Annotated in this window: 53 protein-coding genes and 2 pseudogenes; 39 read left to right on the forward strand and 16 right to left on the reverse strand. The window is 69.6% G+C overall.

Translation table 11 applies throughout. The features are described from left to right. Nucleotides 1-28: 28 nt before the first annotated feature. Both AC2SGK_RS15280 and ocd read right to left on the reverse strand, forming a co-directional pair. Nucleotides 29-892, reverse strand: coding sequence for a cache domain-containing protein (locus tag AC2SGK_RS15280; protein WP_488324362.1), 864 nt, complete (start codon nt 890-892; stop codon nt 29-31). Between the two features lie 75 nt (nt 893-967). Further along, the gene (ocd, locus tag AC2SGK_RS15285) at nt 968-2,026 is read right to left on the reverse strand and encodes an ornithine cyclodeaminase (RefSeq protein ID WP_488324363.1); all 1,059 of its coding nucleotides are present in this window, start codon (nt 2,024-2,026) and stop codon (nt 968-970) included. Between the two features lie 151 nt (nt 2,027-2,177). On the opposite strand from ocd, the gene AC2SGK_RS15290 reads away from it, so the two are divergent. Both AC2SGK_RS15290 and tnpC read left to right on the forward strand, forming a co-directional pair. Beyond that, nucleotides 2,178-2,615 (forward strand): Lrp/AsnC family transcriptional regulator, encoded by a 438-nt coding sequence (locus AC2SGK_RS15290; protein ID WP_488324364.1) that lies wholly within the window; start codon nt 2,178-2,180, stop codon nt 2,613-2,615. Nucleotides 2,616-2,663: 48 nt separating this feature from the next. Beyond that, nucleotides 2,664-3,848: pseudogene (tnpC, locus tag AC2SGK_RS15295) on the forward strand (IS66 family transposase); the annotation flags it as partial. A gap of 68 nt (nt 3,849-3,916) precedes the next feature. Here tnpC and AC2SGK_RS15300 read toward each other — a convergent pair. Both AC2SGK_RS15300 and AC2SGK_RS15305 read right to left on the reverse strand, forming a co-directional pair. Beyond that, nucleotides 3,917-4,213: a hypothetical protein gene (locus AC2SGK_RS15300; protein WP_488324365.1), complete on the reverse strand. Its 297-nt coding sequence runs from the start codon at nt 4,211-4,213 to the stop codon at nt 3,917-3,919. 99 nt (nt 4,214-4,312) lie between these two features. After that, nucleotides 4,313-6,214 (reverse strand): methyl-accepting chemotaxis protein, encoded by a 1,902-nt coding sequence (locus tag AC2SGK_RS15305; RefSeq protein WP_488324366.1) that lies wholly within the window; start codon nt 6,212-6,214, stop codon nt 4,313-4,315. 144 nt (nt 6,215-6,358) lie between these two features. On the opposite strand from AC2SGK_RS15305, the gene AC2SGK_RS15310 reads away from it, so the two are divergent. Continuing rightward, nucleotides 6,359-7,618 (forward strand): Hsp70 family protein, encoded by a 1,260-nt coding sequence (locus tag AC2SGK_RS15310; protein ID WP_488324367.1) that lies wholly within the window; start codon nt 6,359-6,361, stop codon nt 7,616-7,618. Here AC2SGK_RS15310 and AC2SGK_RS15315 read toward each other — a convergent pair. Beyond that, nucleotides 7,611-8,282 (reverse strand): DnaA N-terminal domain-containing protein, encoded by a 672-nt coding sequence (locus AC2SGK_RS15315; RefSeq protein ID WP_488324368.1) that lies wholly within the window; start codon nt 8,280-8,282, stop codon nt 7,611-7,613. The two genes, AC2SGK_RS15310 and AC2SGK_RS15315, sit on opposite strands and share 8 nt — an antisense overlap. 444 nt (nt 8,283-8,726) lie before the next feature. Here AC2SGK_RS15315 and AC2SGK_RS15320 point away from each other — a divergent pair, with 444 nt between their 5' ends. From AC2SGK_RS15320 to AC2SGK_RS15330, 3 genes are all read left to right on the forward strand, one after another. Continuing rightward, nucleotides 8,727-10,031 (forward strand): AAA family ATPase, encoded by a 1,305-nt coding sequence (locus tag AC2SGK_RS15320; protein WP_488324369.1) that lies wholly within the window; start codon nt 8,727-8,729, stop codon nt 10,029-10,031. Then, the gene (locus tag AC2SGK_RS15325; RefSeq protein WP_488324370.1) at nt 10,028-11,122 is read left to right on the forward strand and encodes a ParB/RepB/Spo0J family partition protein; all 1,095 of its coding nucleotides are present in this window, start codon (nt 10,028-10,030) and stop codon (nt 11,120-11,122) included. Before AC2SGK_RS15320 ends, AC2SGK_RS15325 begins: the two co-directional genes overlap by 4 nt. 166 nt (nt 11,123-11,288) lie before the next feature. After that, a complete protein-coding gene (locus AC2SGK_RS15330) occupies nt 11,289-12,221 on the forward strand; it encodes a DMT family transporter (RefSeq protein ID WP_488324371.1) in 933 nt (310 codons plus the stop codon). Here AC2SGK_RS15330 and AC2SGK_RS15335 read toward each other — a convergent pair. Next, nucleotides 12,194-12,871 carry a GntR family transcriptional regulator gene (locus tag AC2SGK_RS15335; protein WP_488324372.1) on the reverse strand — a complete coding sequence of 226 codons (678 nt, stop codon included), beginning with the start codon at nt 12,869-12,871 and terminating at the stop codon, nt 12,194-12,196. The two genes, AC2SGK_RS15330 and AC2SGK_RS15335, sit on opposite strands and share 28 nt — an antisense overlap. 114 nt (nt 12,872-12,985) lie before the next feature. Here AC2SGK_RS15335 and AC2SGK_RS15340 point away from each other — a divergent pair, with 114 nt between their 5' ends. From AC2SGK_RS15340 to madM, 4 genes are all read left to right on the forward strand, one after another. Then, entirely contained in the window at nt 12,986-14,284 is a 1,299-nt protein-coding gene (locus tag AC2SGK_RS15340) for a malonyl-CoA decarboxylase domain-containing protein (protein ID WP_488324373.1), read from the forward strand. 23 nt (nt 14,285-14,307) lie between these two features. Further along, entirely contained in the window at nt 14,308-15,822 is a 1,515-nt protein-coding gene (locus AC2SGK_RS15345; protein ID WP_488324374.1) for a malonate--CoA ligase, read from the forward strand. 67 nt (nt 15,823-15,889) lie between these two features. Further along, complete coding sequence (gene madL, locus AC2SGK_RS15350) at nt 15,890-16,282, forward strand: malonate transporter subunit MadL (RefSeq protein ID WP_488324375.1); 393 nt, start codon at nt 15,890-15,892, stop codon at nt 16,280-16,282. A 4-nt stretch (nt 16,283-16,286) separates the two neighbouring features. Beyond that, nucleotides 16,287-17,051: a malonate transporter subunit MadM gene (gene madM / locus AC2SGK_RS15355; RefSeq protein WP_488324376.1), complete on the forward strand. Its 765-nt coding sequence runs from the start codon at nt 16,287-16,289 to the stop codon at nt 17,049-17,051. Between the two features lie 12 nt (nt 17,052-17,063). Here the strand turns inward: madM and AC2SGK_RS15360 are convergent, their stop codons facing one another. Continuing rightward, nucleotides 17,064-17,765 carry a GntR family transcriptional regulator gene (locus AC2SGK_RS15360; protein ID WP_488324377.1) on the reverse strand — a complete coding sequence of 234 codons (702 nt, stop codon included), beginning with the start codon at nt 17,763-17,765 and terminating at the stop codon, nt 17,064-17,066. Nucleotides 17,766-17,969: 204 nt separating this feature from the next. Here AC2SGK_RS15360 and AC2SGK_RS15365 point away from each other — a divergent pair, with 204 nt between their 5' ends. The 13 genes from AC2SGK_RS15365 (at nt 17,970) to AC2SGK_RS15425 (ending at nt 34,434) form a co-directional block, all read left to right on the forward strand. Further along, a complete protein-coding gene (locus AC2SGK_RS15365) occupies nt 17,970-19,196 on the forward strand; it encodes an NRAMP family divalent metal transporter (RefSeq protein ID WP_488324378.1) in 1,227 nt (408 codons plus the stop codon). A gap of 9 nt (nt 19,197-19,205) precedes the next feature. Continuing rightward, nucleotides 19,206-19,973 (forward strand): LamB/YcsF family protein, encoded by a 768-nt coding sequence (locus tag AC2SGK_RS15370; RefSeq protein WP_488324379.1) that lies wholly within the window; start codon nt 19,206-19,208, stop codon nt 19,971-19,973. Next, nucleotides 19,970-20,740 carry a putative hydro-lyase gene (locus tag AC2SGK_RS15375; protein WP_488324380.1) on the forward strand — a complete coding sequence of 257 codons (771 nt, stop codon included), beginning with the start codon at nt 19,970-19,972 and terminating at the stop codon, nt 20,738-20,740. The genes AC2SGK_RS15370 and AC2SGK_RS15375 overlap by 4 nt, the downstream gene beginning before the upstream one ends. After that, on the forward strand, nt 20,737-22,290 hold the full coding sequence (locus AC2SGK_RS15380; RefSeq protein WP_488324381.1) for a 5-oxoprolinase subunit B/C family protein: 1,554 nt from the start codon (nt 20,737-20,739) through the stop codon (nt 22,288-22,290). Before AC2SGK_RS15375 ends, AC2SGK_RS15380 begins: the two co-directional genes overlap by 4 nt. Then, complete coding sequence (locus tag AC2SGK_RS15385; protein WP_488324382.1) at nt 22,280-24,028, forward strand: acetyl/propionyl/methylcrotonyl-CoA carboxylase subunit alpha; 1,749 nt, start codon at nt 22,280-22,282, stop codon at nt 24,026-24,028. Before AC2SGK_RS15380 ends, AC2SGK_RS15385 begins: the two co-directional genes overlap by 11 nt. Before the next feature lie 84 nt (nt 24,029-24,112). Next, nucleotides 24,113-25,549 (forward strand): alkaline phosphatase D family protein, encoded by a 1,437-nt coding sequence (locus AC2SGK_RS15390; RefSeq protein ID WP_488324383.1) that lies wholly within the window; start codon nt 24,113-24,115, stop codon nt 25,547-25,549. 86 nt (nt 25,550-25,635) lie between these two features. Beyond that, a complete protein-coding gene (locus AC2SGK_RS15395) occupies nt 25,636-25,860 on the forward strand; it encodes a hypothetical protein (protein WP_488324384.1) in 225 nt (74 codons plus the stop codon). Nucleotides 25,861-25,932: 72 nt separating this feature from the next. Then, a complete protein-coding gene (treZ, locus tag AC2SGK_RS15400; RefSeq protein WP_488324385.1) occupies nt 25,933-27,636 on the forward strand; it encodes a malto-oligosyltrehalose trehalohydrolase in 1,704 nt (567 codons plus the stop codon). Next, a complete protein-coding gene (treY, locus tag AC2SGK_RS15405) occupies nt 27,633-29,897 on the forward strand; it encodes a malto-oligosyltrehalose synthase (protein WP_488324386.1) in 2,265 nt (754 codons plus the stop codon). The genes treZ and treY overlap by 4 nt, the downstream gene beginning before the upstream one ends. Before the next feature lie 108 nt (nt 29,898-30,005). Continuing rightward, complete coding sequence (locus AC2SGK_RS15410) at nt 30,006-31,139, forward strand: sugar phosphate nucleotidyltransferase (RefSeq protein WP_488324387.1); 1,134 nt, start codon at nt 30,006-30,008, stop codon at nt 31,137-31,139. After that, nucleotides 31,132-33,171 (forward strand): glycogen debranching protein GlgX, encoded by a 2,040-nt coding sequence (glgX, locus tag AC2SGK_RS15415; RefSeq protein ID WP_488324388.1) that lies wholly within the window; start codon nt 31,132-31,134, stop codon nt 33,169-33,171. The genes AC2SGK_RS15410 and glgX overlap by 8 nt, the downstream gene beginning before the upstream one ends. A 33-nt stretch (nt 33,172-33,204) precedes the next feature. Beyond that, a complete protein-coding gene (locus tag AC2SGK_RS15420; protein WP_488324389.1) occupies nt 33,205-33,378 on the forward strand; it encodes a DUF2934 domain-containing protein in 174 nt (57 codons plus the stop codon). A 42-nt stretch (nt 33,379-33,420) separates the two neighbouring features. Then, nucleotides 33,421-34,434: a nucleotidyltransferase family protein gene (locus AC2SGK_RS15425; protein WP_488324390.1), complete on the forward strand. Its 1,014-nt coding sequence runs from the start codon at nt 33,421-33,423 to the stop codon at nt 34,432-34,434. On the opposite strand, the gene AC2SGK_RS15430 is transcribed toward AC2SGK_RS15425, so the two are convergent. Genes AC2SGK_RS15430 through AC2SGK_RS15445 form a run of 4 tightly spaced genes read right to left on the reverse strand, consistent with a single transcriptional unit; the run spans nt 34,424 to nt 38,574 of the window. Continuing rightward, nucleotides 34,424-35,269 carry a carbohydrate ABC transporter permease gene (locus AC2SGK_RS15430; protein WP_488324391.1) on the reverse strand — a complete coding sequence of 282 codons (846 nt, stop codon included), beginning with the start codon at nt 35,267-35,269 and terminating at the stop codon, nt 34,424-34,426. The two genes, AC2SGK_RS15425 and AC2SGK_RS15430, sit on opposite strands and share 11 nt — an antisense overlap. Before the next feature lie 3 nt (nt 35,270-35,272). Further along, nucleotides 35,273-36,175, reverse strand: a complete 903-nt coding sequence (locus tag AC2SGK_RS15435; RefSeq protein ID WP_488324392.1) for a carbohydrate ABC transporter permease — start codon at nt 36,173-36,175, stop codon at nt 35,273-35,275. Nucleotides 36,176-36,233: 58 nt separating this feature from the next. Beyond that, nucleotides 36,234-37,466 carry an ABC transporter substrate-binding protein gene (locus AC2SGK_RS15440; protein ID WP_488324393.1) on the reverse strand — a complete coding sequence of 411 codons (1,233 nt, stop codon included), beginning with the start codon at nt 37,464-37,466 and terminating at the stop codon, nt 36,234-36,236. 40 nt (nt 37,467-37,506) lie between these two features. Beyond that, nucleotides 37,507-38,574, reverse strand: a complete 1,068-nt coding sequence (locus AC2SGK_RS15445; protein ID WP_488324394.1) for an ABC transporter ATP-binding protein — start codon at nt 38,572-38,574, stop codon at nt 37,507-37,509. A gap of 266 nt (nt 38,575-38,840) precedes the next feature. On the opposite strand from AC2SGK_RS15445, the gene AC2SGK_RS15450 reads away from it, so the two are divergent. The 10 genes from AC2SGK_RS15450 to AC2SGK_RS15495 all read left to right on the forward strand — a co-directional run bounded on the left by AC2SGK_RS15450 (nt 38,841) and on the right by AC2SGK_RS15495 (nt 48,230). Next, nucleotides 38,841-39,659, forward strand: coding sequence for a PaaX family transcriptional regulator C-terminal domain-containing protein (locus AC2SGK_RS15450; protein WP_488324395.1), 819 nt, complete (start codon nt 38,841-38,843; stop codon nt 39,657-39,659). A gap of 141 nt (nt 39,660-39,800) precedes the next feature. Continuing rightward, nucleotides 39,801-41,006 (forward strand): 3-oxoadipyl-CoA thiolase, encoded by a 1,206-nt coding sequence (pcaF, locus tag AC2SGK_RS15455; RefSeq protein ID WP_488324396.1) that lies wholly within the window; start codon nt 39,801-39,803, stop codon nt 41,004-41,006. Between the two features lie 14 nt (nt 41,007-41,020). Next, on the forward strand, nt 41,021-42,007 hold the full coding sequence (gene paaA, locus AC2SGK_RS15460; RefSeq protein WP_488324397.1) for a 1,2-phenylacetyl-CoA epoxidase subunit PaaA: 987 nt from the start codon (nt 41,021-41,023) through the stop codon (nt 42,005-42,007). Between the two features lie 52 nt (nt 42,008-42,059). Continuing rightward, nucleotides 42,060-42,344, forward strand: a complete 285-nt coding sequence (gene paaB, locus AC2SGK_RS15465; RefSeq protein WP_488324398.1) for a 1,2-phenylacetyl-CoA epoxidase subunit PaaB — start codon at nt 42,060-42,062, stop codon at nt 42,342-42,344. Next, the gene (gene paaC, locus AC2SGK_RS15470; protein ID WP_488324399.1) at nt 42,344-43,195 is read left to right on the forward strand and encodes a 1,2-phenylacetyl-CoA epoxidase subunit PaaC; all 852 of its coding nucleotides are present in this window, start codon (nt 42,344-42,346) and stop codon (nt 43,193-43,195) included. The genes paaB and paaC overlap by 1 nt, the downstream gene beginning before the upstream one ends. Continuing rightward, nucleotides 43,192-43,713, forward strand: a complete 522-nt coding sequence (gene paaD / locus AC2SGK_RS15475; protein WP_488324400.1) for a 1,2-phenylacetyl-CoA epoxidase subunit PaaD — start codon at nt 43,192-43,194, stop codon at nt 43,711-43,713. The genes paaC and paaD overlap by 4 nt, the downstream gene beginning before the upstream one ends. Nucleotides 43,714-43,723: 10 nt before the next feature. Then, the gene (gene paaE / locus AC2SGK_RS15480; RefSeq protein WP_488324401.1) at nt 43,724-44,800 is read left to right on the forward strand and encodes a 1,2-phenylacetyl-CoA epoxidase subunit PaaE; all 1,077 of its coding nucleotides are present in this window, start codon (nt 43,724-43,726) and stop codon (nt 44,798-44,800) included. 4 nt (nt 44,801-44,804) lie between these two features. Then, entirely contained in the window at nt 44,805-45,539 is a 735-nt protein-coding gene (locus AC2SGK_RS15485; protein WP_488324402.1) for a Phenylacetic acid catabolic protein, read from the forward strand. 16 nt (nt 45,540-45,555) lie between these two features. Further along, nucleotides 45,556-47,619 (forward strand): phenylacetic acid degradation bifunctional protein PaaZ, encoded by a 2,064-nt coding sequence (paaZ, locus tag AC2SGK_RS15490; RefSeq protein ID WP_488324403.1) that lies wholly within the window; start codon nt 45,556-45,558, stop codon nt 47,617-47,619. Next, on the forward strand, nt 47,616-48,230 hold the full coding sequence (locus AC2SGK_RS15495) for an acyltransferase (protein WP_488324404.1): 615 nt from the start codon (nt 47,616-47,618) through the stop codon (nt 48,228-48,230). The genes paaZ and AC2SGK_RS15495 overlap by 4 nt, the downstream gene beginning before the upstream one ends. On the opposite strand, the gene AC2SGK_RS15500 is transcribed toward AC2SGK_RS15495, so the two are convergent. From AC2SGK_RS15500 to paaG, 4 genes are all read right to left on the reverse strand, one after another. Further along, the gene (locus AC2SGK_RS15500; RefSeq protein ID WP_488324405.1) at nt 48,214-48,813 is read right to left on the reverse strand and encodes a TetR/AcrR family transcriptional regulator; all 600 of its coding nucleotides are present in this window, start codon (nt 48,811-48,813) and stop codon (nt 48,214-48,216) included. The two genes, AC2SGK_RS15495 and AC2SGK_RS15500, sit on opposite strands and share 17 nt — an antisense overlap. A 75-nt stretch (nt 48,814-48,888) precedes the next feature. Further along, nucleotides 48,889-50,202 (reverse strand): phenylacetate--CoA ligase PaaK, encoded by a 1,314-nt coding sequence (gene paaK, locus AC2SGK_RS15505; protein ID WP_488324406.1) that lies wholly within the window; start codon nt 50,200-50,202, stop codon nt 48,889-48,891. 35 nt (nt 50,203-50,237) lie between these two features. Further along, nucleotides 50,238-50,663 carry a hydroxyphenylacetyl-CoA thioesterase PaaI gene (gene paaI, locus AC2SGK_RS15510; RefSeq protein WP_488324407.1) on the reverse strand — a complete coding sequence of 142 codons (426 nt, stop codon included), beginning with the start codon at nt 50,661-50,663 and terminating at the stop codon, nt 50,238-50,240. Between the two features lies 1 nt (nt 50,664). Further along, a complete protein-coding gene (gene paaG / locus AC2SGK_RS15515; RefSeq protein ID WP_488324408.1) occupies nt 50,665-51,453 on the reverse strand; it encodes a 2-(1,2-epoxy-1,2-dihydrophenyl)acetyl-CoA isomerase PaaG in 789 nt (262 codons plus the stop codon). 144 nt (nt 51,454-51,597) lie between these two features. On the opposite strand from paaG, the gene AC2SGK_RS15520 reads away from it, so the two are divergent. The 6 genes from AC2SGK_RS15520 (at nt 51,598) to AC2SGK_RS15545 (ending at nt 55,457) form a co-directional block, all read left to right on the forward strand. Further along, entirely contained in the window at nt 51,598-52,989 is a 1,392-nt protein-coding gene (locus AC2SGK_RS15520) for an aldehyde dehydrogenase family protein (RefSeq protein WP_488324409.1), read from the forward strand. Between the two features lie 48 nt (nt 52,990-53,037). Then, the gene (gene relB / locus AC2SGK_RS15525; RefSeq protein ID WP_084697598.1) at nt 53,038-53,331 is read left to right on the forward strand and encodes a type II toxin-antitoxin system RelB family antitoxin; all 294 of its coding nucleotides are present in this window, start codon (nt 53,038-53,040) and stop codon (nt 53,329-53,331) included. Then, nucleotides 53,324-53,599, forward strand: a complete 276-nt coding sequence (locus AC2SGK_RS15530) for a type II toxin-antitoxin system RelE/ParE family toxin (RefSeq protein WP_488324410.1) — start codon at nt 53,324-53,326, stop codon at nt 53,597-53,599. The genes relB and AC2SGK_RS15530 overlap by 8 nt, the downstream gene beginning before the upstream one ends. 135 nt (nt 53,600-53,734) lie before the next feature. Next, nucleotides 53,735-54,076, forward strand: coding sequence for a hypothetical protein (locus AC2SGK_RS15535; protein WP_488324411.1), 342 nt, complete (start codon nt 53,735-53,737; stop codon nt 54,074-54,076). A 363-nt stretch (nt 54,077-54,439) separates the two neighbouring features. Then, complete coding sequence (locus tag AC2SGK_RS15540; protein ID WP_488324412.1) at nt 54,440-54,919, forward strand: c-type cytochrome; 480 nt, start codon at nt 54,440-54,442, stop codon at nt 54,917-54,919. Nucleotides 54,920-54,980: 61 nt separating this feature from the next. Further along, nucleotides 54,981-55,457, forward strand: a complete 477-nt coding sequence (locus AC2SGK_RS15545; protein WP_488324413.1) for a DUF411 domain-containing protein — start codon at nt 54,981-54,983, stop codon at nt 55,455-55,457. 144 nt (nt 55,458-55,601) lie between these two features. Here the strand turns inward: AC2SGK_RS15545 and AC2SGK_RS15550 are convergent. Further along, nucleotides 55,602-55,773, reverse strand: a pseudogene (locus tag AC2SGK_RS15550) (IS3 family transposase); the annotation flags it as partial.

The following is a 55,773-nucleotide window of genomic DNA, read 5'->3' on the forward strand; positions in this document are numbered from 1 at the left end:
CAGCCGAGGTCGCCCGCGTCGCCTGAACCTAAAGGGGAAAGGGGAAGTCACGCCTCAAGCCGCCTTTCTGCAACAACGCCCGTGCGTTCACCGCCTCGGCCTCACCGGCCAGCTGGTTGCGCTCGATCGTGGCGCCGCGGAAGGTCTCGACGGCGCGCGCCATCGCGCCCAGCTCGTCCCGGCGGGTCAGGCCCGGCGTCTCGGCGGCGGTATCGCCGCGGGCCAGCCGATCCATCATCGCGGTCAGCGCGCGGATCGGACGCCCGATGCTGCGCGACAGCGGCACCGCGCAGGCGACCAGCGCCAGCACTAGCAGCCCCGACCACAGCGCCCCGCGGCGCATCTCGGCCATGAAGTCGGTGTTCAGGTCGTCCACATAGAGGCCCGCCCCCACAATCCAGCCCCAAGGCTCGAACATGCGGGTATAGGACAGCTTGGGCTGCGGCTCTCCGCCTGACAGGCGCTCGACGTGATAGTCGGTGAAGCCGCCTCCCGCCTGCGCGGTCTGGATCATCGCGCGGATATGCAGCTTGCCGTGGGCATCGGTCGCGTCCCAGGCCATCGTGCCTTCGCGCGACAGGTCGGGATGCATGATCCGCAGCCCGCGCGGATCATAGATGAAGACGTAATCGCCGTCGCCATAGCGGATCGCACGCGCGGCCTCGCGGGCGCGATCCTGCGCTTCGGTCACGGTCATCGCGCCCGATTCGGCCGCTTGGGCGAAATGCGCCAGGATGCTGGCGGCGCTGTCGACCTGCACCGCGATCATCGCCTGCCTGTCCTTCCACATCGCGCGGTGCAGGCCCTGCAGCTGCAACGACATGGCCAGCACGCTGAGCAGCACCGCGACCCCGATCATCAGGGTCAGTTTCCGTGAAATTCCAAAGCTCATCCCGCCGTCCTTCGCGCTGTTCCCCTGCCGGAGTAGCGCGCAACCGTGAAGATTCGGTTCACGCGGGCCGGGGGCTCAGGCGGCGGCGACGGCCTCGGCGCGGCACAGCATGCCGAACAGGTCGCGCGGATCGTCGGGGTCGGCGATCATGTCCAGCTGCTGGAACAGGCCCGTCCCCTGCAGGCGGGCGTGGATGTGGCGCAGGGCGCTGAAATCCTCGATGGCAAAGCCCACGCTGTCGAACAGCGTGACCTGCCCCGCGTCGCGGCGCCCCGTGGCCTGGCCGGTGATGACCTGCCACAGCTCGGTCACGGGGTGGTCGGGGTCCAGCTGCTGGATCTCGCCCTCGATCCGGGTCTGGGGCGGATATTCGACGAAGATCCCGGCCCGGTGCAGGATCGCGGGGGCCAGTTCGGTCTTGCCCGGACAGTCGCCGCCGACCGCGTTGATGTGGACGCCGCCGCCCACCATGTTGTCGGTCAGGATCGTCGCGTACTGCTTGTCCGCGGTGCAGGTGGTGACGATCTGCGCGCCCAGGATCGCGGCCTCGGCGGTGTCGCAGGGCACGACGCGCAGCCCCCGACCGGCCAGGTTCGCCACGCATTTGCGCGTCGCCGCCGGGTCGATGTCATAGAGGCGGACCTCCTCGATGCCGCAGACGGCCTTCATGGCCAGCGCCTGGAACTCGGCCTGCGCGCCATTGCCGATCATCGCCATCACCCGCGCGTCGCGCGGGGCCAGCCAGCGGGCGGCCATGGCGCTGGTCGCGGCGGTGCGCAGCGCGGTCAGGATCGTCATCTCGGACAGAAGCACCGGATAGCCCGTCGCCACATCGGCCAGGACCCCGAAGGCGGTGACGGTCTGCAACCCGCGGCGCATGTTGCCGGGATGGCCGTTCACATACTTGAACCCGTATTGCTGCCCGTCGGAGGTCGGCATCAGCTCGATCACGCCGATGTCGGAATGACTGGCCACGCGGGGCGTCTTGTCGAATTCGGGCCAGCGGCGGAAATCGGCCTCGATCGCATCGGTCAGCTCGACCAGAAGGCGCTCGATCCCGACATGGTGGACCAGCCGCATCATGTGATCGACGCTGACGAACGGCACGAGTGCCTGGCGGGAGGGCGGGGTCATCATTCGGCTCCTTCGACGTCACGGGCCGCGCGGCAGTCGCTGCGCGGCATCCTTCTGCGTCAGTATGGTGCGCGGATCGGGATGGATTCAACTGGACGTTCCGCCAATCCGGCAGCATTATCGACCGGATCGAATAGGGTGGCGTGTCGAAATGGACGATCTGGATCAGCGCCTGATGGCGGAACTACGCCGCGACGGGCGCGCCTCGGTGCAGCATCTGGCCGACAGGCTGGGCGTCAGCCGCGCGACGGTTCGCGCGCGCATGGCGCGGCTGCATCAGGATGGCGAGATCCTGGGCTTCACTGCCGTCACGCGCGGCGATCTGGCGGATGCCCCGGTCCGCGGGCTGATGCTGATCGGTATCGAGGGCCGCGGCGGCGAGCGGATCATGGCGCGCCTGTCGGGCATGGCCCAGGTGACCGCGGTGCATTCCACCAACGGCCGGTGGGACCTGGTGGTCGAGATTTCGGCCCAGTCCCTGCCGGAGCTGGACGAAGTCCTGCGCCGCATCCGCAACCTGGACGGGGTGGTGAGTTCGGAGACGAACCTGCTCCTCTCCTCGCGGCGCGCCTCGTCACGGTGGAGTTGAACGGCCCGACCACGTCATGGTGATGGAACGCCGCAGGGTGGGCGACGTTGCGGCTGTGGCGAGATGCACCGGATCGGCGAAGACCGGACCGAGCGGCTGGATATCGGCCCGCGCAGCTGTGGGTCATCGTGACCGCGCGCCCCAAATATGCGTGCCGTCGGCGCGCCGAGGACGTGTCCCAGGCCCAGGCACCCGCGCACCTGATCGAGGGCGGCCTGCCCACCGAGGGCGCCCTCGCGCATGTGCTGGTCAGCAAGTGTGCCGATCACCTTCCCTTGTGCCGCCAGAGCCAGATCCTTGCGCGCGCAGGCATCGAGCTTCACCGCAGCACGCTGGCCGATTGGATTGGCACCGCCGCCTTCCACCTCGGCCCGGTGGTCGATCGGCTGAGCGAACACCTGAAGATGTCGAGCAAGCTGTTCATGGACGAGACGACCGCACCCGTGCTCGATCCTGGCCGAGGCCGGACGAAGACCAGCTACCTCTGGACTTTGGCGCGCGATGACCGCTCATGGGGCGGGGGCGATCCCCCCGGCGTGGTCTTCACCTATGCGCCCGATCGTGCAGGCAAGAACGCAGAGCGCATCTTGCAGGGCTTCGACGGCCTTCTGCAGCTGGATGGCTATACCGGCTACAACCGCCTGACACGTCCGTCCCGGACAGGCTGCGCACCGATCACTGTTGCCCATTGCTGGGCGCATGCCTGACGCAAGCTGAAGGATATCTTAGACCGCGACGGATCCGAGATCGCAGCCGAAGGTCTGTGCCGGCTTGCCGAGCTTCACCGGATCGAAGCCGAGATCCGCGGCATGGGCCCCGGCCAGCGGCTGCTGGCCCTTCAGGCGTGCACTGCGCCGCTGGTCGCCGCTTTTGGCGAATGGCTGCAGGCGCAATGCCGGCGCGTATCGATGAAGTCGCGCCTCGGCGAAAAACTGGCCTATATCCACCGTCACTGGGACGGGCTGCAAACTTTCCTGCGCGATGGTCGCGTCGAGATCGACTCCAACTGCGTCGAGAACCTGATCCGCCCGATCGCCCTGACCCGCAAGAATGCAGTCTTCGCTGGCCATGAAGAGGGCGGTCGATCCTGGGCGCGCATCGACTCCCTGATCACTGAAAAGATCAGTGGCACCGAGCCCTTTATTACCCAAAGGCAATTTCGGAGGCAGTGGCCGCCGGTCACCCATAAGCAACGATCGCGGCGATCTGCTGCCCCGGAACTTCAAGCCTTAACGCTGAAAGCAGGTGCGGCGTCACCGCCGCTTACGGATAACCGACCTCCGTGCCACCCCGCTCAAGTGTCAGCAGACGGCGGCCATCTCCGCGTCACCCTGAAGGTCCAGCCCTCGGGCGGTGGGCGGCTGCCAGCTGGGCGAGCTGTCCACCGCGCCTTGGGCACTGGTTCCCAACTGGGATCCGCCCGTTCCGCCGCTCCACCCGGTCGTTCCCGCGTTCTCCGCCGCCGTGGCGTCGTCCGTGGCGTCAGGCTGCGTTGCCGGTTCGGCCAAGGACTCGGGGGCGGGACAGTCCGGCGTCTCGGCGACCCTGGCGGTCTGTGCCCAAGCCGCCGGGGCGGCCAGCAGTGCGAGGGACAGCAAGGCTGCGCTGATGGGGTTTCGAAGCTGAACGGACATGGGCTGACACCTCGGCTGACTACCTGCGCACCAACACCCGATCGGCGGCACGGGTTCCGGCGCTCAGAACTCCATCATCCGCGGGGTCACCGCGCGGCGCCCGGACTCCGCGACCGACAGCGGGTCCGGTCGTCCGACGGGCTGGGCGCGCGGGACGGGACGGATCGCCGCCTCGAAGCGGAAGCTGGTCAGCGCATCGCCCAGGATCCCGGCCTGGTTCTGCAGCGAGGCGGCGGCGGCGTTCGTCTCCTCCGCGACAGCGGCGTTCTGCTGGGTCACCTGGTCCAGATGGTTCACCCCCGAATTGATCTCGGACAGCGCGGTCGACTGGTCGCCCACGGCTAGTGCGATGGCCGCGACCTGCTCGGAGACCTCGCGCGCCTTGGTCAGGATCTGTTCCAGACTGCCTCCGGTCCGCGTCACCAGCCCCGACCCGCTGCGGACATGCTGCGAGGATTCCTGGATCAGCCCCTTGATCTCGCGCGCCGATTCGGAGGCGCGCTGCGCCAGCCCCCGCACCTCGGAGGCCACGACTGCAAAGCCGCGCCCCGCCTCTCCGGCGCGCGCCGCCTCGACGCCCGCGTTCAGCGCCAGCAGATTCGTCTGAAAGGCGATGTCGTCGATGACCGTGATGATGCGGTTGATCTGCTCGGCCGATGCCTCGATGCGGCCCATCGCGGCCATGGCCTCGCCCACGATGCTGCGCCCCTCCTCGGCGATGGCGCGGTTGTCGCGCGACACGGTCTCGGCGGTGCGCGCCAGATCGGCGGTGGAATGCACGCTGGCGGTCAGCTCGGTCAGGGCTGCGGCCGATTGCTCCAGCGTCGCGGCCTGCGTCTCGGCGCGCGCCGCCAGATCCTGCGCGGCGGAGGTGATCTCCTCGGAGCCGCCGCGGACCTGATGGGCGACATCGACGATGCGGGCCATGGTGGCACCCAGATCGGCCACCACGCCGTTGAAGGTCCGGCGCAGCGATTCGTACTCCTGTGGGAAGGGGTCGTGCGCGGGGTTGGGGATATTCGCAGTCAGATCGCCCGCCGACAGCCGCTCAAGCCCGGTTGAGATGTCGGTCACGATGCGGGCCTGACGCCGGGCCTGAGCCTCGGCCTCGGCGGCGGCGGTCTCGCGCAGCGCTGCGGCGGCGGCGCGCGCTTCGGCCGCGGAGGCCAGACCATCGCGGAACTGTTCCAGGTTGCGCGCAATCGAGCCGATCTCGTCCTTCAGATCGGTCCCCGGAATCGGGCGGTCGTAGCGTTGACAGGCAATGTCCTGCATCGCGTCCTCGACCGCCTGCAGCGGGCGCAGCGCTCGGCGCGTGGTCCACAGGATCAGCCCCGAGGCCACCAGCAGCGCCAGCACCGTCAGCGCCACCGCGACCATGAGCTCGTGGCGCAGCAGCGCGTCGATCGCGGTCATCTCGACCCCGGCATAGAGGACGCCCGCCACCTGCCCCGCCCCATCGCGCACCGGCACGTAGAGCGTCAGATAGGGCTGTTCCAGAATCGTCGCCGCCCCCTGATAGGTCTCTCCGCGCAGCATGGCGGCGTGGACGGGGCCCGTTGGGTCCAGCGACGTGCCCACCGCCCGCGTGCCGTCCGGGCGCTTGACGTTGGTGGTGACCCGCACGAACTCGGCCTTGGCCGCATCCCACCGGAAGATCGTCACCGTCTCGCCGGTCTGGGCGCCGACCGAATCGACCATGGCGTGATCCATCTCGGCGGGGATCGCGTCCCAGACCACGTCGGTCACGATCCGGTCCTCATCGACCTCCGAGGAGAAGCCGGGCATGGCCGTCTCCAGCTCGTGGCTCAGCACGCGCAGGGTCACGCGCTGCGCGCTCTGGGCGTTCTCGATCAGGCTCTCGCGCTGCGACAGGCTGAGCGTCGTGACCAGCACGGCGGCCAGGATCGTCATCAGGCACAGGCTGGTGGCGGTGAGGGTCTGCCTGAGGGTCAGGCGCGGCACGGCGGTCATGGCAGGGCTCCGATGGAAGGTCCAGGGCGCGAGGCTAGCGCCAAGTTGCTAACGCCCGGTTACCGTCGGCGCTTGACGCCCCACCCCGGCCTCCCTTAGGCAGCCAGCCTTTCCCGGACAGGCAGGAGCGCGGACATGGCAGGGCATCACGCCACATTGGGCATCGACTTCGGCACCTCGAACAGCGCGGCGGGGCACGCGCCCGACGGCCGGCCCGTGCTGATCGCGCTGGAGCCGGGCGGGGTGACCATGCCCACGACGGTCTTCTTCGACGCGGCCGAGCGGCGCCTGCTGACCGGGGCCGCGGCCAATGCGGCCCTGCTGGAGGGGCGCGAGGGGCGCTTCATGCGCGCGCTGAAGCGGGTCCTCGGCACGGCGCTCCTGCACGAGCCGCGCCGCATCCTGTGGGAGCGGGTGACGCTGGCCCAGCTAATCACCCGCTTTCTGGCCGAGCTGCGCGAGCGGGCCGAGGCGCAGACTGGCCTGACCTTCCGCCATGCGGTTTCGGGGCGGCCGGTCGTGTTTCACGCCACCGACGATCCGCGCGAGGATCAGGCGCTGGAGGACCTGCGGGCCTGCTATCTGGCGGCGGGCTTCGATTCGGTGGCCTTCATGGCCGAACCCGAGGCCGCGGCCCTGGCCGCCGGGGCGGGTCGGCAGCCCGGCATGGTCAGCCTGATCGTCGACATCGGCGGGGGCACCTCGGATTTCGCCCTGATCGAGGCGCGCGACGCCGGCCCCGCGATCCTGGCCAGCCACGGGCTGCGCCTCGGCGGGACGGATTTCGACCGCACGCTCAGCCTCGATCACGTGATGCCGCTTCTGGGCCGCGGCGGCACGCTGCGCCGCGCCATGGGGCCGGGCCTCGATCCGGTGCCGAACGCGCTCTATGCCGACCTGGCCACATGGGAGCGCATCCCCTTCGTCCACACGTCCCAGAACCTGCGGCTGGCCGCCGAGATGGCGCGGCTGGCGACGCAGCCCGCGCCCATGGCCCGGCTGGTCGCGCTGCTGGAGGAGGAGCTGGGCCATGACGTGGCCTTCGCGGTCGAGGACGGCAAGATCGCCGCGAACGCACGCGACGACGGCGCACGGGTGTCGCTGGCGATGCTGGAGCGGGGCCTGGCCGCCCCCCTGCCCCCCCAGGCCCTGGCCGAGAGCCTGTCGCGCCACGCGGACCCGCTGCGCGAGGCGGCGCTCGCGACGCTGGCGCGCGCGGACCTGGATGCCGCGCGCGTGGACGAGGTCGTCTATGTCGGCGGCTCCAGCCTGATGGCGGTGGTCCCCGAGACGATGCGCGCCCTGTTCCCCGCGGCGCGCCACCTGACGCACGAGGTCTTCACCGCCGTGGCGGACGGTCTGGCGCTGGCGGCCTCGGGGCGCGGCTTCAGGTGATCCGCAGGACGCTCAGCGACGGCTCCGCCCGGCGCATGGCGACGCGCAGCCGCGCCATCAGATGCGTGCGCACATAGGTCGCGTGAAAGCGCGTGGGCGCCCGAAGCTCCAGGCACCCCCCCTGCCCGTCCGGCGCCACCGCCTCCAGGGGCGCGATCCAGGCCTCGAACAGCGCCGGGTCCTCGGCGCTCAGCTGGGCGCGGATACGCGCCCAGACATGGCCGCCCTCCTCCTGCCGGCGGAAGGGCACGACATTCGCGCGTGCCGCGGGCGCCTCCTGGCCGGCCATGCGCGCCACGAAATCCTCGCCGACGTTCGGCCAGGCCGCGCGGCTGTCCAGCAGCATCCGCTCCAGGTCGAGGCCCAGCACCGAGACCCGGCCCCGCGCCCCCTGCCGCTTGACGGTGACCCAGCCCAGCTCACGCAGCCGCGCCATGTCGCGCTTGACGGTCCGTTCGTCCACGCACCACAGCCGGGCGATCTCGCGCTGACCCACGCACAGTTCGTCGCGCTGCCAGTTGTAGCGGCTGGTGATGAGCGCGATCAGCCGCAGAACCAGCCGCTGCCGATGGCCATCCGAGGCCAAGGCATGGGCGGTCAGGGCCGACAGGAGATCGTATTTCCGTGCCGCGGCCTCCCGGCCCACGGGTCGCATCACCTGCATCGTCGCTCCTGCCTGCCGGGGGTCCCGGGTCCTGTCCCGATCGGGTGGGAAGGTCCTGCTCGCCAACGCCTTTCGCCGATCTGTCCGCATTAGCGTCCTGATCGGCGATTCTGTCAAGCAGATAGGCGCACCAGGCCCGGGCCCTGCCCGATCACAGTCTGAAATTCGGGTATCATTGGTATAGGGGGCCATCCAGGACGTCCCGCATTCCGGCTCGAATGTCCCGCAATCTGTCGTGGGCGAGGTCAGGCTGTCCCCCAATCCGCTGCGCGCAAGGTGCCGTTCGGCGGGGTCGGCCCGCCTCCCCTCCCAAGGCCGATTCGGCCAACGGAGGCTGGGGCGCGGCCTTATGCGGATTCAGTGAACAACTCTTTTGCCAAAGACGCAACTTCGGCGTAAAAGCGGAAGAGACAGGAAACAGCGTCCGCAAGAAACAGGCATTCGATGTATACCCATGACGACCTGGCCCGGCTGCAGGCCCAATCGCTGAAGATGCAGGGATGGATCCGGCGGCAGACCTTCAGCCCCGCCAACGAGAAGACGCTGCGCCGCTTCTCCTCCTGGGAGGTGGCGGAGCTGATCTTCCGCATCAACCAGTCGACCTTCCGGGGCAAGCTGGCGGCCGACCCGAACCTTCCCCTCGGGGAAGTCGAGGAGGACGGCCGCCAGCGCTGGTTCAGCCTGGAGGAGGTCAACGAGCTGCGCCGACGGATCCGCGTCGGCAAGAAGTCCCTGATGCCCCCGCGCCCGGCGGGCAAGCGTGCCTTCCGCGCGGCCATCGCGAACTTCAAGGGCGGCGCGGGCAAGTCGACGGTCGCGCTGCATTTCGCCCATGCCGCGGCGCTGGACGGATACCGGGTGCTGGTGGTCGACTTCGACCCGCAGGCGACGCTGTCCCATTCCATGGGCCTGAACGACGTGGGCGAGGACCACACGGTCTGGGGCATCATGGCCCGCGACCTGGAGCGCGAGACGGACCGCATGAACAGCGCCAGCGCCGGGGCCGAGAGCGGGACCGCCCTGCCCCAACGCAAGCTGCCGGCCTCGATCCGCGACATGGGTCTGGGCACGCTGCGGCCGGCTGACTTCATCAAGCCCACCGCCTGGCCCACCATCGACATCGTGCCCAGCTGCGCCAACGCGGCCTTCGTGGAGTTCGCCAGCGCCCAGTACCGGCACCTGAACCCGGAATGGACCTTCTTCGGGGCCGTGTCGCGCTTCCTGGACAGCCTGGCGGACGACGCCTACGACCTGATCCTGTTCGATTGCCCGCCCGCCATCGGCTATCAGTCGATGAACGCGGTCTTTGCCGCGGACATGCTCTATATCCCCTCGGGGCCGGGCTACTGGGAGTATGACAGCACCACGAGCTTCATCGGCCAGCTGGCCGAGGCGCTGGAGGATCTGTCGCACGGGTTCGAGAACTTCCCCACGGGGAAGATCGCCCTGCCCAAGGCCTTTGCCGACATCCGCTTCCTGATGACCCGCTACGAGCCGTCGAACGAGCTGCACCAGGCGATGTTCGGCGCCTTCCGCCAGGTCTTCGGCGAGCGTCTGGCGGCCAACCCGATCGAGCTGACCCGCGCGGTGGAACAGTCGGGACGGTTCCTGTCCTCGATCTATGAGATCGACTATCGCGAGATGACGCGGGGGACGTGGCGCCGTGCGCGGGCCACCTTCGATCAGGCCTATGAGGAATTCCGCGGCCATGTCCTGGCCGCCTGGACCACGCTGGAGGACAAGCAATGAGCCGCAAGCGCCGGATGTTCGACATCGACCTGCCCCAGGACGACGCGGCCGAGACCTTCCCCGCGGGGAAGGACGCGCGCCGCGGGCCGATGGCCGCGGCCATCACCGAGACCGCCGAATCCGCGCGCGACCGCGCCGCGATCGAGGCCCGGATCCGCGCCGAGAATGACGCGCTGGCGCAGGAGCACGTCCGGCTGAAGCGGGCCGGGTTGATCACCGACCTGATCCCGCTGGAGATGATCGACACGACCAAGCTGATCCGCGACCGCCGTCCGGTCGCGGATTTCGACCTGGCCGAGCTGGTCGCCTCGATCCGCGAGATCGGCCTGTCGAACCCGATCCGGGTCGAGCCGGGCGAGGGCGGGCGCTATGAGCTGATCCAGGGCTTGCGCCGGCTCTCGGCCTATCGGCAGCTGCTGGAAGAAACGGGCGATGCCGAGGCCTGGGGGCGCATCCCCGCAGGCATCGCCGCGCGCGGCGACCAACTGGAGGCGCTGTATCGTCGGATGGTCGATGAGAACCTGGTCCGAAAGGACATCTCCTTTGCCGAGATGGCGCAGTTGGCGGTGCATTACGCGATGGACCCGCTGACCCGCGAGACCGACCCGGAGAAAGCCGTGGCGATCCTGTTCAAGTCGGCGGGCTATCAGAAGCGCAGCTATATCCGGAACTTCATCCCGGTGGTCGAGCGGTTGGGTGAGGTTCTGATGTATCCGCAGGAGATCCCGCGCGCCCTGGGCCTGGCCCTGTCGCAGCGGCTGGAGGAGGTGCCGGGCCTGGTTCCGGCGATCCGGACGGAGTTGAAGGACTGGGACACGCGCTCGATCACCGACGAGCTGGCGGTCTTGCGGCGGTTCGCGGGGCAGGGGGGTGATGACGCGCCGGAGGGCGAGGCGCCGCGTCCCCGCGCGGCGGGACCGCAATCCGCGGCCCGCGCCCGCACGACGTTCCAGCTGGCACGCCCGCAGGGCAGCGCGAAATGCACGGCCGCCAACGGTCGGCTGGAGATCCGCCTGCCGCGCGACTTCTCGGCCATCGACCGGCGGCGCCTGGAGGCCGCGGTGGCCGCGATGCTGGACCAGATCGAATGACCTTCCCCGTGGGGAAGCCCTGATACCATGACCTTCCCCGCGGGGAAGGTCATTATGTCTTTGATAAGTAACGTCATTCCGAAAGGGACCAGCGCACAGCGCCCTTGCACAACGTGCAAATCGGCGCTAGCACGGGGAACACACCCCCCGGTCATCAAGGTCCGCCATGTCCCCCGACGAATCCCCCCTGCGCGGCATCGCGCTGAAATGCGCCAGTGTCACCGTCTTCACGCTGATGGCGGCGCTGATCAAGGCGACCGCCGACGAGGCGCAGATCCCGCCGGGGCAGCAGGTCTTCTTCCGGTCGTTCTTCGCGCTGCCGGTGATCCTGGGCTGGCTGGTCCTGCGGCGCGAACTGAGCGTCGGGCTGCGCACCGCCAATCCGATGGGGCATCTCTATCGCGGGCTGGTCGGCACGGCAGCCATGGGGCTGAACTTCTGGGCGCTGGCGCTGCTGCCCTTCCCCGAGGTCACGGCGATCGGCTTTGCCGCGCCGCTGCTGGTGGTCATCCTGGCGGGCATGTTCCTGGGCGAGAACGTCCGCGCCTTCCGCCTTGGCATGGTGGGGCTGGGCCTGGCGGGGGTGCTGATCGTGCTGTCGCCGCAGATCCAGGCCGGCTCGGCGGGCGATCCGCTGCGCATGCTTGGCGCGGTCGTGGCGCTTGGCGGGGCAGGGGCGGCGGCGCTGGCGCAGATCTTCGTGCGCCAGCTGGTCCAGGTCGAGCGCACCTCGGCCATCGTCTTCTGGTTCTCGGTCACCTCGACGGGGCTGTCGCTGCTGACGCTGCCCTTTGGCTGGGTCATGCCGGGGCCGGGCATCCTGGGCCTGCTGGTGCTGACGGGCCTGATGGGCGGGCTGGGGCAGATCCTGCTGACCTCAGCCTATCGCCATGCCGATGCCTCGGTCGTGGCGCCCTTCGACTATCTGGCGATGCTCTGGGCGGTGATCCTGGGCTGGGCCGTCTTCAGCGAGGTGCCGGGGGCGGCGGTCCTGGGCGGCGCGGCGCTGGTCATCCTGGCGGGCATGCTGATCATCTGGCGCGAGCATCAGCTGGGCCTGGAGCGCCGCCGTCAGCGCAAGGCCACGCCCCCCGCCTGAGGCGCCGACAGGCTGCCCACCACGGCGACCAGGTCGCGGAAGCGTTCGCCCTGGACCAGCACGTGGTCGGTCATCGCCTGCGCCGCGCCGCAGGCATCCCCCGCCGCGATGGCTTGGGCGATGCGGCGATGTTCGGCCAGCGAGTTCGCCACCCGCCCCGGCGATTGCAGCTGCCGCCGCCGATAGGGTTGCAGGACGGCCTGCAGGCGCAGCGTCTCGGCCTCCAGGAAGGGGTTGTGGGCGGCGCGATAGATCGCCTGATGGAAGGCGGTGTTCTCGGCATAGTAGCGGTCGGGGTCGTGGCGCGCGCCCTCGCAGGCGGTCAGGGCGGTGTCGATGCGGGCCAGGTCCTGCGCATCGGCCCGCCTGCAGGCCAGCCGCGCGCAGAAGGATTCCAGCTCGGCCATCAGCTCGAACCGGTCCATCAGCTCGGGCACGCCCAGCTTGGCCACGAAGGTCCCGCGTTTGGGCTGCACGATCAGCAGGCCCGAGGCCTCCAGCGCCTGCAGCGCCTCGCGCACGGGGGTGCGCGAACAACCGTAGTCGCGCGCGACCTGATCGGGGTCGATCTGCTGGCCGGGGGTCAGGCGCCCGTCCACGATGGCGTTTTCCAGGGCAAGGCGGATGCGCTGCGCGGTGGGAAGGGTCATGTCGGCACCTGTTCTGTCCTGCATTTCACCGCAGCACTTGCAAAAAGTCCATCATCGCCGTTGTTGTATACATCAGAGATGAATTAGTGTATATCAACGGCGGGGAGGATCATCATGGGCAAGCAGAGACTGGGATTCCTGTCGGACTTCGTCGAGGCGATCACGCGGCGCAAGCGCGGCGGCGAGGCCGAGACGCTGAAGGCGCTGGCGCGCCCCGCATCCGAACGCGCGAGGGTGGCCTCGGCAGTGCTGATGGGGCGGATCGGGGATGCGGCGCGGGTCGCGGTGGCCGAACAGGCGCTGTCGGCCTATGCCGAGCTGGACGCCCAGGAGCGGCTGGCGTTCTTTCGCAGCCTGCGCGACGATCATGGCGTGGATGCCGACGCGATCCGGGCGGCCTATGCCGCGTGGGACGCCCGGCCCGATGCCGCGGGCGTGGCGCATCTGTTCGAGGTGGTCGAGCCTGCCCGCCAGACCCTGCTGCGCCGGTTGAACATGGCGCCCGGCGCGACGCTGCGGCTGGTGCGGATGCGTCAGGACCTGCTGGCCGCGATGCGCGTGGAGCCCGATCTGGCACCGATCGACCAGGATTTCGCGCATCTGTTCGCCAGCTGGTTCAACCGCGGTTTCCTGACCATGCGCCGGATCGACTGGAACGCGCCCGCCGCGATCCTGGAAAAGCTGATGGAATACGAAAGCGTCCACCAGATGCAGGGCTGGCCGGACCTGAAGCGGCGGCTGGCCGACACTGACCGGCGTCTCTATGCGTTCTTCCACGCCGCCACCGGGGACGAGCCGCTGATCTTCGTCGAGGTCGCGCTGACCCAGGGCATGCCCGACGCGATCGGCCCGATCCTGACCGCGCCGGATGCGCGCGAACCGGCGGCGGCGGACACGGCGGTCTTCTATTCGATCAACAACAGCCTGCCCGGGCTGAAGGGCGTCAGCTTCGGCAACTTCCTGATCAAGCAGGTGGTGGCGCAGCTGTCTGCGGACCTGCCCGAACTGCGCTGCTATGTGACGCTGTCGCCGGTGCCGGGCTTTGCCGCCTGGCTGGCCACGCAGGACGATGCGGCGGAACTGCGCGACGCCCTGGCCGCGGGCTGGGACGATGACGCGGTGGCGACGCTGCGCCCGCAGGTCCTGGCCTGGGGGGCGCGCTACATCGCCCAGGCCAAGGCGCGGGGCGGGCTGCCCGCCGATCCGGTGGCGCGGTTCCACCTGGGCAACGGGGCCTGCGCGCATCGCCTGAACTGGCCCGCCGACCTTGCGCCATCGGCGCTGAAATCGGCGCATGGGCTGATGATCAACTATCTCTATGAACTGGACCGGATCGAGGACCGGCACGAGGCCTTCGTGCGCGACGGCGAGGTGGCGCTTGGCGCCCAGATCGCCGAGGCGCTGCAGGCGTGACGACATTGACGGAGGAGACGGACATGCAGACCATCCACGACCATTTCATCCAGACCGCCGAGGTGATGCAGGGCAAGACCCTGTTCGAACGCCCCGGCCAGCCCGACATCAGCTTTGCGCAGATGCGCGGCATGGTCGAGGCGCTGGCGGGCGCGCTGACCGCGGCGGGCGTGGCGCCCGGCGACCGCGTGGCCGTCCAGGTCGAGAAATCGCCCGAGGCCATCGCGCTGTATCTGGCGACGCTGCAGGTGGGCGGGATCTTCCTGCCGCTGAACACCGCCTATACCGGGGCCGAGATCGACTATTTCATCGGCGACGCGGCACCGCGGCTGTTCGTCTGCGACCCCGCGCAGCAGGCGTCGCACGCGCACCGGGCCGGGGACGCGCTGGCGGTGCTGACGCTTGGCGCGGACGGGCAGGGGACGCTGGCCGAGCGAGCCGCCGCGGCCACCCCGCGCGAGGACGCGCATCCCTGCGGGCCGGACGACCGGGCCGCGATCCTCTACACCTCGGGCACCACGGGGCGGTCCAAGGGGGCGGTGCTGACGCATGGGAACATGGCCTCCAACACCGAGGCGCTGCTGGAGCATTGGCGGTTCGATGCGAACGACCGGCTGATCCACGCGCTGCCGATCTTTCACACGCACGGCCTGTTCGTGGCCGCCAACATGGCGCTGGTCGCGGGCGCCACGATGATCTTCCTGACCAGGTTCGACGCCGAACAGGCGATCGACCTGATGGACCGCGCCACCGTGCTGATGGGGGTGCCGACCTTCTACACCCGCCTGCTGAAATCGCCGCGCCTGGACCGCGAGACGACCGCGAACATGCGGCTGTTCGTGTCCGGGTCGGCCCCGCTTCTGGCGGAGGATCACCGCGCCTTCACCGAACGGACCGGGCATCGCATCCTGGAACGCTACGGCATGACCGAGACCTGCATGATCACCTCGAACCCCTATGACGGCGATCGCATCGCGGGGGCGGTGGGCATGGCGCTGCCCGGCATCGCCGTGCGCATCACCGACCGAGAGACCGGCGCGCCGGTCGCGCCCGGAGAGATCGGCCTGATCGAGGTCAAGGGGCCGAACGTCTTCGAGGGCTACTGGAACATGCCCGAGAAGACCGCGGCCGAGTTCCGCCCCGACGGGTTCTTCATCACCGGCGATCTGGGCACGATCCAGGAGGACGGCTACCTGCGCATCGTCGGCCGCGACAAGGACCTGGTGATCTCGGGCGGCTACAACGTCTATCCCAAGGAGGTCGAGGAGGCCATCGACGCGCTGCCCGGCGTCCTGGAAAGCGCCGTGATCGGCCTGCCCCATCCCGACCTGGGCGAGGCGGTGACCGCCATCGTCGTGCCGAAATCGGGCAGGTTGGACGCGGACGCGATCCGCGCCGCGCTGACCGGTCTGGCGCGGTTCAAGCAACCCCGGCAGGTGATCGTCGTCGACGCCCTGCCGCGCAACGTCATGGGCAAGGTGCAGAAGGCCGAACTGCGCAAGGCGCATGCGGGGCTCTATTCGCAGGCCATGGCCTGACATCCGGCCGACCGCGCGCGTCGAGGAGGGCGCGCGCGGATCATCGGCCCATCAACGGGAGGAAATCATGATCATCTACGGAGTCGCGGCCCTGGCCGCCTGCCATCTGGCGGGCGTCATCCTGGGCGACCTGCTGGGCGTCATCCTGGGCGTCCGGTCCAACGTGGGCGGCGTGGGCTTTGCCATGCTGCTGCTGATCCTGGCCACGGACTGGATGCGCCGCACGGGGCGCCTGCCGGTCCTGACCGAACAGGGGGTGCTGTTCTGGTCGGCTATGTACATTCCCATCGTGGTGGCGATGGCCGCCCAGCAGAATGTCGTGGCGGCGCTGGCGGGCGGTCCCATCGCGATCATCGCGGGCGTCGGCGCGACGGTGGCCTGCGTGGCGCTGGTCCCGGTCGTGGCGCGGATCGGCGGGCAGGACCGCCCCCTGCCGCCCCTCATGGCGCAGGAGGCGTGACGTCATGGAGATGATCGCAACGATCCTGGCCAAGAACGGGCTGGTCTTCGCCTTCGTCGTGGTGGGCGTCGTGATGTGGCTGTCCTACCAGCTGTCGGACCGGCTGTCGGCGGGGCGGCTGCACGGCTCGGCCGTGGCCATTATCATCGGGCTGGTGCTGGCCTGGATCGGCGGTGTCACCACCGGTGGCGACAAGGGTCTGGCCGATGTGCCGATGTTCGCGGGGATCGGCCTGATGGGCGGCGCCATGCTGCGCGACCTGGCCATCGTGTCGACCGCCTATGGCGTCGACATCCGCGAGATCCGCAAGGCCGGGGCCGCGGGCGTCGTGTCGCTGGCCCTGGGGATCTTCGTGTCCTTTGCGGTGGGGGCGCTGGTGGCGGCGGCCTTCGGCTATACCGATGCGGTCAGCATGGCCACGATCGGCGGCGGGGCCGCGACCTATATCGTGGGTCCGGTGACCGGCACCGCCCTGGGCGCCAGTTCCGAGGTCATCGCGCTGTCCGTCGCCGCAGGCCTGCTCAAGGCGGTGCTGGTGATGATCGGCACGCCCTTCGTCGCACCGCTGATCGGACTGAACAACCCGAAATCGGCGATGGCCTATGGCGGGCTGATGGGTACGACCAGCGGCGTCGCGGGCGGTCTGGCCGCCACAGACAAGCGCCTGGTGCCCTACGGCGCGATGACGGCCACCTTCTATACGGGGCTGGGCTGCCTGATGGGGCCGTCGGTCATCTACCTGATGCTGCTGGCCGTGACCGGCGGCTGAGGCGTCGCGGCGTCACCCGCCGGTGACGCCGTTCTCCAACCGGGCAAAGGCCGTCATCACGACGCGTTCCGACCGGTCCAGATAATCGGCCAGCCGGGCGGCGGCGGCCTCCATGTCGCCCTGCTGGACCAGCTCCAGGATCGCGCCGTTCTCTTGCAGGAACGGCGCGTGCAGCTGTTCGGGACTGTCCAGCAGCCCGAAGGCCAGCCGCAGCTCCGCCATCGCCTGCGCGAAGAAGGCCGTCAGACGCGGGCTATCGGTCAGCGCCACGATGGCCGCGTGAAACGCCATGTTCGCGCTGCCCACCCCGCGCCAGTCGCCGGCCTCGCGCGCGATGCGGGCCTGGGCCACGCATTCGGCCATGCGCAGCGCCGCCGCGTGGCGGGGCCAGGCCTGGGCCAGGGCCGGCACCTCGATCAGGCGGCGGACGCGATAGATGTCCAGCACCCCCGCCATCGTCGGCACCGCGACCGAGACGCCGCGATTGGGCGCATGGGTCAGCAGCCCCTCGCGCGTCAGCAGGCGGAACACCTCGCGCAGCGTGTTGCGCGACACCGACAGATCGGCGGCCAGCCGCGCCTCGGACAGGCGCTGGCCGGGGCGCAGATGCCCCGCGACGACGCGCGCGCGCAGCCGGGCGGCCGTGTCCTCGGCCAGGCCGGACGGGCCGGGGGCGGCGGCGGGATCGGTCTCGGAGGGAATCGGGTCGGTCATGGGTCGTCCTGTGATGCAGGGACGATCATGGCGGCGGGGCAGGGGCAGGGCAAGCCGTCCGCTGCCCCATTTATGGGCAGATTGCCCGGCATGATGCGGCAGATTGTTGAACAAAACACACCGAACTGTCATATAATCGTTGACGGATCACGAAAACGTGGCAGGCTGGCTGCAACGACAACAGTCCGACACGGGGAACCATTCATGACCACCGACCGCAGCGTCGCGGCCGCCAGCCTTCGCGGAGGCCTTCTGGCGGCGATCTTCCTGATGGCGACATCGGCCATCGGGCCGGGCTTCATCACCCAGACCGCGACCTTCACGGCGCGGATGGGATCGGCCTTCGCCTTCGCGATCCTGGCCTCGATCCTGATCGACTTCGTGGTCCAGCTGAACATCTGGCGCATCACCGCCCTGACCGGAAAGCGCGCGTCCGAGACCGCGAACGCGGCCATTCCCGGCGCGGGCTATCTGCTGACCGCGCTGGTGGTGATCGGCGGTCTGGCCTTCAACGTGGGCAACATCGCGGGCGGCGGGCTGGGCCTGAACGCCATGCTGGGCCTGGACCCCAAGATCGGCGGCGCGATCACCGCGGTGCTGGCCATCGCGATCTTCCTGTCGCGGCAGGCGGGGATCCTGCTGGACCGGGCGATCATCGGGCTGGGCATCGTGATGATCCTGCTGGTCCTGTTCGTGGCCGTGCAGTCGAACCCGCCCGTGGGCGAGGCGCTGCGCCAGACGATCTGGCCCGACACGATCGATTTCGCCACCATCACCACCATCGTCGGCGGCACGGTCGGCGGATACATCACCTATTCCGGCGCGCACCGCCTGCTGGACAAGGGCCTGACCGGCCCGCACAATCTGGCCGCCGTCACCCGCGCGGCGCTGACCGGGATCGCGGTCACGGGCGTCATGCGTTTCGTTCTGTTCCTGGCGATCCTGGGCGTTGTCGCGTCGGGCGTGACGCTGGACCTGTCATCGCAGGCGGCGAACCCGGCGGCGCAGGCCTTCCAGGCGGCGGCGGGCGATTGGGGGATGCGCGTGTTCGGCGTGGTCCTGTGGGCGGCGGCGCTGACCTCGGTCATCGGGGCGGCCTATACCTCGGTCAGCTTCCTGGACGTGGTGGGCGTGCGCAGCGATGCGGCGCGGTCCAGGGCGACGGTGGGGTTCATCGCCTTCTCGCTGGCGGTGTATCTGGCACTCGGCACGGCGCCGGCGGCGATCCTGGTCTTCGTGGGCGGCTTCAACGGGTTGATCCTGCCCATCGGCCTGACGATCTTCACCTATATCGGCTATGCGCGGTCCGACCTGATGGGTGGGCACCGCTACAACCGGGTGCTGCTGGCACTTGGAGCCATCGTCTGCGCGCTGACCTGGTACATGGGCGCGCGGTCGGTCACCACCATCTTTGCCTTCCTAGGCGTGTAAGGAGGATCCATGCCAATCGACCTGAACAGCGACCTGGGCGAGGGCTATGGCCCCTGGACCATGGGCGACGACGCCGCAATGCTGGACATCGTCAGTTCCGCCAACATCGCCTGCGGCTTTCACGCGGGCGACCCGGCGGGCCTGCTGTCGGTGCTGCGTCAGGCGGCGGCGCGGGGTGTCGCGGTGGGGGCGCATGTCAGCTATCCCGACCGCGTGGGCTTCGGGCGGCGCAGCATGGACGTGGCGCCGGACGACCTGACCGCCGATGTGATCTATCAGATCGGCGCGTTGCAGGGTCTGGCGCGGGCGGCGGGCACGCGGGTCACCTATGTGAAGCCGCATGGTGCCCTGTATAACACCATCGCCGGTGATGCGCGTCAGGCCGATGCGGTCATCGCGGGCGTCAAGGCGGTGGACCCGTCGCTGGTGCTGATGGGTCTCGCCGGTGCGCCGGTGCTGGAGCGGGCGCGCGCCGCGGGCCTGACCGTGGTGGCCGAGGCCTTTGCCGACCGCGCCTATACCGCCACGGGCGCGCTGGTCTCGCGCAAACAGCCCGGCGCGGTCCTGCACGACCCCGACCTGATCGCCGCGCGCATGCTGCGTCTGGCGACGGAGGGCGTGCTGGAGGCCGAGGACGGCAGCACGCTGCGCCTGGAGGCCGACAGCATCTGCGTGCATGGCGACAGCCCCGGCGCGGTGGCCATCGCCGCCCGGGTCCGCGATACGCTGGTTGCGGGCGGGGTCAAGGTCGCGCCTTTCGCCGGGGGTGGGGCATGACTCCGCATCAGGCGCGGCTGGCCGCGCGGCAGGGCGTGGTGCGCCCGACCTCGGGTCAGGCCCCGGGCTTTACCCAATGCAACATGATTTCGCTGCCCCGCGATTGGGCTTGGGATTTCCTGCTGTTCGCGCAGCGGAACCCCAAGCCCTGCCCGGTGCTGGACGTCACCGATCCGGGCAGCCACCGCACCGTCATGGCGCCCGAGGCCGACCTGCGCACCGACATCCCCCTCTATCGCATCTGGCGCGACGGGGTGCTGACCGAGGAGGTCACCGACGCCACCGCCCATTGGGCGGAGCATCCCGATCTGGTGACCTTCCTGATCGGCTGCTCCTTCACCTTCGAGGGCGCGCTGATGGCGGCGGGCATTCCGGTCGCGCATGTCGATCAGGGCTGCAATGTGCCGATGTTCCTGACCGACCGCGAGTGCCGCCCGGCGGGGCGGATGTCGGGGCGGCTGGTGGTCTCCATGCGCCCGATCCCCGCCAACCGCGTGGCCGAGGCCGCGATGATCTCTGGCCGCACCCCCGCCGTTCACGGCGCCCCGGTGCATGTGGGCGCCCCCGAGGCCTTGGGCATCGCGGACCTGCAGCGGCCCGATTTCGGCGATCCGGTGCCGGTCGGTCCGGGTCAGGTGCCGGTCTTCTGGGCCTGCGGGGTGACGCCGCAGGCGGCGGTCATGGCCTCGCGCCCGCCCTTTGCCATCACCCATGCACCGGGGCACATGTTCGTCACCGACGTGCCCGAAACGCGGTGGCAGGCATGACCCGCATCCTGCCCATCGGGCCGCGCGCCTTTCTGGTCGAGCTGGCCGATCTGGACGCGACGCTGGCGCTGTTCGACGCGCTGGCGGCCGATCCCGTCGCAGGCGTCTCCGAGATCGTGCCCGCCGCCCGCACGCTGATGGTCACGACGGAACCCGGCGTGGCGGCCGATGCCGCGCTGGCCCGCGCCGTGCTGGCCCGCCAGCCCGCCCCGGGCACCGCGCCCGCGCCCCGTGCGACCGAGACGGTCGAGATTCCCGTGACCTATGACGGCGAGGACCTGGCCGAGGTCGCGTCCCTGATGGGCCTGACCACGGACGCGGTCATCGCCGCCCATCAGGCCGCGACCTGGCAGGTGGCCTTCTGCGGCTTTGCGCCCGGCTTTGCCTACATGACCTGTGCGCACGCGCGGTTCGATCTGCCCCGCCGCCCCGCGCCGCGCACGAAGATCCCGGCGGGGTCGGTCGCGCTGGCCGGGCGGTTCTGCGGCATCTATCCGCAGGCCAGCCCCGGCGGCTGGCAGCTGATCGGCCGGACCGAAGTGCCGATGTTCGACCTGACCCGCGACGTGCCCGCGCTGCTGCGCCCGGGCGTCCGGGCGCGCTTCGTGACCGGGTCCGCGCGGGTGCATCCGGTCGCGGTCCCCGAGCCCGCGCCCGTGACCGGGCTGCGGGTGGTCCAGACCGCCTTCCCGATCCTCGTGCAGGATGCCGGGCGCATGGGGCAGGCGGGTCAGGGGGTCAGCGCCTCGGGCGCGCTGGATCTGGGCGCGCTGCGCCGCGCGAACCGCGCGGTGGGCAACCCCGCGGGGGAGGCCGCGCTGGAGATCACGCTCGGCCCCGTGCGCCTGCGGGCGGAGGTGGCGATGACCCTGGCCCTGACGGGGGCCGCGACGGCCCGCGTGGGCGGGCGGGCGCAACCCGTGGCCTTCGCGCTGGATGCGGGGGATGAGGTCACCATCGACCCGCCCGCCCAAGGCATGCGCAGCTATCTGGCGATCCGGGGCGGGTTCGACGTGGACCCGGTGCTGGGCTCCTGCGCCACGGACACGCTGGCGCAGATCGGGCCCGCGCCGCTGATGGCGGGCGATGCGCTGGCCCCGGCGCGCCGCGCGGCGGGGGCGGTGACCGATCCCGGCCCCGGTCCGGACCTGCCGCAGGCGGGGACGGTCGTGACCCTGCCCGTGACCCTTGGGCCGCGCACCGACTGGTTCGATGACGCCACCGTGCAGCGGTTCCTGGCGCAGGACTGGACGGTCACGCCGCAATCCTCGCGCGTGGGCATCCGCCTGTCGGGCGAGGCGCTGACCCGCGAGGACGCGCGCGAACTGCCAAGCGAGGGCACCGCGACTGGCGCGATCCAAGTGCCCCATTCCGGACAGCCGGTGCTGTTTCTGGCCGACCACCCGCTGACCGGCGGCTATCCGGTCATCGCGACGCTGCACCCTGCGGCGCTGGACCTGGCGGGACAGCTGCCGCCCGGCACGCGCATCCGCTTTGCCGCCGACGCCCCTTTTGCCGATATCGACCCGGAGGCCCCTGATGTTTCGTGACACCCCCCTGACCCCGATCCGCCGCATCCTGATCGCCAACCGTGGAGAGATCGCCCTGCGCGTCATCCGTGCCTGCGCGGACGAGGGCATCGAATCGGTGGCGATCTATGCCGATCCCGACCGCGACGCGCCCTTCGTGCGCGCAGCCGATCAGGCCTGGGCGCTGGAGGGGCATCGCCCCGCCGACACCTATCTGGACGCGGCCAAGGTGCTGGCCATCGCCGCCAAGGCCCGGGTCGACGCGATCCATCCCGGCTATGGCTTCCTGTCGGAGAACGCCGATTTCGTCCGCGCGGTGCAGGATGCGGGCATCCTCTGGATCGGGCCCGACCCCGACGTCATCGACGCGCTTGGCGACAAGATCCGCGCCCGCGAGATCGCGCAGGCCGTGGGCGCGCCGCTGGTCGCGGGCAGCCCCGGCCCCATCGCCAGCGGGGCCGAGGCGCTGGCCTTCGCCCGCGAACACGGCCTGCCGCTGGCGATCAAGGCGGCCTTCGGCGGCGGCGGTCGCGGCATGCGCGTGGCCCGCGACCTGGCCGAGGTCGAGGAGCTGTTCGACGCCGCCACCCGCGAGGCGGTCACCGCCTTCGGTCGCGGCGAATGCTATGTCGAGCAGTTCCTGGACCGCCCCCGCCATATCGAGGCGCAGGTGCTGGCCGACCGGCACGGCACGGTCAAGGTGCTGGGCACCCGCGACTGCTCGCTGCAGCGCCGCAACCAGAAGCTGGTCGAGGAGGCGCCCGCCCCCTTCCTGACCGACGACCAGCGCGCCCGCATCCATGACAGCGCCCGCGCCATCTGCGCCCATGCGGGATACAGCGGCGCGGGCACGGTCGAGTTCCTGCTGTCGGCCAATGGCACGATCAGCTTCCTGGAGGTGAACACCCGCCTGCAGGTCGAACATCCCGTGACCGAGGAGACGACCGGCATCGACATCGTCCGCGCGATGATCCGCGTGGCGCAAGGCGCGCGGCTGACCGACGACGGCGTCCCCGAACCCATCGGCCACGCGATCGAGTTCCGCATCAATGCCGAGGACCCGGGCCGGGGCTTTCTGCCCACGCCCGGCCCGATCACGCTGTGGTCGGCGCCCGGCGGCATCGGCGTCCGGCTGGACAGCGGGGTCGGGCAGGGCGGCCAGGTCGCGGGACAGTTCGATTCGATGATGGCCAAGCTGATCGTGACCGGCCCCGACCGCGCCACCGCCATCGCGCGCGCGCGCCGTGCGCTCAGCGAGTTCCGCATCGAGGGTGTGGCATCCGTCCTGCCCTTCCACCGCGCGGTGCTGGAGGCGCCCGAATTCATCAAGGACTTCGCCGTCCACACCCGCTGGATCGAGACCGATTTCGCGGACCGCCTGGCCGCCGCGGTTCAGCCCGCGGGCCGCGTGACCCCCGCCCCCGATCAGCCCATGCTGCGCCTCGCGATCGAGATCGACGGGCGGCGGCATGATCTGGCGATCCCGCAGGGGCTGCTGGCGGCAGGGGCGCCCGCAGCCCCTGCGCCGGAGGCGGTGGCCGCCGATCCGGGCGACGTCACCGCGCCCGTCGCGGGCACCCTGTCGCTGTGGCAGGTCGAGGACGGTGCGACGGTCGAGGCGGGTCAGGTCATCGCCGTCATCGAGGCCATGAAGATGGAGACCCGGATCGAGGCCCCGCGCGCCGGACGCCTGACCCGTCTGGCCACCGAGGGCGAGACCCTGGCCCATGCCGCCCCGGTCGCCCGCATCGAGGCCTGAGGCCCCGCGCCCTGTCGCAGCCGTGATCGGCTGCGACCGCATTGCCGATTGCCGGGCGCGGGTTCGCGCAGTAGCGCAGGAGACATGACCGACCGCATCGCCCGACCCATCGGCCCCGTCCTGATCCTTGACGACATCCGCGACGGGCGGATGCATCTCTCGGCCCTGTTCGTCATTCCGGGGGACGACGCGCCCGCGCCACTGAATACGCCCGACGGGTCGGTGGCATCGGTCCTGCTGGACCGGACAGGGCAGGGGGCGGTCTGGCGCGCGCGCTTCGATCTGCCCGCCGATCGCGGCTCGGTCTATGACTGGGACGGGCAGCGCTTCGACGTGGCGGGCGATCTGACCGGGGATCTGCGCCTGGCCTTCGTGTCCTGCAACGGCGAGGAGGTCGGCGATCTGGACCGCGAGGGATCGGAACGCAATGCCATGTGGTCGCGCCTGCGCGACGATCACCGCCGCGAGCCCTTCGCCCTGCTGCTGCATGGCGGCGACCAGATCTATGCCGACGAGGTCACCCACGGCCATCCGCTGAGCGACGGATGGCCCGACGATCTGCCCGACGCGCCCTCGGACGCGGCGCTGGCCGACCTGGCGCGGCACCTGCGCGAGGGGTTCTGGGCGCGCTATCTGGCGATCTATGCCGCACCGGAACTGGCCTGGCTCGCCGCGCGCGTGCCCTCGCTGATGCAATGGGACGACCACGACATCTGCGACGGGTGGGGCTCGCTGCGCCGCTCGCGCACCGAATCGGCCGTGGGCCGGACGCTGTTCGCCGAGGCGCGCGCCGCCTGCCTGCTGTTTCAGCACGCGGCGGTCGACGGCGACCTGCCGCCGCGCTTCGCCGATCCGGCCGGCGGGCATCTGGGCTGGCGGTTGCGTCTGCCCGGCCTGCGCATCCTCGCGCCGGACCTGCGGTCCGAGCGGCAGCGGCGGCGGATCATGGGGCCGGGGGGCTGGGCGATGATGCGCGACGAGGCCGCGCGCCCGGCCGAAGGCCACAGCTTGCTGATCTCCAGCGTGCCGCTTCTGGGTCCGCGCATGTCGCTGTTCGAGGCGGCGATGATCGCCATCCCGCGCATGCAGAAATACGAGGACGACCTGCGCGACCAGTGGCAGAGCCGCGCCCATCGCCGGGAATGGCAGCAAATGCTGGCCCTGATGCGCGATATCGCCCAGGCCGACGGCCATGCCGTGACCTCCGTCTCGGGCGAGATCCACCTTGCGACGCGCGCCACGATGGACCTCGAAGGCGGGCGCCTGCTGCATCAGCTGGTCGCTTCGGGCATCGCGCATCGGGCGCCGCCCGCGGCCTGGGCGCGCACCCTGGGCGCGCTGTCGATCCTGGGCGAGGACCCGCTGCCCGGCCACCCGATCCGCATCCGCCCGCTGCCCGGCCAGCGCAGCCGCTATGTCGCGGAACGCAACTATCTGACGCTGACGCGGCGCGACGGATCGTGGCAGGGCCGGTGGCATCTGGAGCGGTCTGGGGTGACCGAACCCCTGGCGCTGGACTGAGCGGACCTGCCCTTCAAGGCTATTTTCACACGTTGCGGTTGTTGCTAGACTGCATGGTGTGAAAGTTGTTCGTGTATGAGGTTCCGATGAAGCATCCGTTGGCCCATGGCTGGCCGGATCCCCTGCCTGTCCTGGCCCGCGCCGAGTTCACCGTCGACATGCTGCGCAACCTGTGCGTGGTGTTCGAGGCCGCCGCCGGCGACGACCCCCTTACGATCGAGATGTGCGACCGCGGGGTCTGGGCGGTGACGCCCGACGGCCACCGCCTGTTCATCGGCCGCAGCCCCGGACCCTTGCCCTACGACGCCTGACGGGTTGCTTTTTGTCAGGCCGGGGAACGCCCCGGCCCGCCGGTCATTGACCTCCGAAGGCACGTCCGGGGGATGATCGACATGATACAGGGCGCGCGCGACCGCGACCGATGGGGGCCGGTGCGCGGCGACGACGGGTGGCGGTTCCGTCTGTGGGCGCCGTCCGCCGACAGGGTCGATCTGCTGCTGCATGGTCGAACCCTGCCCATGACGCGTGGTGATGACGGGTTCTGGACCGGCTATCATCCCGCGACGCCGGGCGCGCGCTATCTGTTCCGCGTGGACGGTCGGACGATGCCCGACCCGGCCAGCCGCCTGCAGGCGGGCGGCGTTTCGGATGCATCGGTGCTGCTGCAGCTCCCCGCGCCGCGCCCTTGGGCCGGGCGGCCTTGGCATCAGGCGGTCATCTGTCAGCTGCATGTCGGATGCTTCACGCCCGAAGGCTCCTTCGCGGCGGCTCCGGCGCGGCTGCCGGGGCTGGCCGCGCTCGGCTTCACCGCGATCCAGCTGATGCCGGTGGGACAGTTTCCCGGTGCGCGGGGCTGGGGCTATGACGGGGTGCTGCCCTTCGCGCCCCATCCCGCCTATGGCAGTCCGGGCGATCTGCAGCGCCTGATCGCCGCCGCGCATGACTGCGGAATGATGGTGATCGTCGATCTGGTGATGAACCATTTCGGCCCCGAAGGGGCGTGGATGCACCATTCCGCACCCGAGTTCTTCGACGCCGACCGGCACACGCCCTGGGGGGCCGCGATCGATTTCTCCCGTCCGGCGGTGCGGGCCTTCTGGACCGAGGCCGCGCTGCACTGGCTGCGCGGCTACGGCGCGGACGGGCTGCGGCTGGATGCGGTCCACCAGATCAAGGGGCCGGGTGCTGCGGACTTCCTGACCGGGCTGGCCACAGAGGTCGCGCGGCTGACCCCCCGCCGCCACCTCATCACCGAGGATGACAGCAACACCCCCGACCTGCGCGAGGCGGGCTATGACGCCAATCTGAACGACGACTTCCACCATGCCGTCCATGTCGCCCTGACCGGGGAATCGCACGACTATTACGCGCCCTTCGCGGTCGATCCGGTGGCCGATCTGGCGTTGGCGCTGCGGCGGGGGCAGGTCGAGCAGGGCCAGCCCCGCGCGGGCCGCGACAAGCCGCGTGGCAGGTCCTGCGACCACCTGCCCGGCACGGCCTTCGTCAATGCGATCCAGACCCATGACCAGATCGGCAACCGCGCCTTGGGCGAACGCCTGCTCAGCCTTGCGGACCCCGATGCGGTGCGGGTTGTCTATGCCCTGCTGCTGGTCGCGCCCTTCGTGCCGATGGTCTTCATGGGAGAGGAGCGCGGCGAGACCGCGCCCTTCCTGTTCTTCGCCGATTACGACGGCGGTCTGGCCCAGGCCGTCCGCGACGGCCGTGCGGCCGAATTTTCCTGGGAGGACGCCGATCCGCCCGATCCGCTGGACCCCGCGACCATGGAGCGATCCAAGCTGGGCTGGGCCGAGGATGCCCGCGCCCGCGACTGGATGGACCTGACCCGCCGGGCGCTGGCCTTTCGCGCCGCCCACGTCGCGCCCCTGATGGCGCAGGGCCGGGCCGAGGCCAGCGTGACCCGCGACGGGCCGGGCCTGATCCGGGCCCTGTGGCGCTTTCCGGGCGGCGGCGCACTGGCCCTGTCGCTGGCGCTGAACCAGCCCGATCCCACGCCGCTGCCCGATCCCGACCTGACGGTCGGCGCATCCGGCGACCGTTACCGTCTGACCGTGAAGGCCCTTGCATGATCCCGACCATCCCGACTGCCACCTGCCGCATCCAGCTGCGCGACGGGGTGGATTTCGCCGCCCTGACTGCGCGGCTGGACCAGATCGCCGCGACCGGCGTGTCGCATCTGTACCTGTCGCCGATCTTCGCCGCGACCGAAGGCTCGACCCACGGATATGACATCATCGACCCGACGCGGATCGATCCGGCCCTGGGCGGGCGGGCGGGCTTCGACGCGCTGGCGGATGCGGCCTCGGCGCGGGGTCTGGGCATCATCCTGGACATCGTGCCGAACCACACCGCCTTCTCGGTCCAGAATTTGTGGCTGGCCTCGGTGCTGCGCGACGGGCGGGGCAGCGGCCATGCGCGCCATTTCGACATCGACTGGCAGGCCGGTCCGCTGGTCCTGCCTTGGCTGGCCGAACCCTTCGAGACGATGCTGACCGACGGCGCCTTCCGCGTCGCGGACGGGCATTGGCATGTCGGCGATCTGGCGATCCCGCTGGCGCCGGGCAGCGATGCCAGCGACGACCTGCGCGCGGTCCACGAGGCGCAGCACTGGCGGCTGGCCCATGCGACGCGGCAGCGCGACGGGATCACCCATCGCCGGTTCTTCAACGTCACCGACCTGATCGGCATGCGGGTCGAGGACGGCGTCGTCTTCGACGATACGCATGCGCTGATCCTGGAGCTGGTCCGGTCGGGTCAGGTGCAGGGGCTGCGCGTCGATCACGTCGACGGGCTTGCCGATCCGGCGGGCTATCTGCGGCGTCTGGCCGAGGCCCTGCCCGGCACCCCGGTCTGGGTCGAGAAGATCCTGACCGGAGACGAGGCGCTGCGCCCCTCCTGGCGCAGTGTCGGCACCACCGGATACGAGGCCGGGCGTCTGATCACCCGCATGCTGACCCCGGCCGAGGGGCTGGCCGCGCTGGACCGCGCCTGGCGGCAGGCCACCGGCCCGGCCGAGCCCTTTGCCGAGGCCTTGCGCGCGGCCAAGCACGAGGTCCTCGACAACGAGCTGGCGGCCGAGCGGCGGCAGCTGGCGCGGATGGCCGGCATCGCGCTGGCCCCGGTGGACGCGGTCGATCCCGGCCCCGAGGCGCTGCGCGAGGCGGTGACGGCGCTGCTGGTCGCGATGCCGCGCTATCGCACCTATGTCACCGAGGCGGGCGCGGATGCCGACGACCGCGCCCTGATCGCCGCGGTCGCGGACCGCGCGGCGGCGGATCTGCGCGACGATGCGGTTCTGCGCGCGCTGGCCGCGCTCTGGACGCAGCCCGAGAATGCCGCGCAGCTGGCCTTTGCGGTGCGGTTCCAGCAGGTCTCGGGGGCGCTTCTGGCCAAGGCGCAGGAGGATACCGCGGGCTTTCGCTGGACCCGCTTCCTGCCCGCCAACGAGGTCGGCGCCGAACCCGACGAGGCCACGATCACCGCCGCCGAGGCGACGCGCGCGATGGCCGCGCGGCGGCCGGGCGACATGGTGCTGACCTCCTCGCATGACAGCAAGCGGTCCGAGGACGCCCGCGCGCGCATGATCGCCGCCGCCCATCTGCCCGAGGACATGGCCGCGCTGGACCGTGCCGCCGCCGCCCTGCCCGAGGCGCGCGACGTCCCGCCGCGCTGGCGCTGGTACATGGTGCAGACCGCGATGGCCATGTGCGACGCGCCCGAGGCCGCCGACCGCCTGGCCGCCCATGTCGAGAAGGCCATGCGTGAGGCCAAGGAGACCAGCTTCTGGACCCGCCCCGACGAGGATGCCGAAGCGCGCCTGGCGGGTCTTGGCCGGGCACTGCTGGACGGCTGGCAGGCCGCGCGGCCCGATGCGCTGACCCGGCTGCTGTGGCGGGGCGACGCGCTGATGCTGGCGCAGCTGCTGATCAAGGCGGTCATGCCCGGTTTTCCCGACCTCTATCAGGGCACGCAGGACCGGTTCCTGGCCCTGACCGACCCCGACAACCGTCGGCCCGTGGACTGGGACGCGCAGGCCGCCGCCGCGGGGCGCGACGATGCGGGGGGCGTCAAGGCCCGCTGGACGCCGATCCTGATGCGCCTGCGTCGCGAACGGGCGGGGTTCCTGGAGCGCGCCGACTGCACCGTGCGGATGGAAGCGGGCGGGCTGTCGCTGCTGCGACGGGCCGATGGGCGGCATCTGGGCGTCAGGCTGGACCTGCCCGGTGGATCGGCAGGCCAGCCGCAGGGACAGGCGATCCTGCACTGGACCGGGCCTGACGGCTGCCGCGTCTGCCTGACGGAGGGGCAGGGGCCGGCACGCGACGATTGATTTTTGACGCGCGGCGGAACAACAGCCGGTCGCAGCGGTTCGACAGCGTCACACCGGAAGCGGTGGCCGCAGGGCCACGCTCCGGTCAAACCCAGCAAGGACATCGCCGTGTTCCCTGACCTGCCCTCGTCGCCCCTCCGGACCGATCACGCTCACATCGCTGCGGTGCTGCTGCTGGCCGGCGGCAAGGGCACGCGTCTGCATGATCTGACCGAACGCGACAGCAAGCCTGCCGTGGCCTTTGCCGGATCGAACCGGATCATCGACTTCGTCATGGCCAATACGGTCCGCGCGGGGCTGCGCCGGATGCTGGTCGCCACGCAATATGCGCCACGCAGCCTGCACCGCCACCTGCCCGAGCGGTGGGGCGGCCAGTTTCCCGACGGGGGCCTGATGCTCTGCGACGGGCAAGAGCGGTTCATGGGCACCGCCGACGCCGCGCGCCAGACCTGGACCGCGCTGGAGGCGATGGGCGGGCGGCACATCCTGGTCCTGGCGGCGGACCATGTCTATGACATGGATTATGGCGCGCTTCTGGCCGCGCATCGGGCTTCGGGGGCGGCGGTGACCGTCGCCGTCGACACGGTGCCGCTGGCCGAGGCGCGGGGCTTTGGGGTGATGCAGGCCGATGCGTCGGGCCGCATCCTGTCCTTCGCGGAAAAGCCCGCCGACCCCGCCCCCATGCCCGGCGATCCGACGCGTGCGATGATTTCCATGGGCATCTACGTCTTCGACCGCGACTGGCTGCGCGAGGCGCTGTTCGACCGCCCGACCGAGGCGATGGATTTCGGCCATGACGTCATTCCCGATGCCGTGGCCCAGGGCGTCGCCGCCGCTTGGCGCATGCCCGCGGGTCCCTCCGGGCAGGCCTATTGGCGCGATGTCGGGACGCTGGATGCGCTGCGCCGGGCGCAGCTGGACTTCGTCGCGGCAGAGCCCGCGCGCCTGCCCTTCGCCTGCCCGGCCTCGGACTGGTATCTGGGGCGCGGCAGCATCGCCATGCCCGGCGCGACCGTTCCCGTCAGCGCACGCCTGACCTGCACCATCGTCGCCCCGGGAACCCAGGTCCCGCCGGGTCTGGTCACCGGAGAGGACGCGGCCCAAGACGCGCGCTGGTTCACGCGCACGCCCGCAGGGACCGTCCTCATCACCCAGGCCATGCTGGATCGCCGCGCGGCCCACGCGCAGATCCGCCGCTCCGTCACCCCCCCTCCCGTCAGAAACCGAGGCCTTCATGCATGATCTTCCCCCCCCTGCCTTCGATGCCAGCCAAGCGCGCTCGGACATCCTAGGCGCCGAATTCCTGGGCGAGGGGACGAATTTCGCACTGTTCTCGGACCATGCCACCAAGGTGGAGTTGTGCCTGTTCACCGCGGACGGGCAGACCGAGACGCACCGCCTGCCCCTGCCGCTGATGGAGGGGGGCATCTGGCACGGCTACCTGCCCGGCATCATGCCGGGACAGGTCTACGGCTATCGCGTCCACGGCCCCTACGCCCCCGAGGAGGGGCATCGCTTCAACCCCAACAAGCTGCTGCTGGACCCCTATGCGCGCGCCCTGTGCGGCGAGATCATCTGGGACGACGCGCTGCACGGCTATGTCGTGGGCGAGGATGACCTCAGCTTCGACGAACGCGACAGCGCGCCCTTCATGCCCAAGGGCGTCGTCGTGGACAGCCAGTTCGATTGGGACAGCGACCGCGCCCTGCGCACCCCCTGGCCGCAGACGGTGATCTACGAGGCGCATGTGAAGGGCGTGACCATGCAGCATCCGGACATCCCGGAGGATCTGCGCGGCACGTTCCGCGGTCTGGCCAGCAACGCGGTGATCGACCACCTGAAGGCCACCGGCGTGACCGCGATCGAACTGCTGCCGATCCACGCCTTCGCCAACGACCGCTATCTGGTGGAGAAGGACCTGTCGAATTACTGGGGCTATTCGACCCTGTCCTTCTTCGCGCCGCAGGGACCCTATCTGAAATCGGGTCAGATCCAGGAGGTCAAGGAGGCCGTGCGCCGCTTCCACAAGGCCGGCATCGAGGTCATCCTGGACGTGGTCTTCAACCACACCTGCGAAGGGTCGGAACTGGGTCAGACCCTGTCCTTCCGGGGCATCGACAACGCGAGCTACTACCTGCTGGCCGATGACAGGCGCCACAGCTTCGACACCACCGGCACCGGCAACACGCTGAACGTCGCGCATCCGATGGTGCTGCGCATGGTCATGGATTCGCTGCGCTACTGGGTGCAGGTGATGCATGTGGACGGGTTCCGCTTCGACCTGGCCTCGACGCTCGGGCGCGAGGCCAGCGGGTTCGAACGCGACGGCGCCTTCTTCAACGCGATCCGCCAGGACCCGGTCCTGTCCGGCGTCAAGCTGATCGCCGAGCCGTGGGATATCGGCGAGGGCGGCTATCAGGTCGGCGGATACCGCTGGCCCTTCCGGGAATGGAACGACAAGTTCCGCGACGACACGCGCGGCTTCTGGCGGCGCGATCCGGGCCTGCTGGGGGCGATGGCCGAGCGGCTGTCCGGGTCGCCGGTGCAGTTCGACCACAGCAACCGCCCCGCGACCAGCTCGGTCAACTTCGTGGCGGCCCATGACGGGTTCAGCCTGTGGGACACGGTCAGCTTTGCCGAAAAGCACAACGACGCCAATGGCGAGGACGGCCGCGACGGGCATGACCACAACATCTCGGACAATCTGGGGGCCGAGGGGCCAACCGAGGATGCGGGCATCATGACCGCCCGCGTCCGCCGCGTGCGGGCCATGCTGGCCACGGTGCTGCTGTCGCAGGGCGTGCCGATGATCCTGGCGGGGGATGAGCTGGGCAATTCGCAGGACGGCAACAACAACGCCTATTGCCAGGACAACCCCATCAGCTGGCTGGACTGGACCGCCGCCCGCCCCGAGATCCGCGACGCGGTGGCGGCGCTGGCGGCCTTCCGCAAGGAGTTCGGCCTGGCGCGCAGCCGCTTTGCCGGGGTCGATGGGGGTCCCCAGATCGCGTGGCTGCATCCGCGCGGCGGCGCGATGGAGGAGGGCGACTGGTCGGATGCCGAGCTGCGCATCCTTGGGCAGCAACTGACCGGCGATGACGGGCCGGACGTGCTGATCGTGCTGAACGCGGGCGATGCCGGAGAGTTCGCCCTGCCCGAAGGCGACTGGCATCTGCGCATTGACACGGCCCGCGACCGGGTGGACTGCGACGAGACCGTCAGCGGCGTCCTGCCGCTGGATTGGCAGAGTGTCGTGGCGCTGACACGCCGCTGAGCGAGGATCGTTCCCATGGACGGAGGAGGAGAGATGACCGGGATGCACCGTTTCGACCGCATCCGTACCCGCGCCCTGATGCTGTGGGAAAGCGAGGGCTGTCCCGAGGGCCGCGAGGCCGAGTTCTGGGACCGGGCCGAGGCCGAGCTGTCGCGGGCGGCCCGGCGGTCGGACAGGCGCGTGTTCAACGATCTTGCCGATTGTTGAGCATCGGCGTATTCAACAGTCTGACCAACTGTTGAGCACGCCATGCGCCATCACTCCGCTTTGGCCCACGCGGCCTATCACGACCTGCTGCGATCCCTCCGCGACGAGGGGATCAGGGATTTGCGTGGCACGCCCACGCTGATCCGCCGGCAGGGACGCGGATACTGGTATGACAGCTTTCGCGTCGGTACGCAGGTCCGCAAGCGCTATCTGGGCGAGGACGGCCCCGACATGGCCGCGCGCATGCAGGCGCTGCGCGAGGACAGGGCGCCCGCCGAACAGCGCCGCCGCGACCGCGCGCGGCTGGTGCGCCTGCTGCGCGCCGAAGGGTTTCTGGGGCTGGACCCGACCAGCGGCAGCCTGATGGCGGCCCTGGCGGCGGCGGGGGTGTTCCGGCTTGGCGGCACCATCGTCGGCACGCATGCCTTTCGCCTGTACGAGGGCGAGCTGAACCTGGCCCTGTCGCTGGAGCAGACGGCGCAGACCGACGACCTGGACATCGCCAGCTTCGAGCGTCTGTCGCTGGCGCTGGAGGATGCGGCGGCGCCGCCCGTGCAGCAGGTCTTGGCGGATTTCGACTTTGCGCCCGCGCCCAGCCTGGAACCGGGCCGCACATGGCGCTGGCGGCAGACGCAGGGCACCGCGCTGGTCGAGTTCCTGACGCCCGCCTTCGGCGCGGAGGGACTGCGCGACCTGCCCGCGCTCGGGGTGCAGGCGCAGGCGCTGCGGCATCTGAACTATCTTATCGCGGAGCCGATCCCGGCGGCGATCCCCTATCGCAGCGGGGTCCTGGTGCAGATCCCGCGCCCCGAACGCTTTGCCATCCACAAGCTGATCCTGGCCGAGCGGCGGCAGGGCGCGGACCGGCTGAAGGCCGCCAAGGACCGCGCGCAGGCCGCCTGCCTGATCGAGGTGCTGGCCCGCGACCGCCCCGAAGACCTGGCCGAGGCGCATGAGGACGCGCTGACGCGCGGCCCGCGCTGGCGCGAGCGCATCGCGGCCAGCCTGGCGCGCCTGCCCGACACGGCGCGGCGGCTGGCCGCGCTCAGCCCTTGATGCCGCCCGCGGTCAGGCCCGACACCACGCGCTCCTGGAACAGCACGATGAGGATGGCGACCGGCACGATGCCCACCACCAGCGCCGCCGAGATCACCGGCCAGGGAAAGGCGAACTCTCCCTGATAGAGCTGGATGCCGACGGGCAGGGTGCGCAGGCCGGGGTTCGAGTTGAAGGACAATGCCAGCAGGAACTCGTCCCAGGCATTGACGAAGGCCAAGATGCCCGCCGTGAAGACGCCGGGCGCCGACAGCGGCACGACCACCTTGAACAGCGCGCCGATCCGCGTGCAGCCGTCGATCATGGCGGCGTTCTCCAGGTCGCGGGGGATGTTCTCGAAGAAGGACACCAGGATCAGCGTGCAGACGGGCAGCGACAGCACCGTGTAGGGCAGCACCAGCGCCGTCCAGCTGTTCAGCAGCGACAGGGCGCGCATCGTCTCGAACAGCGGCACCAGCAGCGTGACCAGCGGGAAGGTCGAGACCGCGATGATCGCCGACAGGATCAGCCCGCGATGGCGCAGGTTCAGCCGCGCGATGGCATAGGCCGCCAGCACGGACACGACCAGCGTCAGCATCGTGGACAGGATCGCCACCATGAAGCTGTTGAACAGGAACAGGTGCAGCGGCTGGTCCGAGAACGCGGTGATGTAGTTCGCCAGCGTCGGGCCATGCGGCAGCCAAGTGATGGGCCGCGCGGTCAGCTCGGCCTCGGTCTTGAGCGAGGTGAACAGGATCCACAGCGCCGGGAACAGCCCGTTGACCAGCAGGATCGCGGCCACGATCAGGCGCAGGGCCGCGCCGGAGAGCAGGGAGGGGGCAGGCGTGGCGGTCATGGCTCAGCCTTTCATGCGGATCATACGCAGGTAGACGACCGTCACCAGCATCGACAGCAGGAACATCACCACCGCCAGCGCCGAGCCGTAGCCCAGGTCCAGGAAGGACACCGTGTTCATGTGGATGTACATGGCCAGCGTCGCGGTCGACCCGCCCGGTCCCCCGGCGGTCATCGTGTAGGGGATGTCGAAGGTCTGCAGCGCGGTGATCGTGCGGAAGATCAGCGCCACGATGATCGACGGCTTCAGGAGTGGCAGCGTGATCTCGAAGAACTGGCGGACCTTGCCCGCGCCGTCCACGTCGGCCGCCTCGTAGAGAGAGCGCGGGATCGTCTGCAGCCCGGCCAGGATGATCAGCGCCATGAAGGAGGAGGTCTTCCAGATGATCGTCAGGCAGATCGCGGCCATCGCCCAGCCCGGAGAGTTGAACCAGATCACCGGCTGAAGGCCCAGCCTGACCAGCACGTCGTTCACGACCCCGTATTCCGAATGGAAGAACCACGCGAAGATCAGGCCCGCGAAGGCCAGAGGCAGCGCCCAGGGGATCAGCAGCGAGAGGCGCACCGGCCATTTGCGCCGGAAGGGCAGGTTGGCCATCAGCGCCATGGCCAGCCCCATCACCAGCGCGCCGGGCACGGTGACGACGGTGATCAACATCGTGTTGCGGAAGGTGGTCCGGAAGGTCGGATCCTCCAGGATCAGGGCGAAGTTTTCCAGCCCCACGAAGCGGGCGGGCAGGCCCGAGGTCAGCGACAGGTCGAACAGGCTGGTGTAGAACAGCCGCAGCACCGGATAGACGACGATCAGCAGCACCAGCAGCACCAGCGGCGCCAAGAGCATCGCCGCCAGGCTGCGGTCGCCGGGATCGGTCAGCCACGAGAACCGGGCCTTGCGGGGCGTGGACATCATCGCCTCTCCTGGTTGGGACGGGGGCGACCGGCGGCGGGGCGCCGGTCGCGGAAGGTCAGCGCAGGACGCGCGTCAGCCGGGCGCCGATCTCGGCCACGCCGTCGGCGGGGGCGGTCACGCCGGACATCACCGCGTTGAAGGTCGTACGGATCGTCTCGCTGACCTCGGCATAGCGGGGGGTGACGGGGCGGGGGCGCGCGGTCTCCAGGACCGGCAGCGCGTCCGAGAACCACGGCACGGCGGCCAGCACCTCGGGGTCCTCGAAGACCTGCGGGAAGGCGGGCATCAGCGAGCCGTTGATCGCGGCATATTCGGCGACCTCGGGGCTGGAGAGGTACTTGATCAGCGCCTCGGCCTCGTCGGGATGCTCCGAGAAGGCCGAGACCGCCCATTGCCAGCCGCCCAGGCAGGTCACCTGCTCGCCACCCTCCATCGCGGGCAGGCGCGCGACGCCGACCTTGCCCGCGACCTCGGATTCGTCGCCCTGCGCCTGTGCCCAGGCATAGGACCAGTTCACCGCGAAGACCGCATCGCCCGCCTGGAACTCGCGCCGGGTGTCGTCGGTCGCGACCTCCGAGATGTTGGCCTTGGCGGTGCCGTCATCGGCAAAGCCCTTCCACAGCGCCATGGACGCGGTCGCGGCCTCCTCGTCCAGCGTCAGGCGGCCGTCCTCGACCAGGTTGCGGCCCTGGCTCCAGTAGGGGAGCAGGAAGGTGCAGACCGCGCCCTCGATCGCCTTGGCCTGGAAGCTGAGGCCCTGCAGATCGCCGTCGCCCTCGCCCTCCAGCACGGTGCGGGCGGCTGTGCGCAGCTCCTCCCAGGTGGTGGGCACCGACAGGCCGTACTTCTCCAGCAGGTCGGTGCGGTAATAGAGGAACATCGCGTCAGAGAAGGCGGGGAGCGCCACGACCTGGCCGTCCACGGTGTTCGCCTCGGCATAGGCGGGCAGGTAGGCTGCCATGTCCACGTCGTCGATCGGCACCGACCAGCCCGCGGCCGCGAACTGCGCCGGGCGCACCACGTCCAGGATGACCACGTCCAGCGTGCTGTCGCTGGCCGACATCACGGTGTTCAGGTACTGGCTCTGGGCCTCGGAGGTGTTGCCGCCGGTCTCGATCGTGACGGTGACGCCGGGGGTCTGCTCCTGATAGCGGTCCAGCACCGCGCGCCACATCTCGGGCTGGTGCTGGCTGGAGATGAAGATGTTCAGCTCGACCTCCGCCATGGCGGCGGCGGGCAGCAGCAGCGCGCCCGAAGTCAGCAGCGCGGTCAGCGTCGTCGTTTTCATGTGGTCCTCCCTGGTGGTCCTGTTGCCCGGCGGCCCGCGCTCAGCGCAGCGCCTGCTGGGTCCGGGCGTCGAAAAGATGCAGATCGCCGGGCGCGATGCTCAGCGCGATGCGGCTGCCGGTCTGCGGATGGGTCTTGGGGTCCAGCCGCGCGGTCAGCACCGCGTCGCCGATGCCCACATGGGCCAGCGTGTCGGCGCCCAGGGGCTCGACCACCTGGACCGTCGCGGCAAAGTCGACGCCCGCCCCGTGGCCGGCGCGGATATGCTCGGGGCGCATGCCGATGATGACCTCCTGCCCCTCGGCGGGGACGCCCGCGACCTGGCGCAGGTCCAGCGTGACGCCGTCCGCGCAGCGGGCCTGACCGGCCTCGATCCGGCCGCGCAGGAAGTTCATCGCGGGCGCGCCGATGAATCCGCCGACGAAGACGCTGGCGGGGCTGTTGTAGACCTGGTCCGGGGTGCCCACCTGTTCGATCACGCCGCCGCGCAGGATGACGATGCGGTCGGCCAGGGTCATCGCCTCGACCTGGTCATGGGTGACATAGAGGATGGTGGTGCGCAGCGCCTGGTGCAGCTTCTTGATCTCGGTGCGGACCTGGCCGCGCAGCTGCGCATCCAGGTTCGACAGCGGCTCGTCGAAGAGGAAGACCTGCGGCCGGCGCACGATCGCGCGCCCCATCGCCACGCGCTGCCGCTGGCCGCCCGACAGCTGTCCGGGGCGGCGCTCCAGCAGGTGGCCGATGCCCAGCATCGCGGCCGCCTCCTCGATCAGCCGGTCGGCCTCGGCGCGCGGCACGCCGCGGACCTTCAGGCTGAAGCCCAGGTTCTCGCGCACCGTCTTGTGCGGATAGAGGGCATAGTCCTGAAACACCATGGCGATGTCGCGCTGGCGCGGCTGCAGGTCGTTCACGACCGTCCCGCCGATGCGGACCTCGCCCGAGGTGACGGGTTCCAGCCCCGCCAGCATCCGCAGCGTCGTCGACTTGCCGCAGCCCGACGGCCCGACCAGCACCACGAACTCGCCATCCGCGATCTCGAGGTCCAGGTCCTTCACGATGTGAAGCGACCCGTAGCTCTTGTTCAGCTTCCGGAAACTGACCGCCCCCATATGGCTGACCCCCCTTGCATTCCCGCCCGCGGCGCATCCTCCTGCGCCCGGATCGTCGGATGGTAGCGGCGCGGTCGGGCGACCGCAAGCATTGTCCGACAGGCTCCGTCAGGCTAAAATTTTTCTAAATCAATTTGCTAAACCGCCCGCCCCTGTCCGTTTTCCGCAGGCGGCGGATCGCGGCGCGGTCCTGTCGGTCCCTGCGGGCGGTTGTCGCGCGGGCCGGGATGCGGCAGAACCGCCCCATCCCGCAGGAAGGACGCCCGATGCAGACCCCGCCTTGCCCCCTGGCGCTGGCCCGCGCGCTGGAGCTGACCGCGCCCGGCTTCATCATCACCGTCTATGGTGACGTGGTCGTGCCGCGCGGCGAGGTGCTGTGGATGGGCAGCCTTCTGGACATCTGCGCCCGCGTGGGCTTCGGGGAGAACCAAGTGCGCACGGCGGTCTCGCGGCTGGTCGCCTCGGGTCGGCTCAGCGGAGAGCGGCAGGGGCGGCGCAGCTTCTACCGGCTGGCCGATGCCGCGCGGGCCGAGTTCGGTCGCGCCACCGCGCTGCTCTATGCCGCCGCGCCGCCGCCGCAGGGCTGGCTGCTGCTGACGCTGGACGAGGTGCCCGACGATCTGCGCCGCACCCATCACCTGGCCCCGGTGGGCGGCGCCTGCTGGCTGGCGCCCGACCGGGGCGCGCTGCCCCCCGGCGCGCGGGTGGTGATGCGGGTGCGCGACGACAGGGACGTGCCGGGCATCGCCGGGTTCTGGGACTTGGACGCCGTCGCCGCACGCTATGACCGGATGATCGCCTGGCTGGGTCCAGTGGCGGCGGGCGATCCCGCCCCGGGTGACGCGCTGACGCTGCGGCTGCTGCTGGTCCATGCCTATCGCGCGGCGGTGCTGCGCGATCCGTTCCTGCCGCCCGCCCTGCTGCCCCGCGACTGGTCCGGCGCGCGGGCGCGGGCGCTGTTCCGCGACCTCTATCTGCGCCTGACGCCGGATGCGGAGGCGGGCATCGCCCAGTTGCAGGACGCCACCGGCCCGTTGCCGATGCGGACGGCGGAAAGCATGGACAGGATCGCCATGCTGCGCTGACCGGTCCGCGCGAAACATTACACAGAGATATACAAAACTGTTTGACGTGTAATGTTTTGGTGCTATCCCTTGGTCCCAAGGGAGCGGGAGGAGTCGTGCATGCATGGCCGTCCCGCGCCGCCGGGCTTGAGGATCACGACCATGCAGGACGCCTTCATCTGCGACGCGGTGCGCACGCCCATCGGGCGCTATGGCGGCGCCTTGGCGCAGATCCGCGCGGATGATCTGGCGGCCCTGCCGCTGCGCGCGCTGATGGACCGCAATCCGGGGGTGGACTGGTCGGCGGTGGACGACCTGATTTTCGGCTGCGCCAACCAGGCCGGAGAGGACAACCGCAACGTGGGCCGCATGGCCGTGCTGCTGGCGGGGATGCCGGTCGGCGTGCCGGGCACCACGGTGAACCGCCTCTGCGGATCAGGGATGGACGCGGTCGGCATGGCCGCGCGCGCCATCCGTTCGGGCGATTGCGACTTCGTCATCGCGGGCGGGGTCGAGAGCATGACCCGCGCCCCCTTCGTGATGCCCAAGGCGGAGGGCGCGTTCTCGCGCGCCAATGCGGTCTTCGACACCACGATCGGCTGGCGCTTCGTCAACCCGGCGATGAAGGCGGGCTTCGGCGTGGACAGCATGCCCCAGACCGCCGACAACGTCGCCGCCGATTACGGCATCAGCCGCGCCGATCAGGACGCCTTTGCCGCCCGGTCGCAGGAGCGGTGGGCGGCGGCGCAGCAGGCGGGCGTCTTTGCCGACGAGATCGTGCCGGTCCATGTCCCGCAGAAGAAGGGCGACCCGCTGGTCGTCGCCACCGACGAACATCCGCGCCCCGGCACCACGGCCGAACAGCTTGCCCGCCTGACGGGCGTGAACGGCCCCGACCTGTCGGTGACGGCGGGCAATGCGTCGGGCGTGAACGACGGGGCGGCGGCGCTGGCGATCCTGTCGGAGGACGCCGCCCGCGCGCAGGGCCTGACGCCCCACGCCCGCGTCGTCGCCATGGCCGCCGTGGGGGTCGAGCCGCGCATCATGGGCATCGGCCCCGCCCCCGCCGCGCGCAAGGTCCTGGCCCGCGCCGGCCTGACGCTGGACCAGATGGACGTGATCGAGCTGAACGAGGCCTTTGCCGCCCAGGCCCTGGCCACGCTGCGCGATTTGGGTCTGCCGGACGACGCGGCCCATGTGAACCCCAATGGCGGCGCGATCGCGCTTGGGCACCCCTTGGGGATGTCGGGCGCGCGTCTGGTCACGACCGCCATGCATCAGCTGCACCGCAGCGGCGGCCGCCATGCGCTCTGCGCCATGTGCGTGGGCGTGGGGCAGGGCATCGCCATCATCATCGAACGGGTCTGAAGGAGAAGCACGCCATGTATGCCCAGCTTGTCACGACCGAAGGCGGCGACCCGCGCGAGGGGATGTCGGATCAGGAACGCGCCTTTCAGGAGCGCATCGACCGGGGTGAGAAGATCGAGCCCAAGGAGTGGATGCCCGAGGGCTATCGCAAGACGCTGATCCGCCAGATCGGCCAGCACGCCCATAGCGAGATCGTGGGCCAGCTGCCCGAGGGCAACTGGATCACCCGCGCCCCCACGCTGGAGCGCAAGGCGATCCTGCTGGCCAAGGTCCAGGACGAGGCGGGGCACGGCCTCTATCTCTATTCCGCGGCCGAGACGCTCGGCGTCAGCCGGGACGAGCTACTGGAGGCACTGCATTCCGGAAAGATGAAATACTCCAGCATCTTCAACTATCCGACCCTGACCTGGGCCGACATGGGCGCGGTGGGCTGGCTGGTCGACGGCGCGGCGATCATGAACCAGGTGCCGCTGCAGCGCACCAGCTATGGTCCCTATTCGCGCGCCATGATCCGCATCTGCAAGGAGGAGTCCTTCCACCAGCGGCAGGGCTACGACATCATGATGAAGATGTGCGCGGGCACGCCCGAGCAGAAGGCCATGGCCCAGGATGCGCTGAACCGGTTCTGGTATCCGGCGCTGATGATGTTCGGACCGTCGGACAAGGATTCGGTCCATTCCGAACAGTCTATGGCTTGGAAGATCAAGATGAACACCAATGACGAGCTGCGCCAGAAGTTCGTCGACCAGACCGTGCCGCAGGCGCGGCATCTGGGACTGACCATCCCCGATCCGGATCTGGCTTGGAACGAGGAGAAGGGCGGCCATGATTTCAGCGAGCCGGACTGGTCCGAGTTCTATGCCGTGATCTCGGGCAACGGGCCGTGCAACGCCGAACGGCTTGGCGCGCGCGTCAAGGCCTGGGAGGACGGGGCTTGGTTCCGCGACGGGCTGATGGCCCATGCCGACAAGGTTCGCGCCCGCCGCACCGCCGCCGAATGACCCCGCGGCGGGCCGCGCGCCCGCCACCCGCCAGATTTGAGGGAGGAAACCCATGTCCAGCGAATGGCCCCTTTGGGAGGTCTTCATCCGCGGCCAGCACGGCCTGAACCACCGCCATGTGGGCAGCCTGCATGCCCCCGACGCCGAGATGGCGATCCGCAACGCGCGCGACGTCTATACCCGCCGCAACGAGGGCGTGTCGATCTGGGTCGTGCCGTCCAGCGCGATCACCGCCTCCAGCCCGTCGGAAAAGGGGCCGATGTTCGACCCGGCGAATGACAAGGTCTATCGCCACCCGACCTTCTTCGACATCCCCGCCGAGATCGGACATATGTGATGCCGTCCCTGCCCGATGTGATGACCCCCGCGTTGGAGACCCTGGCCCCCGCCGGTGCGCCCAACCCCGCCCCGCAGGAGGCCAACCGCGACGCGCTGGTCGAATGGCTTCTGCGCACCGGCGACAACGCCCTGATCCTGGGCCAGCGCCTGTCGGAATGGTGCGGCCACGGCCCCGCGCTGGAGGAGGACATCGCGCTGGCCAACCAGGCGCTGGACCTGATCGGGCAGTGCCAGCTGTGGCTGGGCCTGGCTGCCGAGATCGAGGGCCGGGGCAGGACCGCTGACGATCTGGCCTTCCTGCGCGACGCGGGCGCCTTCCGCAACCTGCTGCTGGTCGAGCGTCCGAACGGTGATTTCGGCCATACGCTGATGCGGCAGTTCCTGTTCGATGCCTTCCATCTGGAACTGCTGGAGGCGGCGCGCGCCTCCGCCGACCCGCGCATCGCCGAGATCGCGGCCAAGGCCTGGAAGGAGGCCGCCTATCACCTGGAACGCTCGGCCGATCTGGTGGTGCGGCTTGGCGACGGATCGGCCGAAAGCCATGACCGGATGCAGGCGGCGCTGACCGCGCTGTGGTCCTTCACCGGAGAGATGTTCACCGATGACGACCACGACCGCGCGCTGGCCGATGCCGGGGTGATGCCCTTGCCGTCCAGCCTGCGCCCGGCCTGGGACCGCACCGTCGCGCAGGTGCTGGAGGAGGCCACGCTGACCCATCCGGGCGATGTCTGGCAGCAGGGCACCACCGGCATGGGCGGCGGCAAGCGCGGCGTGCACAGCGAACATCTGGGCCATGTGCTGGCGCAGATGCAGTTTTTGCAGCGCGCCTATCCCGGTGCGCGCTGGTGACAGGGGTGGCGGTCGATCCGGGCCAGGTCTGGGACTGGCTGTCCCAGGTGCCGGACCCGGAGATCCCGGTGATCTCGCTGACCGATCTGGGCATCATCCGCGACGTGGCCTGGGAGGGCGACACGCTGGTGGTGACCGTCACACCGACCTATTCGGGCTGCCCCGCCACCGGCGTCATCAACCTGGACATCGAGGCCGCGCTGCGTGCCCGAGGGATCGAGCGGCTGGAGCTGCGGCGCCGGCTGTCGCCCCCCTGGACCACCGACTGGATCACGCCCGAGGGCCGTGAGAAGCTGCGGGCCTATGGCATCGCGCCGCCTATCGACGGGACGGCGGCGGATGGGCGGCTGGCCGGGCGCATCGCGCGGCTGGCGGGCGCATCGAACCTGACCGTCGCCTGCCCGCGCTGCGGATCGGGGGCCACGGAACGGCTCAGCCAATCCGGCTCGACGCCCTGCAAGGCCAGCTGGCGCTGCACCGACTGCCTGGAACCCTTCGACTATTTCAAATGCATCTGAGGAACGCCCCATGGCCCGCTTCCACCCCCTGACGGTCACCGAGGTCCGGCGCGAGACGCGGGACGCGGTGGTCGTGACCCTGGCCCCGCGCCCGGAGGACCGCGCCCTGTTCGACTTCACCCAGGGCCAGTATCTGACCTTCCGCCGCGATTTCGACGGCGAGGAGCTGCGCCGCAGCTATTCCATCTGCGCGGGGCTGGACGAGGGCTGCCTGCGCGTGGGCATCAAGCGCGTCGATGGCGGGGCCTTCTCGACCTGGGCGAACGAGAACCTGTCGCCGGGCGACCAGATCGAGGCGATGCCGCCGACGGGGCGGTTCTTTACCGCGCTGGATGCGGATGCCGCGCGGCATTATCTGGGCTTTGCGGGCGGCTCGGGGATCACGCCGCTGCTGTCGATCATCAAGACGGTTCTGGCGCGTGAGCCTGCGTCGCGGTTCACGCTGGTCTATGCCAACCGCCAGATCAGCACGATCATGTTCCGCGAGGAACTGGAGGACCTGAAGAACCTGTATCTGGGCCGCCTGTCGGTGATCCATGTGCTGGAGCAGGAGGGGCAGGAGATCGACCTGTTCACCGGCCGCATTGACGCCGAAAAGATGGTGCAGTTGTTCCGCGCCTGGATCGACCCGAAATCGGTCGACCTGGCCTATATCTGCGGCCCCGAGCCGATGATGCTGGCCATCGCGGCGTCCCTGCGCGACCACGGCCTGGACGATGCGCAGATCAAGTTCGAGCTGTTCGCCAGCGGCCAGCCGGGCCGCGCCCGCGCGCCCGCCGTCTCCGCGCATGCGGTGGCGCCGGGGGCCGGCACGCAGGCCAGCGTGATGCTGGACGGCACGGTGCGGCATTTCGAGATGTCGCGGCAGGGGCAGTCCATCCTGGACGCCGCCCTGTCGGCGAACCTGGACGCGCCCTATTCCTGCAAGGCGGGCGTCTGTTCCACCTGCCGCTGCAAGGTGCTGGAGGGCGAGGTCGAGATGGCCGTGAACCACGCGCTGGAGGATTACGAGGTGCGGGCGGGCTATGTGCTGTCCTGCCAGGCCTTTCCGGTCAGCGAACGGGTGGTGGTCAGCTATGACGAATGACGCGATGGCGATTGAGGACTATCTGGCGCAGGGCGGCCGGCTGACCGCGCCCGGCAACGTGCCCGCCCGCTATCGCGGCGAGCTGCTGCGGCTGATGGGATCGTTCGTGGACAGCGAACTGGCGGCATCGGCGGGCTTCGCAGGGGTCATCAACGCGGCGCCCGGCATCACCGAACGCATCGCCGCCTGCCGGATCACGCTGGAAAAGGCCGATCACGCGGAGCGCGTGCTGGCCGTGATGGCGGATTTCGGCACCGACACCGCCCGCTATCAGTGCCAGCATGACTGGGCTGCCCGCCTGCCGCGCGACGCCGATCCCGAGCCCGCGCGCCGGACCGGCGACATGCGGCTGTCGGTTTTTCACCATCCGCTGACGGGCTGGACCGATGCGGTGGTGATGAACGTCCTGCAGGGCCTGGCCACGGGCGTACAGATGACCGAGCTGACGCGGCTGTCCTACAGTCCGCTGGCCGACACGTTCCGCCAGATCGCCCCGCGCGAGGCGCGCCATGCGCAGCTGGGCCTGAACGGGCTGGCGCGGCTGGCCCACAGCGACCCCGAGGGCGTGCGCGCCAGCATCGACTACTGGATGGGCCGCGTGGCGGCGGGCTTTGGCGTGGCGGGATCGGACCGCTTCGACCGGCTGGCGGCGATGGGCCTGCGCCATCGCAGGAACGAGGCGCTCTGCGCCGAATGGCGGACGCTGGCCGCCGCGAAACTGGCCGGACTGGGCCTTTGACGACCAAGGAAGACCGATGAGCACCACCGCTGCACCCCGCCGCCTCGAAAGCCTGATCCGCGGGCGCTGGACCCCCGGCGACCGCGAGGGCGCGCCACTGCTGGATGCCGCGACCGGCGCGCTGGTCGCGCATGTCGATGCGACCGGAATCGACATGGCGGCCGCGCTGGACTGGGGCCGCCGCACCGGCGGGCCCGCGCTGCTGGCGATGTCGTTTCACGACCGCGCGGCCATGCTCAAGGCGCTCGGCCTGGCGCTGATGGCCCGCAAGGAGGCGTTCTACGCCGAAAGCCATCGCACCGGGGCGACGCGCGCCGATGGCTGGATCGATATCGAGGGCGGCATCGGCACCATGCTGACCTATGCCTCCAAGGGGCGGCGCGACCTGCCCAACACGCGCGTGCTGACCGACGGCGACCTGGAGCCGCTGTCCAAGGACCACAGCTTCTCGGCCCAGCACATCCTGACGCCGCTGCGGGGGGTCGCGGTCCATATCAACGCCTACAACTTCCCGGTCTGGGGGATGCTGGAGAAGATCGCGCCCGCGCTGCTGGCGGGGATGCCCTGCATCGTCAAGCCTGCGTCCCAGACCGCATATCTGACCGAAACGGTGGTGCGGGCGATCCAAGACACGGGCATCCTGCCCGCAGGCGCGCTGCAGCTGATCTGCGGGTCGGTGGGCGATCTGCTGGATCATGTGACGGGGCAGGACGTGGTGACCTTCACCGGATCGGCGGCGACGGGGCGCAGGCTGCGCAGCCACAAGGCGATCGTGGAGAATTCCACCCGCTTCACGATGGAGGCCGACAGCCTGAACGCCTCGATCCTGGGGCCGGATGCGGGGCCGGGGACGCCGGAATTCGACCTGTTCGTGCGCGAGGTCGCGCGCGAGATGACCTCCAAGGCGGGGCAGAAATGCACCGCGATCCGCCGCGTGATGGTGCCCGAGGCGCATATCGACGCGGTGCAGGCGGCGCTGGCCGCGCGGCTTGCGGGCGCGACCCTGGGCCTGCCCGCGGCGGAGGGCACGCGCATGGGTCCCCTGGCGAGCCAAGAGCAGCGCGACGAGGTCCGCGACCGCATCCGCGAATTGCAGGCCGTGGCCCGCATCGTGGCGGGCGATCCCGACGCGGTTCCGGCGGGGCTGGAGGCCGGGGCCTTCATCGCGCCCGTGCTGCTGCGTGCGGACGATCCGACGGCCGCCGCGGCGGTGCATGACTGCGAGGCGTTCGGCCCGGTGGCGACCCTGATGCCCTATGAGGGGGTCGATCAGGCCGTGACGCTGGCCGCGATGGGCAAGGGGTCGCTGGTCTCCTCGGTCTTCACCGACGACGCGCGGGTGGCCGAGGCGATGGTGCTGGGCCTGGCCCCCTTCCACGGCCGGGTGATGATCGGGAACCGCGTGTCGGCCAAATCATCGACCGGGCACGGCTCGCCCCTGGCGGGGCTGGTCCATGGCGGTCCGGGCCGCGCCGGCGGCGGCGAGGAGCTGGGCGGCATGCGCGGCGTCAAGCACTACATGCAGCGCACCGCGGTGCAGGGCGCGCCCTGCCTTCTGGCCGCGGTGACGGGCCGCTGGTCCGAGGGCGCGCCCGCCCGGACCGGCACCCACCCCTTTCGCAAGTCGCTGGCCGAGCTGCGCGTCGGCGACCAGCTGGTCACCGCCGCGCGGCCCGTCACGCAGGAGGATGTCGAGCATTTCGCCCATTTCACCGGCGACACCTTCTATGCGCACATGGACAGCGACGCGGCCCGCGCGAACCCGTTCTTCGAGGACCGCGTGGCGCATGGCTATCTGATCGCGTCCTTCGCGGCGGGGCTGTTCGTCGATCCGGCGCCCGGCCCGGTGCTGGCCAATTACGGCGTGGACAACATGCGCTTCCTGTCGCCGGTCTATTTCGGCGACACGCTGCAGGTCCGCCTGACCTGCAAGGAGATCAACCCCCGCGCCAATGCCGATCACGGCGAGGTCCGGTGGGATTGCCAGGTCACCAAGCAGGACGGCACCGTCGCCGCGCAATATGACGTGCTGACCATGGTCGCCAAGACCTGGTCCGCAACGCAGGTGGCCGTCGAATGAGCCTCTGGGCCTGGGACGGCATCCGTCCGGTCATCGACCCCGCGGCCTTCGTGCATCCCGACGCCACGGTGATCGGCGACGTGATCGTGGGGGCGGGGGTCTATGTCGGCCCCGGCGCGGTGCTGCGCGGCGATTTCGGGCGGATCGTGCTGGAGCGCGGCTGCAACGTGCAGGAGACCTGCGTGGTCCATTCCTTTCCCGGCAAGGATGTCGTGGTGGAAGAGGGCGGCCATGTGGGCCATGGCGCGGTCCTGCACGGCTGCCATGTCGGTCGGAACGCCATGATCGGCATGAACGCGGTCGTCATGGACGAGGCGCGGATCGGCGCGAATGCGATCGTCGCGGCCATGGCCTTCGTCAAGGCGGGCGTCCAAATCCCCGACGGCGCGCTGGCGGTCGGATCGCCCGCGCGCGTGGTGCGGATGCTAAGCGCGGAGGAGATCGACTGGAAGACCCGCGGCACCGCAATCTATCAGCGCCTGGCGCTGGAGGCGCGCGACCGGCTGACCCCCACCACCGCGCTGGACGCGCCCGAACCGGACCGCCGCCGCGCCGAGGCGCCGGAATACGATCCGCTGCTGATCCAGCGGCGGCTCAGCGCACCGACTTGATGCCCTCCAGGATCAGCGTGGTGGCCACGTCGGCATAGTCGTCGCGCGAGATCCGGCCGCCATCCCTGAACCACATGTAGACCCAGTTCATCATCCCGAACAGCGACATGGTGACCGGCATCAGCAGCGGCCGCTCGCGGTCGTTCAGGTCGGGATTGATCTGGTCCAGCACGACCGAGAACCGCCGCACGATGCCGCGCTCCAGCGCGGTGATGGCGGCCTTCTGGTCGTCGGACAGGGCGGCGGTGGCGTTCAGCTGCACCTTGTGCTGATCATCGGCGCCGCGATAGCTTTCCAGCACCGCACCGACCAGCCGCCGCAGCCGCTGATCCGGGGGCAGGGCGGCATCGTCGGCCGCGTCGATGGCCGCGTCCAGCTCCTCCAGATGGGTGGTGATGATCGCGAAGATCAGCGCGTCCTTGCCCGGACAGTAGTGATAGAGCAGGGCCTTGGACACCTGCGCGCGGGCGGCGACCTGCGCCATGGAGGCCTTCTCCATGCCCTGTTCGGCAAAGACCTGGGCCGCCGCATCCAAAATGACGCGTTGCTTCTCTTCGAAATCTTGGGCGCGTGTGCGGGCCATGGCGGTCCTTCGTCGGCGGGGAATCGGCGGGGCAGGGGGCCTGTCCCCGCGATTTAGGGCCTGAGGCCCGGACTGTCACCCGGCGGACGGCTCCTTGGGGCGGTTGTCGATGACGCGCCGGGCCTTGCCCTCGGACCGGGCGATGCCGCCGGGATCCGGGACCCGGACCGTGGTCGAGATGCCCACCACCGACTTGATCCGATGCGCCAGGTCGCGAGCCGAGGCGTCGCGGGCCTCGGGCGCCGCCCGGTCGGGGGTGCATTCGACATGCACGGCCATGGCGTCCATGCGGCCCGCGCGGGTCAGCTCGATCTGGAAATGCGGCGCGAGGCCTGGGCATTTCAGGATCTGCTCCTCGATCTGGGTGGGAAAGACGTTGACGCCGCGCAGGATGATCATGTCGTCGCAGCGCCCGGTGATCTTCTCGATCCGCCGCATGGCGCGCGCCGTGCCGGGCAGCAGCCGCGTCAGGTCGCGCGTGCGATAGCGGACCATGGGCAGGCCCTCCTTGGTCAGCGTGGTGAAGACCAGCTCGCCCATCTGGCCGTCGGGCAGGGGGGTGCCGGTCACCGGGTCGATGATCTCGGGGTAGAAGTGGTCCTCCCAGACATGCAGCCCATCCTTGGTCTCGACGCATTCCTGGGCGACGCCGGGGCCCATGACCTCGGACAGGCCATAGATGTCGACGGCCTGCATGCCGAAGGCCTCCTCGATCTCGGCGCGCATGGCGTTGGTCCAGGGCTCGGCCCCGAAGATGCCCACCTCCAGGCTGCTCTTGCGCGGGTCCAGGCCTTGGCGGCGGAACTCGTCCAGAATCGACAGCATGTAGCTGGGCGTGACCATGATGATGCGCGGGCGGAAGTCGTTGATCAGCGTGACCTGGCGTTCGGTCATGCCGCCCGACATGGGCACCACCGTGCAGCCGAGCCGTTCGGCCCCGTAATGCGCGCCGATGCCGCCGGTGAAAAGGCCATAGCCATAGGCGTTGTGCAGCATGTCGCCGGGCCGCCCCCCCGCCGCCCGGATCGAACGCGCGACCAGGTTCGCCCAATGGTCGATGTCGGCCGCGGTATAGCCCACGACGGTCGGCTTGCCCGTGGTGCCCGATGAGCCGTGGATGCGGACCAGCTTGTCGCGCGGCACCGCGAACATGCCGAAGGGATAGGTGTCGCGCAGGTCCTGCTTCACGGTGAAGGGGAACTTCGCCAGATCGGCCAGCGTCTGCAGGTCGTCCGGATGCACGCCGTGGTCTTCGAACCGCGTCCGGTAGAAGGCCGAGTTCCGATAGGCATGGTCCAGCGAGCGCTTCATGCGGCTGAGCTGAAGGGCCGCGATCTCGTCGCGCGAGGCGGTCTCGATCGGGTCGAGGATGGCGGTCGGTGCGGTCATGTGATCCAATGTCTCCTCCCAGAGATGGCGGCGGGTCAGTCGGCCAGGATGCGGCCCTTGACGGTGCGGGAATGGCCGCGGAACTCGGCGATCAGGCCGCCGTCCGGGCCGGTGACGGTCACGTCATAGAGGCCGCTGCGACCGGGGCGGGCGCGCTCCACGGCGGTGGCCGTCAGGCGGTCGCCCGCGCGGGCGGGGGCCAGATAGGTGATCGACGCCTGCTGTCCGACGCTGCGCTGATCGACGGTGTTGCAGGCGAAGGCGAAGGCGCTGTCGGCCAGCGTGAAGATGAAGCCGCCATGCGCGCTGCCATGTCCGTTCACCATGTCGTCGGTGACGGTCATGGACAGGACCGCGCGGCCCGGCCCCACTTCCTCCAGCACCATCCCGAGGCGCTGCGAGGCCAGATCCTCGGCCCACATGGCGGTGGCGCAGGCGCGCGCCAGATCGTCGTCGGTCATCTCATTCCCCCCGAAAACCCGCGGGCCGCTTGTCCAGGAAGGCCGCGACCCCCTCGGCGTAATCGGCGCTGCGGCCGGCCTCGCGCTGCGCATCGCGCTCCAGGTCCAGCTGGTCGTCAAGGCTGTTGGTCGCGGCGGCCTGGATCAGCCGCTTGGTCAGGCCCAGCCCGCGCGTCGGACCCGCAGCCAGCGACCGCGCCAGCGCGCGGGCCTCATCCATCAGCGCGTCGTCGGGCACGGCCTTCCAGATCAGCCCCCATTCGGCGGCCTGCGGGGCGGGCAGGGGCTCGGCGGTCAGGGCCAGCGCCTTGGCGCGCGCCTCGCCCAAGAGATGCGGCAGGGACCAGCTGCCGCCCGCATCGGGCACCAGACCGATCTTGGCGAAGGCCTGGATGAACCGCGCCGATTGCGCCGCCAGCACGATGTCGCAGGCCAGCGCGATATTCGCGCCCGCCCCCGCCGCGACCCCGTTCACCGCGCAGACGACCGGCTTCTCCAGCGCGCGGATCAGCCGCAGCGTGGGGTTGTAGAGCGTCTCCAGCGTGTGGCCCAGATCGGGGGCGGGGCCGCCCTTCCTGGGGTCGCGGTCGCCCAGATCCTGGCCCGCGCAGAAGCCGCGCCCCGCGCCGGTCAGCAGGACCGCGCGCACGGCCCCGTCGTCATGGGCGCGCTGGACGCCTGCGCGCAGGGCCAGGTGCATTTCCTCGGTGAAGGCGTTCAGCCTGTCGGGCCGGTTCAGCACCAGCGTCAGCACCCCATCGGCCAGATCGACCAGCACGGTGTCGGTCATGTGATTCCCCCTGTTTCCGCACCCTTCTGCGCAACAATCGAAAAGATACGGCCTCTCCTCAAAAACTTGCTGCATAGACCGACCGGTCGGTCAATGATAAACGCTGTCGGGAGGAGGCTGGCGACAGCCGCGACGGAGGGGACCATGACCACGTTTTTTGACCGCCATCAGGCGCTGCTGCAGGATGCGCGCAAGGCGCTGGCCGATCGCGGCTTCTGGGCGCCCTTCGCCGAAATCCCCAGTGAGACGATCTATGGCGCCGGCGCCCGTGCGGCGGGGCAGGCCGCCTTCGACGCGCTGAAGGGCCGGCCCTTCGCGCTGCCCGGCCACCCGGAGACGGGCCGCGCGGGGGCCGAGGAATCGCCCTTCGGCGGCGCGCTGGACATCACCTATCCCGTGGCCGATCCCGCCACGCTGATCGCCGCGGCCCAAGGCGCGGCGCAGGCGCTGGCTGAGGCCACGCCCGAGGCCCGCACCGGCGCGCTGATCGAGGCACTGGTGCGTCTGAACGCGCGGTCCTTCCTCATCGCCCATGCGACGCAGCACACGACCGGGCAGGCCTTCGCGATGGCCTTTCAGGCGGGCGGCCCGCATGCCCAGGACCGCGCGCTGGAGGCGGTGGCCCTGGCTTGGGAGGAGATGACGCGCTTTCCCGACCACGCGATCTGGGAAAAGCCGCAGGGCAAGGCCCCGGCCCTGCGCCTGGAAAAGCACTGGACGCTGGTGCCCCTGGGCGTGGCGCTGACCATCGGCTGCAACACCTTCCCGACCTGGAACGGCTATCCCGGCATCTTCGCCAGCCTGGCGACCGGCAACCCGGTCATCGTCAAGCCGCATCCCCGCGCCATCCTGCCGCTGGCCCTGACCGTGCAGGTCCTGCGCGCGGTCTTCGCCGAGGCGGGTCTGCCCGCGGACGCGATCCTGCTGGCCGCCGATACGGCGGAGGCGCCGGTGACGCAGGCGCTGGCCACCGATCCGGCGGTGCGGATCATCGACTATACCGGCGGCACGGAATTCGGCAACTGGCTGCGCGCGAACGCGCGTCAGGCACGGCTGTTCACCGAAGAGGCAGGGGTGAACACCGTCACCATCCTGGGCGCGCCCGACTTCGTGGGGATGTGCGACAACCTCGCCTTTTCGCTGGCGCTCTATTCGGGGCAGATGTGCACCGCGCCGCAGACCATCCTGGTGCCCGCGGGCGGCATCGACAGCAATCTGGGTCACAAGACGCCCGATGAGGTCGGGCAGGGGCTGGCGGATGCGCTGGACCGGCTGCTGGCCGATCCGGCGCGGGCGGCGGGCGTGCTGGGCGCGGTCGCGAACCCCGCCACGGCCGCGCGGATGGAGGCGCTGCGCCAGGGCGCGCGGGTGATCCGCGACGGGCGGCCGATGCTGCTGGCCGCCGCGATGGGCGACCGGGTGGCCGAGGGCGAATGCTTTGGTCCGGTGGCGTTCCTGGTGCGCTGCCCGGATGCCGGGGCGGCGGTGGCGCATGCCACCGCGCTGGCGCGCGAGACGAGGCCAAACAAGTCTTGATCCTTCTATGGCATTGTGTATCTCATATGAGATACACAGGAGGCTCGAATGCCCACCCATACCTCGATGCTGCATGTCCGTGTGGACGATCATCTCAAGGCACAAGCCAGTAGCGCACTGGCAGGTGTAGGCCTGACCCTATCAGACGCAGTCCGTATCCTGCTGACCCGTGTGGCGGCTGAAGGGGGTTTGCCGGCCGGTCTGACTGCAAATCCTCAAAGCTATGATAGCTGGTTCCGGGCGAAAGTGCAGGAAGCGCTGACAGATACCCGACCTGGCGTTCCACATGACCAAGTCATGCGTGACGCCCGGGCATTGATCGACGGCAAACGGGGTGCCTGAACTCGAATGGAAAGCCTTCGCGGTCGCCGACCTCATGGCAATTGTTGACTATATCTCGGATGACAATCCTGATGCTGCTCTTGCTCTGATGGAGGAAATTCAGGGAAAGGTTGCGCAACTTCCAATGCATCCCAAGCGGTGCCGGTCAGGACGCGTTCAGGGACCACGTGAGTTGGTCGTTCGCCCGAACTACATTGTGATCTATGCCGAGACGCCGTCTGTCGTGACGATCCTTCGCGTGCTTCATGCCGCGCAGATGTGGCCCTGATAAGCGATCGGTCGAAGGACAAGGGCGGGCGCCGGCTCAGCGGCAGTTTCCCGGTCAGATCCATCCTGTTCCGGTCACGGCAAAGCGATCATCTTGTCGTGGATTTTTCTGCAGCATGCCGTTAACCCGAAACCTATGAAGATCTATCTGCGGGCAATCTTTCTTTTTGCGTTCACCGTTTTCGCGGCTGGCTCGATGATGCCTATGCCGATGGCTGCTGCGTCAATGCATGATGACGCGATGATGGCGATGACCCGTCTCGACATCTCCGAATGCCAGGATTGCAGCGACAAAGCAGAGATCGACCCCGCAGCCTGCAACCTGATCTGCGCGGCGGGGGGCTTCGTCCCGGTTCCTGAATTTCAGACCTCTGATCTCAGACACGCTCGGCGCCTCTCGAAGCGGCAGGTTGCCGATGTCATGTTCAGTGACCTGAATTGGCTGCCGTTACGAAGCCCCCCACGCCCGTTCATCTGATTCGACTGCCGCTGTGGCAGGCGACGCGTGCGCACAAGGTTTTGCCCCCTTGAGCTCGCTCGCTGCCAGGACTGCTGAATCCCTTTAGGTCCGCAGTCCCGTTTCAAATCCAGATAGTCAGGTGTCCTATGCAGCAGAGTTTGCATGCAGCTCTACGCACTGAGTTTTTCCTTGAGATTTCTGCCGTCAATGCGGCTTGCGAAGAATGGCTTGACCACCCTCTTCTGAGGGAAACGGCATGACAATGATGAATAGCCCCATGACGGGCATGATGATGCTGAGCTGCGGACTCTTTGCGCTTCTCGCCCTGGCCCTCCTGGTCCTGGGCATCGCTGCCCTTCTCAAGTACCTGCGAGGGCCGTCATGAGATCACAGGTTCTGTTGCTCGTCGGACTGTCATTTGCCGGTATGGCGGCCGTGGCGGCTTTCGCACAGGTTAATCGGTCCGAAAGGGCTGAAGTTGCTTTTCAGGGTGCTCCAGTAACCGCGCAGGAGATCGTACAAGGAAAAGAACTCTACGCGCAAAATTGCGCGTCATGCCACGGCCCGGATCTGGAAGGACAGCCCGACTGGAAACGTCCCCTGGAGAACGGGCGGATGCCGGCACCGCCCCATGACGAAACGGGGCATACATGGCACCACTCCGACAATCAGCTGTTCACACTGACCAAGCTAGGGGTCAGTGGTGTCGTGCCTGGCTATGAGAGCGACATGCCGGCCTTCGAGGGCATTCTGACGGATGCGGAAATCCGCGCCACCCTGGCCTACATCAAAAGCACACGGCCCAAGCGCCAATACGAGTATCAGGCCGAGGTCTCCGACCGTGAGGGACCCGAAGAATGATTGCAGCAAAATCCACAAGCCTGTCGGCGGCCCCTGGCCGCCTTTTCTGGGAGGATCGGCGTTGAACTTCGTCACCCGTCGCTTCGTGTTATGTGCCGCCGCCGCCGTGACCGCACTGCCTGCATTCGGCCAGCTACCTGTTGTTTCCACCGCCATCCATGTCGTGGAGGGCAGGGGGTGCGAATGCTGTCGGCAATGGACACAGCACCTTCAGAATGCCGGCTTTCAGGTCACGAGTGAGGAGCGTTTCGGCACGCTTCTCATGCAGCACAAGATCGACCTCGGCGTTCCCATCGACCTGACGTCTTGTCACACCGGGTCGGTCGAGGGCTATTTCGTGGAAGGACATGTCCCAGCCACCGATATCCGCAAACTGCTTCAAGAGCGTCCCGACGCCCTTGGCCTGACCGGTCCGGGCATGCCCTATGGCAGCCCCGGAATGGGCCCGGAAAGCCGCCGTGAGGCTTATGATGTCCTGCTCGTGCTCAAGGATGGAAGCCACACGATCTTTAACCGATACGCCGCTGCGTCGGCCTGAAGCATGATCTCCAAGGAGCTCTCTCTATGATGACCTTTAATCGCCGACATGCGTCGCTGGCGATGCTCGCATCCCTTGCTGCATGCGGATCGTCAGGGCCCAGCTTGAACCGCGCCGGGTTTGCCGGAGGCTGATTGTCTTTAGTTACGCGGCTATGGGTTCAGTTTCCAGAGCTGCGTAGAAGTTGGCCTCGGCTTCAGCGGGCGGGATGTTCCCGATCGGCTCGAGGAGACGGCGGTTGTTGAACCAGTCGACCCATTCCAGCGTGGCATATTCGACGGCCTCGAAGCTGCGCCAGGGGCCGCGTCGGTAGATG

It is taken from the genome of Paracoccus sp. NIOT.M2S5SZ12 (genome assembly GCF_057748165.1).

Coding starts and splice junctions, on each gene's coding strand:
- AC2SGK_RS15280 (WP_488324362.1), bottom strand. CDS start 892: ATGAGCTTTGGAATTTCACGGAAACTGACCCTGATGATCGGGGTCGCG.
- ocd (WP_488324363.1), bottom strand. CDS start 2,026: ATGACCCCGCCCTCCCGCCAGGCACTCGTGCCGTTCGTCAGCGTCGAT.
- AC2SGK_RS15290 (WP_488324364.1), top strand. CDS start 2,178: ATGGACGATCTGGATCAGCGCCTGATGGCGGAACTACGCCGCGACGGG.
- AC2SGK_RS15310 (WP_488324367.1), top strand. CDS start 6,359: ATGGCAGGGCATCACGCCACATTGGGCATCGACTTCGGCACCTCGAAC.
- AC2SGK_RS15315 (WP_488324368.1), bottom strand. CDS start 8,282: ATGCAGGTGATGCGACCCGTGGGCCGGGAGGCCGCGGCACGGAAATAC.
- AC2SGK_RS15320 (WP_488324369.1), top strand. CDS start 8,727: ATGTATACCCATGACGACCTGGCCCGGCTGCAGGCCCAATCGCTGAAG.
- AC2SGK_RS15325 (WP_488324370.1), top strand. CDS start 10,028: ATGAGCCGCAAGCGCCGGATGTTCGACATCGACCTGCCCCAGGACGAC.
- AC2SGK_RS15330 (WP_488324371.1), top strand. CDS start 11,289: ATGTCCCCCGACGAATCCCCCCTGCGCGGCATCGCGCTGAAATGCGCC.
- AC2SGK_RS15335 (WP_488324372.1), bottom strand. CDS start 12,871: ATGACCCTTCCCACCGCGCAGCGCATCCGCCTTGCCCTGGAAAACGCC.
- AC2SGK_RS15340 (WP_488324373.1), top strand. CDS start 12,986: ATGGGCAAGCAGAGACTGGGATTCCTGTCGGACTTCGTCGAGGCGATC.
- AC2SGK_RS15345 (WP_488324374.1), top strand. CDS start 14,308: ATGCAGACCATCCACGACCATTTCATCCAGACCGCCGAGGTGATGCAG.
- madL (WP_488324375.1), top strand. CDS start 15,890: ATGATCATCTACGGAGTCGCGGCCCTGGCCGCCTGCCATCTGGCGGGC.
- madM (WP_488324376.1), top strand. CDS start 16,287: ATGGAGATGATCGCAACGATCCTGGCCAAGAACGGGCTGGTCTTCGCC.
- AC2SGK_RS15360 (WP_488324377.1), bottom strand. CDS start 17,765: ATGACCGACCCGATTCCCTCCGAGACCGATCCCGCCGCCGCCCCCGGC.
- AC2SGK_RS15365 (WP_488324378.1), top strand. CDS start 17,970: ATGACCACCGACCGCAGCGTCGCGGCCGCCAGCCTTCGCGGAGGCCTT.
- AC2SGK_RS15370 (WP_488324379.1), top strand. CDS start 19,206: ATGCCAATCGACCTGAACAGCGACCTGGGCGAGGGCTATGGCCCCTGG.
- AC2SGK_RS15375 (WP_488324380.1), top strand. CDS start 19,970: ATGACTCCGCATCAGGCGCGGCTGGCCGCGCGGCAGGGCGTGGTGCGC.
- AC2SGK_RS15380 (WP_488324381.1), top strand. CDS start 20,737: ATGACCCGCATCCTGCCCATCGGGCCGCGCGCCTTTCTGGTCGAGCTG.
- AC2SGK_RS15385 (WP_488324382.1), top strand. CDS start 22,280: ATGTTTCGTGACACCCCCCTGACCCCGATCCGCCGCATCCTGATCGCC.
- AC2SGK_RS15390 (WP_488324383.1), top strand. CDS start 24,113: ATGACCGACCGCATCGCCCGACCCATCGGCCCCGTCCTGATCCTTGAC.
- AC2SGK_RS15395 (WP_488324384.1), top strand. CDS start 25,636: ATGAAGCATCCGTTGGCCCATGGCTGGCCGGATCCCCTGCCTGTCCTG.
- treZ (WP_488324385.1), top strand. CDS start 25,933: ATGATCGACATGATACAGGGCGCGCGCGACCGCGACCGATGGGGGCCG.
- treY (WP_488324386.1), top strand. CDS start 27,633: ATGATCCCGACCATCCCGACTGCCACCTGCCGCATCCAGCTGCGCGAC.
- glgX (WP_488324388.1), top strand. CDS start 31,132: ATGCATGATCTTCCCCCCCCTGCCTTCGATGCCAGCCAAGCGCGCTCG.
- AC2SGK_RS15420 (WP_488324389.1), top strand. CDS start 33,205: ATGACCGGGATGCACCGTTTCGACCGCATCCGTACCCGCGCCCTGATG.
- AC2SGK_RS15425 (WP_488324390.1), top strand. CDS start 33,421: ATGCGCCATCACTCCGCTTTGGCCCACGCGGCCTATCACGACCTGCTG.
- AC2SGK_RS15430 (WP_488324391.1), bottom strand. CDS start 35,269: ATGACCGCCACGCCTGCCCCCTCCCTGCTCTCCGGCGCGGCCCTGCGC.
- AC2SGK_RS15435 (WP_488324392.1), bottom strand. CDS start 36,175: ATGTCCACGCCCCGCAAGGCCCGGTTCTCGTGGCTGACCGATCCCGGC.
- AC2SGK_RS15440 (WP_488324393.1), bottom strand. CDS start 37,466: ATGAAAACGACGACGCTGACCGCGCTGCTGACTTCGGGCGCGCTGCTG.
- AC2SGK_RS15445 (WP_488324394.1), bottom strand. CDS start 38,574: ATGGGGGCGGTCAGTTTCCGGAAGCTGAACAAGAGCTACGGGTCGCTT.
- AC2SGK_RS15450 (WP_488324395.1), top strand. CDS start 38,841: ATGCAGACCCCGCCTTGCCCCCTGGCGCTGGCCCGCGCGCTGGAGCTG.
- pcaF (WP_488324396.1), top strand. CDS start 39,801: ATGCAGGACGCCTTCATCTGCGACGCGGTGCGCACGCCCATCGGGCGC.
- paaA (WP_488324397.1), top strand. CDS start 41,021: ATGTATGCCCAGCTTGTCACGACCGAAGGCGGCGACCCGCGCGAGGGG.
- paaB (WP_488324398.1), top strand. CDS start 42,060: ATGTCCAGCGAATGGCCCCTTTGGGAGGTCTTCATCCGCGGCCAGCAC.
- paaC (WP_488324399.1), top strand. CDS start 42,344: ATGCCGTCCCTGCCCGATGTGATGACCCCCGCGTTGGAGACCCTGGCC.
- paaE (WP_488324401.1), top strand. CDS start 43,724: ATGGCCCGCTTCCACCCCCTGACGGTCACCGAGGTCCGGCGCGAGACG.
- AC2SGK_RS15485 (WP_488324402.1), top strand. CDS start 44,805: ATGGCGATTGAGGACTATCTGGCGCAGGGCGGCCGGCTGACCGCGCCC.
- paaZ (WP_488324403.1), top strand. CDS start 45,556: ATGAGCACCACCGCTGCACCCCGCCGCCTCGAAAGCCTGATCCGCGGG.
- AC2SGK_RS15495 (WP_488324404.1), top strand. CDS start 47,616: ATGAGCCTCTGGGCCTGGGACGGCATCCGTCCGGTCATCGACCCCGCG.
- AC2SGK_RS15500 (WP_488324405.1), bottom strand. CDS start 48,813: ATGGCCCGCACACGCGCCCAAGATTTCGAAGAGAAGCAACGCGTCATT.
- paaK (WP_488324406.1), bottom strand. CDS start 50,202: ATGACCGCACCGACCGCCATCCTCGACCCGATCGAGACCGCCTCGCGC.
- paaI (WP_488324407.1), bottom strand. CDS start 50,663: ATGACCGACGACGATCTGGCGCGCGCCTGCGCCACCGCCATGTGGGCC.
- paaG (WP_488324408.1), bottom strand. CDS start 51,453: ATGACCGACACCGTGCTGGTCGATCTGGCCGATGGGGTGCTGACGCTG.
- AC2SGK_RS15520 (WP_488324409.1), top strand. CDS start 51,598: ATGACCACGTTTTTTGACCGCCATCAGGCGCTGCTGCAGGATGCGCGC.
- relB (WP_084697598.1), top strand. CDS start 53,038: ATGCCCACCCATACCTCGATGCTGCATGTCCGTGTGGACGATCATCTC.
- AC2SGK_RS15535 (WP_488324411.1), top strand. CDS start 53,735: ATGAAGATCTATCTGCGGGCAATCTTTCTTTTTGCGTTCACCGTTTTC.
- AC2SGK_RS15540 (WP_488324412.1), top strand. CDS start 54,440: ATGAGATCACAGGTTCTGTTGCTCGTCGGACTGTCATTTGCCGGTATG.